Genomic DNA, 56,854 nt, shown 5'->3' with positions numbered 1-56,854 from the left:
CGGTGGAAGGATGGCGTCGATGGACGCGCAGCCTTCCGCCGGCGACCCCACCGCGACCCACCGGCGCACGATCGGCCCCTACGTCCCCGTACGCCGCCTGGGGGAGGGCGGCATGGGCATCGTCTATCTCGCCAGGGACCCGCGGGGCCGCCAGGTGGCGCTCAAGGTCATGCGGCCGGAGCTGGCCGCCCAGGAGGAGTTCCGGGCCCGGTTCCGCAAGGAGGCGGAGGCCGCCCAGCGGGTCGCCAGGTTCTGCACCGCGCCGCTCCTCGATGCCGGGCTGGACGGCGACCGGCACTACCTCGTCACCGAGTACGTCGACGGCCCCGACCTGTCGTCGGTCATCGACGCGCAGGGCCCGCTGTCCGGTTCCAACCTCGACGCGCTCGCCGTCGGCGTCGCGACCGCCCTCGCCGCCATCCACGGGGCGGGGATCGTGCACCGCGACCTCAAGCCGTCCAACATCCTGCTGTCGCCCCTCGGCCCCCGGGTCATCGACTTCGGCGTGGCCCAGCTCGCCGACACGCTCGCCGAGCGGACCGGGACCGTGATCGGGACGCCCAGTTACATGTCCCCGGAGCAGGCGCGCGGGGAGCCGGTGACCTCCGCGGCCGACGTCTTCGCCTGGGGCTGCGTGATGGCGTACGCCGCGACCGGCAGGCCGCCGTTCGGCGGCGGCGCCGCGCCCGAGGTCCTCTACCGGGTCGCGCACCACGTGCCGTACCTGACGGGGCTCGACGAGCGCCTGCGGCCCCTGGTCGAACAGGCGCTGGACAAGGACCCCGGCCGGCGGCCGAGCGCCCAGCGGCTCCTCGACCGGCTGCTCGGCCGGGAGGAGGTGGCGGTCGAGGCCGCCACGAGGATCGTCAGCGACATCTGGGCGGCTCCCGCCGAGACGACCCGCCGCGCGGGCGCCGCGCGGGACGGCGCGAAGGCGGGCGGCGCGCACGCCGGCACGGGAGCAGGCGCGGAAGCCGGCACGGAAGCAGGCGCGGGTGCCGGCATGGAAGCAGGCGCGGAAGCCGGTACCGGCAGGCGGGGCGGCCGCCGCTGGGCGCCGGTGGCGGCGGTCTGCGGGGCGCTCGCGGTGGCGGCCGCGATCCTGCTCCTGGCGTGGCGCCCCTTCGGCGGCGGGGGGACGGAGCCCAAGGGCCCGCTGACGGCCCGGGACGCCACGTTCAACGGTTCCTCGCTCCACCTGACCGTCGACGCGGTCCGGCGGCGGGGGAGCTCGGTGAGCGTGCAGCTGACGGTCACGCTGAAGGACGGGAACCAGTGGTGGCCGAAGGACCTGTTCGGCGACCAGGTGTCGGGCGCCGCCCTCGTCGATCCGCCCAGCGGTTCCAAGTTCACGCCGGCGCGCAAGGACGGCGGCTGCCTGTGCAGCACGCTCCCGGCCCACTGGCTGCAGCCGGGCGACGTGGTGCCCCTCTACGCCACGTACACGGGCGTTCCCGAGGACCTGGAGACGGTCGGCCTCGACGTCCCGGGGTTCGGGCTCCTCGCCGACGTGCCCGTCTCGTCGGAGTGAGGGGGTCGTCCCGCTCCGATAAAGTGGGGAAGGTCGCGACTGGCGCTGACGTGCTCCTGTGGCGCGTCGCTAGGTGGGGCACCACCGGGGAGCGAATTCGCGGAGGCCGTGCGCCTGGGTCGCCGCCGCCGTCGACGTGGAGAAGGAAAGCGCCATGGCTGAGAACTCGCTGAACGTCGTCGATCCCGAGATCGCCGAGCTGATCAAGGCGGAGGAGCGGCGGCAGGCCGACACCGTCAAGCTGATCGCGTCCGAGAACTACGTGTCCAGGGCCGTCCTGGAGGCGACCGGGACCGTCCTCACCAACAAATACTCCGAGGGTTACCCGGGCAAGCGCTACTACGAGGGCCAGCAGGTCATCGACAAGATCGAGACGCTGGCGATCGAGCGGGCCAAGTCGGTCTTCGGCGTGAGCCACGCCAACGTGCAGCCCTACTCGGGCTCGCCCGCCAACCTCGCCGTCTACCTGGCGTTCCTGAGCCCGGGCGACACCGTGCTCGGCATGGGCCTGCCGTTCGGCGGCCACCTCACCCACGGCTGGTCGGTGTCCGCCACCGGCAAGTGGTTCAACTCCGTCAAGTACGGCGTGCGCCGCGACACCGGCCGCATCGACATGGACGAGGTGCGCGCGCTGGCGCTCGAGCACCGGCCCAAGCTGATCTTCTGCGGTGGCACCGCGATCCCGCGCACCATCGACTTCCCGGCCTTCGCGGAGATCGCCAAGGAGGTCGGCGCGGTGCTGGCGGCCGACATCGCCCACATCGCGGGCCTGGTCGCCGGGGGCGCCCACCCCTCTCCGGTCGGGCACGCGGACGTGATCTCCACGACCACCCACAAGACCCTGCGCGGCCCGCGCGGCGCGATGCTCATGTCGAGCTCCGAGGAGATCGGCAAGGCGCTCGACAAGGCCGTGTTCCCCGGCCTGCAGGGCGGCCCGCACAACCACACCACCGCCGCCATCGCCGTGGCCCTGCGCGAGGCCGCCCAGCCGGAGTTCAGGACGTACGCCGCGCAGATCGTGAAGAACGCGAAGGCGCTCGCCGACGAGCTGCTCGCCCGCGGCTTCGACCTCGTCTCCGGCGGCACCGACAACCACCTGATCCTGATGGACCTCACGTCCAAGGGCGTCGGGGGCAAGCCGGCCGCGCAGGCGCTCGACCGGGCGGGCCTGGAGACCAACTACAACACCGTGCCCTTCGACCCGCGCAAGCCGTTCGACCCGTCGGGCATCCGCATCGGCACGCCGTCGGTCACGTCCCGGGGGATGGGCGAGGCCGAGATGCGCCAGATCGCCGCGTGGATGGACGAGGTCGTCACCGCCGTGGCCAAGGGCGACGCGGAGGACGTGATCGCGCGGGTGCACGGCGAGGTCACCGAGCTGACGAGCCGGTTCCCCGCGCCCGGCCTGTCCTGATCACCCGGATCGGCCGCGACGGCTCCCCGCGAAGGCGGCGGGGAGCCGTTCGCGTACCGGGGGGTCGGCCGAATCGCCTGTGGCGTGACGACGCGGATTAATCCGCTTGCGGGGAGCGGCCGCGGGGCTGCTACTGTTCGTCCATCGCCGCGATTCGCGCGGCCGGCACCAGGGAGGTGAGGACTATGCGGGTCTTTCTGACGACCATGCCGTCCGTCAACTCCCGGGTGCCCGCCTAGTCTCCTCTCGCTGGGACACCCGGTTTCCGAAGGGTGTTCACCAGCAGTGTTCAACGATCTTTCTCTTCTCGGCTGGCACGAGGGGCTCGCGGAGCAGCTCCCCGACCTGCCCGGTGGCGCCGTCCCCGCGCGTGTGGCGCGGGTAGACCGGGGCGCCGCCGAGGTCATCGCCGCCGACGGAACCCATCAGGCGCGGTTCGGCGCCCGCGTCCGCAGGGCCGCGGCGGCCGACCCGCTCGCGCTTCCGTGCGTGGGGGACTGGGTCGCGCTCAACCGGCTCGACCTGTCCTCGTCCCACGGGGGCCACTACGAACTCGCCGAGGTGCTGCCCCGCCGTACGGCCTTCGTCCGGGGCGGGGTGAGCCGCGACTCGCGCGGCGGGCTGTCGGGCGACGGCCAGGGGCAGGTCCTGGCCGCCAACGTCGACGTGGTCTTCGTGGCCGAGCCGTCCATGCACGCCACGGACTTCGCCGATCTCGGCAGGATCGAGCGTCTCGTGGCGCTCGCCTGGGAGAGCGGCGCCCGTCCGGTCGTGCTCGTCACCAAGGCCGATCTCTTCGAACAGGGACTCGGCGATCTCCTCGCCGACGTCGAGGCGGCGGCGCCGGGCGTCGACGTCCACCCGGTCTGCTCGCTCACCGGTGACGGGGTGGAGCTGGTGCGTGCCCACCTCGGCGCCGCCGGGACCGCCGTGATCCTCGGCCCGTCGGGCGCGGGCAAGTCGACGCTCGTCAACGCACTCGCCGGCGCGGAGGTCATGGAGACCCAGCAGGTCAGGGCCGCCGACGGGCGGGGCAGGCACACGACCGTGCACCGGCAGCTCATCCCGCTGCCCGGCGGCGGGCTCGTCATCGACACCCCCGGCATCCGCCGGGTCGGACTGTACGAGATGAGCGAGGGCGTCGGCCTGGTCTTCGCCGACATCGAGGAACTGGCCGAGAGCTGCCGCTTCTCCGACTGCCGGCACCATGAGGAGCCGGGCTGCGCCGTGCTGGCCGCGGTGGAGTCGGGCGAGCTGCCCGAGCGGCGGCTGGAGAGCTGGAACAGGCTGCAGCGCGAGGCCGCCTGGATGGCCCGCCGGACCGACGCCCGGCTGCGCGCCGAGGAGACCCGCAAGTGGAAGGTCATCCACAAGCAGATGCGGGGCATGAGCCGCCCGTAGGACGGCGGCTCGGGGTGCCTTCCGCCCCGGCCGCGGGTATGACCCGGGCGTGAGGACGACGCGGGCACGGCCACCGTACGCGGACCGTGCCCTGGCGGGGGCGCTGCTCGCCGGGTCGCGCGGGGCACGGACCCGCGGGACCCGGCGCCGCTCGCGCCGTCCATGCGCGGGCGGCGGCTCACCGAGGCGTGCCGTGACCACCGGCCGCACGGGGACGCGGCGGGACGCGGCGGGACGGTGGACACGCGAAGGGCGCCCCGGGTGCGCCGTCCTCCCATTTCGGGGGGACGGGACGCGGGGCGCCCAGCGGTGACGCGTGTCGGGGAAGGGGGAAACGCTCAGGCGACTGCGCTGATGCCGGCGCTCGCGGCGCGGCGCATACGGCGGCGACGCTCGGACGCGCGCTCGTCCTCGTTGAGGCCGCCCCACGTGCCGTACTTCTCCGGCCGGGAGAGCGCGTAGTCGAGGCACTCCGCTCGCACAGGACACTGAGCGCAGATGGCCTTGGCCTTGCGCTCCCGGATGTCGCGCTCGGGCTGACGCTCACCGTCAGGACCGAAGAACAGCACCAGGTCCTCTCCCCGGCACGCGGCATCATCCTGCCAACCCCAGCTGGGGCGCGGGCGGGCGAGCTGCCGACGTACCTGAGACATGAGAAACCACCTTTGGTGAGAGGTATTTCAGTGTTCGTGCCGCTTTGGACGCTTGTGGCGTCCCTTGTGCCAACGCCGGGATAGGCCGTGGTGTTCCCGGCTCCGGGCAGGAGCCCTCAGGTCAATACCGGCGTGAGCTCGCTCAGCCCGGCCAACCTGTAGGTCGGGATTCCGTCGGCGCAAGTCATCCCGCACGGTGCCGTGAACACCGCGGGTTCGACCACGACTCGGAATCGCGACGTCCCACGCTCCGTCGTGCACCGCACGACGCAGATCGTGGTGTCGTCAACCGACCGGGAGGATTCCACGGCCACCCCGCCGACCGAGATCTCGCCGGTGTGCGCCCGGACGAAGTGCTCGGCGGCCTGCAGTGGCTCAGGGATACCCGCGCGTCCCCGGAAACGGTCGAGGACGACCTCGCCGTGCCGGTACGCGTTTGCCGCCGCGATCGCAGCAGCCTGAGACATGCTGCCGTAGTAAAGCCCGTGTGGCAAGCATACGAGGTTGGCGGCGTATCGATCGCCGCCGACATGTGTGGTTTCCCACACTTCGCCGGGCAGGTTCTCGTCCAGGAACCGGGCCAGCGGGAGTCCGAGACGCGCACAGCACGCGTTGTGCCTGCCGTGCGTGCAGACCAGGTACATCGGCTCGTTCACCAGTATGCAGGACTCCGGAACCACTCCGTGCACGAGTGCGCCCAGGTCAAGATCGTCGGGGCGCTCCAGGAAGCCCTCCGCGAGCCATGGGTGGTCCACCGCGGCGGCGGCGACGTAGACGTGCAGGGGGCCCGTGAGGGGCTCGCGGCGGCCGGGCCGGCGGATCAGCTGCGGCCGGATGTCCAGTGCCCTGGCGCGGGAGACCAGCCGGTGGACGTCTTCGGGCAGCCGGCACTCCTCCAGCTCCGCCGCCCAGGGGCCCGTGTGCTCGATGAGCAGCCAGAACCGGCCCTTCCTGGTCGCGCTCGCCAGGATCGGCGCCTCCCCTGAGTGGCAGGCGGCGGGGTGCTCGCACCCGTTGGCCATCCGGTCCCGTCCTTCACTCGCGTTCCTTAGGTAAGACTAACCTTAGCCACTGGGGCCGGAAGTCGCGGGAGTAGGGGCGTAAATCAACGTTAAATTCGTAAATTCTCGGATACTGGCGTTGCATGCGCCGCAGTACGCGTCGACGGCCACGACGGGGGGCGAGCCGTGATCAAGCGTAGGCGACGCCGGGGGTGAGCGCCGGTCAGGAGTAGGCCAGCGCGGCTTCGGCGGCGGGGAGGGCCGCCGCCCGGTCCTCGGGGACCAGGCCGATCCTCGTCCGCCGGTCCAGCAGGTCGGCGGCGTCCAGGGCGCCCTCGTGGCGCACGCCCCACACCAGCTCGGCCCGGGTGACCCCCAGCGCCACCGGCTCGGCCAACGCCGGGTCCTCCCGCATCAGCTCGCGCAGCGCCCAGGCCTCCGAGCCGTATTTGCGGGCCAGCCGCCCGGGCGCGCCCGGCCGTACCGGTCCGGCCCCGACGAGGGGCAGCCGCGCCGTACGGCTCGCACGCGCGTGCGGGCACGCGGCGTCGACGGCGTCCTCGGCCATCCGCCGATAGGTGGTGAGCTTCCCGCCCACGACCGTCACGACGCCGTCCGGCGAGCGCAGCACGGCGTGGCGGCGCGAGAGGTCGGCCGTCGGCCCGCCGGCGGAGTCCGGCGCCCCGGCCGTGTCGGTCGTGTCGGCCGTGTCGGCTGTGTCGACCAGGGGCCGCAGCCCGGCGAAGGCGGCGGCGACGTCCGCGCGGGACAGCGGCCGGTCCAGCGCGGTCCCGAGGACCTCGAGCAGGAACGCGACGTCGCTCTCGGGCGCCTCGGGGACGTCGGGGATCGGGCCGTCCAGCGGTTCGTCGGTCAGCCCGGCGTAGACGCGGCCGTCGGCCTGGGGGAGCACCAGCGCGAAGCGGGTGCGCTCGCCGGGGATCGGCACGTGCAGCCCCGCGCGCAACGCGCCGAGCGCCCCGGGGCGCAGCACGAGGTGCGTGCCCCGCGAGGGGCGCAGCGCCACCGACGGCGTCAGCCCGCCGGCCCACACGCCGGTCGCGTTGATCACCGCGCGGGCGCGGATGTCGAACTCCTCGCCGGTCAGCTCGTCACGCACCCGGGCGCCGTCCCCCGCCAGCGTCAGCGCCCGGCAGCGGGTGAGGATCCGCGCGCCGTGGGCGGCGGCCGTCCGCGCCAGCGCGACGACCAGGCGGGCGTCGTCCACCACCCGGCCGTCCCACGACAGCAGCGCCCCGCGCAGGCCGTCCGCGCGCAGGGCCGGGGCGAGCGTGAGGGCCCGCTCCGCCCCGATCCGGGAGGGGCCCGGCAGCAGCCGGCGCGGCGTGCCCGCGGCGGCCCGCAGCGCGTCGCCCAGGCGGTAGCCCGCCATGACGGTCGTGGCCGTGGGCCGGGGGACGGCCGGCGTCAGCGGCAGCAGGTAGGGGTGGGCGGAGACCAGATGGGGCGCGGTGAAGCGCAGCAGGGCGTCGCGCTCCACCGCGCTCTCCCAGGCCACGCCGACCTGCCCGCTCGCGAGGTAGCGCAGCCCGCCGTGGATGAGCTTCGAGCTCCACCGGGAGGTGCCGAACGCCAGGTCGTGGGCGTCCACGGCGGCCACCGACAGCCCGCGTGAGGCGGCGTCGAGCGCCGCTCCGGCCCCCGTCGCCCCCAGACCGACCACGAGCACGTCGACGACGTCGGTGCGCGCCTCACCGAGCTCCCAGAGGCGCCGGGCGGCGTTGAGTGAGGAGTTCATGTCCTCTCCACTACTTGGGGATTACTCTTTAGTAACCTACCTGGAGGCGTCACGGACATGGAAACCCCTCTCACCTCGGCGGAACCCATGCTCTGGTCGGGCTGGGGCGATCCCGCCAAGGCCGCCGAGCTCCCCGCACCGGTGCGTGACCTGCTCGCGGAGCTTCTCGGCGTCCGGGCGCCCGCCGTGCCGGCGGCGACGTTCGGCGAGGTGCGGCTGCCGGCCGTGGCGCTGCCGCCGCCCGTCCTGGCCGCGCTGGCCACGGTGGTGGGGGACGAGCACGTGCGGGCCGACGACGACGCCCGCATCCGCCACACCCGGGGCAAGTCCACCCCCGACCTGCTGCTCATGCGCGCGGGGGACGCCTCGGACGCGCCCGACGCCGTCGTGCTTCCCGGCTCCCACGACGAGGTGGCCGCCGTGCTGCGCGTGTGCGCGGAGCACCGGGTGGCCGTGGTGCCGTTCGGCGGCGGCACCTCGGTGGTCGGCGGGCTCGTGGCGTCCCGGCAGGGCTTCGCGGGCGTGGTCGCGCTCGACCTGGCCCGGCTCGACCGGCTCGTCTCCGTCGACCCCGTGTCCATGGTCGCGGAGCTGGAGCCGGGCCTGCGCGCGCCGCAGGCCGAGCAACTGCTCGCGGGGCACGGGCTGACGCTCGGGCACTTCCCCCAGTCGTACGAGTACGCGACGCTCGGCGGGTTCGCGGCGGCCAGGTCCAGCGGGCAGGCCTCGGCCGGGTACGGCAGGTTCGACGACATGGTCGCCGGTCTGACCGTCGCGACGCCCCGGGGCACGCTGGAGATCGGCCGCGCGCCCAGGTCGGCCGCCGGGCCCGACCTGCGCCAGGTGTTCCTGGGCTCCGAAGGCGCCTTCGGGGTGATCACCTCGCTACGGCTGCGGGTGCACCGCACCCCGGCCGTCAGGGCGTACGAGGGCTGGCGGTTCGAGAGCTTCGCGGCGGGGACGGCGGCCGTGCGGCGGCTCGCGCAGGACGGCCCGCCCCCCACCGTGCTGCGGCTGTCGGACGAGACCGAGACCATGGTCGGGCTGGCCAAGCCCGCCGATCTCGGCGCGGCCGGCCGCGACTCCGGTTGCCTGCTGGTGGCGGGCTTCGAGGGCGCCCCGGGCGACGTGGCCCACCGGCGGGACCGCGCCGCCGCCGTGCTGGTCGAGGCGGGCGGCGTCCACCTGGGGCCGGAGCCGGGGGAGAAGTGGGCGCAGGGCCGGTTCTCCGCGCCCTATCTGCGTGACTCCCTGCTGGCCGCCGGGGCGACCGTGGAGACGCTGGAGACCGCCGGCTTCTGGTCGAACCTGCCGCGCCTCTACGACGCCGTACGGCTCGCCCTGCACGGCGCCCTGGGCTCGCCCCTGGTCATGTGCCACATCTCCCACGTCTACGCCACGGGGGCCTCGCTGTACTTCACCGTGGTGACCGCCCAGACCGCCGACCCGCTCGCGCAGTGGGCGGCGGCCAAGCGCGCCGCGAACGAGGCGATCGTGGGGGCGGGCGGCACGATCTCCCACCACCACGGCGTCGGCCGCGACCACCGCGAGGCGTACGCCGCGGAGATCGGCGACCTGGGCGGCGAGATCCTGCGAGGGATCAAGGAACGGCTCGACCCCGCCGGGATCCTCAACCCGGGTGTGCTGATCCCCTAGAGACGCCAAGATTGTTTCCATGGTCGATGTGGGCGCGGCCGCCGCGCGGGGGAAGCAGGTCTCGTCACGGGTGTCGCAGGCCGGAGCGGGCTGGGACTGTCAGGAGATCGGCTCCTTCGACGCGCTGCGCCCCGACCGGAACTCCTTCAGCTGGCTGAACCCCGCGACGCTGTGGCGCTCGCGCAACGAGGTCCTCGCCCAGCTGTTCGGCGACCCCTCGCCGCAGGTGCGCCGCCGCTGGGTGGCCTCGCAGCGCGAGCGCGGCGTCGACGAGGACTTCCGGGTGCGCCTCGACCCGGGCGAGGAGTTCTCGTTCCTCGTGCTCGGCGACACCGGGGAGGGCGACGCCTCGCAGTACGCGGTGGTGCCCGGGCTGCTCAAGCTCGGCGAGGGCACCGCGTTCGCCGTCATCGCGAGCGACGTGATCTACCCGACCGGCTCCGGCAACGAGTACCGCGACAAGTTCTTCCGGCCCTACAAGGACTACCGGGCCCCGATCTTCGCCGTGCCCGGCAACCACGACTGGTACGACGGGCTGGGCGGCTTCATGCGGGTCTTCTGCGACGCCCGCCCCCTGTCCGCCGAGAACCGGGGATTCCGGTTGTCGCCCGGCGGGCTGCGCGGGCTGCTGTGGAAGAAACCCGAGACGATCGACGAGGACGCCCTCGCGGAGGCCAGGACGATGCGGCCCGAGCCCGGTCCGGCGCTGCCGGGGCCGTACTGGGTGCTCGACACCGGCCGCCTGCTGCTCGTGGGCATCGACACCGGCATCAAGGGCACGCTCGACCGCGAGCAGGGCGAGTGGCTGCGCCGGGTCTCCGCCGACCCCCGCCCGAAGATCCTGCTCACCGGTAAGCCGATCTACGTCAACAACGCCTACCACCCGTGTCCCATCGAGGGCGGCGGCACGGTGGACGACGTGGTCCGCGACCCGGCCCACAACTACGTCGCGGCCATCGGCGGCGACGTGCACAACTACCAGCGCTACCCGGTCCGGGCGGAGGGCCGGCTCATCCAGTACGTCGTGTCCGGGGGCGGCGGGGCGTTCATGCACGCGACCCACACCATCCCCCGGGTGGACGCAGGCGGCGTCCACGAGGACGACTTCAAGTGCTATCCGCTGCGCGGCGACTCGCTGTCGTTCTACAGCCTGCTCTACAGCAGAAGGCTGCGGCTGCGCGGGCTGTACATCACCCCGGAGGAGGGGCTGGCCCTGATGTCGCGGCGGATCGGCAACGCCCCGCCCCGGCCCACGCCGGGAGCGCCGACCGGCGCGCGGGTGAGATGGGCGGCCCGGCTGCTCGGCGGCTGGCCGATGCCGTTCCGCCTGCCGGTGGGCCGGGTCTTCCATCGCTACATCTCCGAACTGTCCGACTGGGACACCCCGCCCTTCTTCAAGAGCTTCCTCCACCTGTCGGTCACCGGGGACACGCTCCGGCTGCGCTGCTTCGCCGCCACGGGCTGCCTCCCGCAGGAGGAGGAGCCCCCGCTGGAGGACGAGGTCGAGATCCCGCTCTGACCGCGTACGGCGTCCTCGCGGACCGCGGACTGCGGACTGGGCCGGCGGACTGCGAGCGGCGGGGCCGACCGGCGGGCGAACTGTCGGTGGCGCCTGGCACGCTGGTGGAGTGCACGTTGTGGTCGCGGCCGACGCCGAGGGAGGCGGGACCATCCGGCCCCTCGGAGAGAACGGGCACGGGGGGCACGCGAGCCGGGTGCCCGATCTCGCGGCGGCCGTGCGGTCGATGGAGGCCGAGGCGCGGCCCCGCTGGGTGTGGGCCGACTCCCGCCGCGTCTACCCGGTGCTCCTGTCCGCCGGCGTACGGCTGTCGCGCTGCCACGACGTCGCGCTGACCGAGGGACTGCTGCTGGCGGCCGACGGCCGTTACGGGGAGCCCAGGCAGGTCCCTGCGGCCTACGCGCGCCTGCGCGGCCTCCCGGTGCCCGACGACCCCCACGAGGCCGCGGAGGGGCATCAGGCGGGCGGCACGCAGGCGAGCCTGTTCGAGCCCGCGCCGCCCGGCCACGACGTCCCCGAGGCCGACATGGTCGCCGAGGTGTTCGAGGACCAGCGCCGCCGCATCGCGCGTACGCCCGATCCGGGGCGGTTCCGCCTGCTCGTCGCCGCCGAGTCGGCCGGCGCGCTGGTGGCCGCGGAGATGGCCCACGACGGCATGCCGTGGCGTGAGGACGTCCACGACGCGCTGCTGACCGACCTGCTCGGGCCCCGCCCCGCCCACGGCATGCGGCCCGCGAAGCTCCAGGCGCTGGCCGACGAGGTGTCTGCCGCCTTCGGCCACCTCGTCAACCCCGACTCCCCGCAGCAGATCGTCCGGGCGTTCAAGACCGCGGGGATCGAGATCCCGTCCACCCGCTCCCATGTGCTGAAGACGGTCGACCACCCGGCCGTCGCGCCGTTGCTGGCGTACAAGGAACTGGCACGCCTGCACAGTTTCCACGGCTGGACCTGGGCCGCGCAGTGGGTCAGCGGCCACCGCTTCCGCCCCGAGTACGTCGTGGGCGGGGTGGTGAGCGGCAGGTGGGCCACCAGCGGCGGCGGGGCGCTGCAGATCCCCAAGGTGATGCGCAGGGTCGTGGTGGCCGACGACGGCTGGACGCTCGTGGTGGCCGACGCCGCGCAACTCGAACCCCGGGTGCTGGCCGCGCTGTCCGGCGACCGGGGGCTCGCGCGGGCCGCCGGGGAGATCGACCTGTACGCCGCGCTGGCCCAGGCGTTCGGCGGGGTCCGCGAGTCGGCCAAGATCGCGATGTTGTCCGCCATGTACGGCGGGACCAGCGGCGACGCCTCCAAGCTGCTGGCCGTCATGCGGCAGCGGTTCCCCAAGGCGTACGCGTTCGTGGAGGACGCGGCCCGCGCCGGGGAGGAGGGGCGGCTGGTGCGCTCCTGGCTGGGCCGCACCTGCCCGCCTCCGTCGGAGCGGTGGCGGCGCCTGGTGGCCGGTCCCGAGGGCGCCCGGGCGGCCAGGGACCGGGGGAGGTTCACCCGCAACTTCGTCGTGCAGGCCACGGCGGCCGAGTGGGCGCTGACGCTTCTCGCGGTGCTGCGGGGGCTCCTGCCCGGCGCGGCGAGGCTGGTGTTCTTCCAGCACGACGAGGTGATGGTGCACTGCCCGCTCGGCCTGGCCGGCGAGGTCCGCGCGGCCGTCGGGCAGGCGGCGGAGGAGGCGACCCGGCTGCTCTTCGGCGACACCACGGTCCGCTTCCCGATGGAGGCGGTGGCCGTCAGCTGCTACGCCGACGCGAAGTGACCCCTGCCCCGGGTCACGCGGGGCGGAAGGTGCTCCAGAGGGCCTGCCGCACCGGTGCGGCGGACTCGTTCCAGTCGAAGTCGGGCGAGGCGAACATGATCGCGTAGGCGCGCCCGCCGGTCGTCTCCAGATACCGGATCACCGCGTGGACGGTGACCTCGCTGGTGTTGGTGTAGGTGTACTCCCACTCGGCCGCGGGGTAGCGGTAGTCCACCTGGCGCAGCTGGATCTGCGTGTAGTCGGTGAAGTCCTTGATGTCGAGGTTCTGCTCGGCGGCCCGCAGCGCCGTGAGGCCGCCGTCCGGGATCCTCTTGATCGTGATGCTCTGCCCGCTGTCCTTCGGGCCCGTGAGCCTGACGGCCCCGTCCTCGACCGCGGCGGACCACTCCTCCGGCACCGCCAGCGACACGCCGCCCTCGGTCACCTGGCGGTAGCCATCGGGCACGCGTACGGCCGACAGCGGGCGCTCGGACGGCGCGTCGCTCGTGCGGGCCGAGGAGGTCGCCGCCGCCGTCGTGGCGTCCGGCCGGGCGACCGCGGTCTCGTCGTCCGGACCGCTCGGCAGCAGCACGAGCACGATCGCGACGATCACCGCGACCACGGCCGCGCCGGCCACGACCAGGAGGAGCTTCGACCGGCCGTCGGAGCCGGTGACCTCGTCGGCCCGCTCCTTGCGCCTGCGGCCGACCTGAGGCCGGTGCGGGCCCGTGACCTCCGCGGCAGGTTCGGAGCCGCCTGCCTGTGCCGCGCCTGCCTGTCCTGCGCCGATCTGTCCTGCGCCGGCCTGTCCCGCGCCTGCCTGTGCCGCGCCGGCTCGCATCGCGCCGGCGTGCATCGGGGCGGCCGGCTGCGGGGACGCCCCGTACTGCCCCGGCCGGTGCGGAGGCTGCGCGGTCGCGCCCAGGTCGCCGGGCATGTCACCCGAGGTGGGCGTCGGCCACATGGCCTCCTTCGGCCGTTCCGGCGCGTGCGTCGATCCCGAGGGGGACGACAGCGGGTCGAAGGCCATGTCGGGGGAGGGCACCTGCCCGAAGGCGGTCACGGGCCCGAACGCGCCCGGAGGCTCGTACGCGGGCTCGTCGGGCCGGACGTCCACGGAGTGGGATTCGGCGGGGCGCGGCGCGGCGCCGCCGGGCAGGCTCTCCGCCGTGAGCGGCACGCGGACCGGCCCCGAGGGCGTCTCGATGATGCGCGAGGGCAGCGGCCCCGAGGGGATGTCGAGCGGCGGCAGCAGGCCCGCGGGCGTGGAGTCCTGCGGCGTCGGCACCGAGGACGGGGTCCCGGCACGCCCCGGCAGCCCGGCGCCGTGACTGTGCAGCACGCGCTCCAGCATCTCCGCGACCTGCGCGGCCGGAAGGCGGTCGGCCGGGTTCTTGCGGAGCAGGCCCTCGATGACCGGCAGCAGCGCCCCCGCCCGGCGAGGCCGGTTGGGCTCCTGCGTCAGCACCGCGCCGAGCACGGCGACCGCGTCCGGTCCCTCGTACGGCGGGCGGCCCTCCACGGCGGCGTACAGCGTCGCGCCGAAGGACCACAGGTCGGCGGCGTGCGTGATCGGCCGGCCCTGCAGGCGCTCCGGCGGGATGTACGCCGGCGAGCCCATCAGCAGCCCGGTCTGCGTGATCGTGACGTCGCCCTCTATGGCGGCGATGCCGAAGTCGGTGAGCACCACGCGGTCGGCGGTGAGCAGCACGTTGCCGGGCTTCACGTCCCGGTGGAGGATGCCGGCGGCGTGGGCGTGGCGCAGCGCGTCGAGCACCCGGATGCCGATCTCGGCGGCCTGCACGACCGGCAGCGGCCCGCTCTGCCGCACGGCCTGCTCAAGAGACCAGGCGCGGACGAGCTCCATGACGATCCACGGCCGCCCGTCCTCCTCCACGACGTCGTGGACGGTGACGATGCCGGGATGGCTGAGCCGGGCGGCCGAGCGCGCCTCGCGCAGCATCCGCCGGTGCGCCGTCTGCGCGCCGGTCTGGTCGAGCCCGAACGGCAGGAGCAGCTCCTTGACCGCGACGTCCCGGTCCAGCAGCACGTCATGGGCGTGCCAGACCATCCCCATGCCGCCGCGGCCCACCGGGGACAGCAGCCGGTAGCGCCGGCCGACGAGACGTCCCTGCCCTTCGGGCACGCCCCCGGAGGGGACTCGGCCCACAGGTCCCTGACCCTCTGGCATAGGGGGGACCATACCGAGCAGGCGATCCGTCGTCATAGATAAGGTCCCCAATTCACGCTCGATCCGCAAGATCCCCCGAACGGACCGTGCGAATTGCATCGGATATCTGAGGTTGACGACGATATTACGGTCTGATGACGGTCAAAGGGAATTCACGCATCCGCCAGCGCGTCGAGAGCGGCCGTGAAGGCCTCGGGCGGCGGGCTGACCAGACCCGCTCCCACCTGCCCGGTTCCCGCGATCCGGCCCGCGATTCCGGTGTTGACGACGGGTAGCGAACCGGTTCTGGCCACGAGCGCCACGTCGATGCCGGCCGGCGTGCCGCGGAAGCCCAGCCCGGGAATCTGGTACGCCGGGTGCTCGGCCATCGTGATCTCGTACATCGAGGTCGTGGCCGCGACGGCGTCGGACACCTCGCCGCCGACGAACCGGACGATCGCGGGGGCCGCCGCCATCGCGAAGCCGCCCAGGCCCGCCGTCTCGGTGATGGTGGAGTCGCCGATGTCGGGATTGGCGTCGTCCGGGCCGTACCCCCCCAAGTACAGGCCGTCGGGCACCCCGGCCGGGCCGGTGAACCACCGGTCGCCGAGGCCCGACACCTGTATTCCGAAATCCGTTCCATTGCGCGCCATGGCCACGACCAGGCTCGATCCGGGCACCCCGCGGGCCGCGTCGGCGCTGACTTTCGCCGCCGCCATTCCCGCGTTCAGGAAGAAATGATCATTTCCATTGATGAAACGCAGCACCTCGGCCGCGCGGTCCGGAGCGGCCTCCACGATCGCGGGCGCGATCTCGCGCACCAGCAGGGACGTCGCCGCGCGGTTGCGGTTGTGCAGTTCGTCGCCCATCTGCAGCGCCTGGGCGATGAGCGTGCGCAAGTCGAGCGGGCCGCAGCGCTCCAGCGCCGCCGCCAGCACCGGTCCCAGCACCTCGCCCATCCAGCGCAGCCGCTCGATGACCTCGGGGCCGTACGCGCCGTAGCGCAGGACCTTGCCCAGCCCCTCGTTCAGCGAGCAGTACGCCGTGCCGCCGTGCTCGGCGTCGGTCACCTCCAGCATCCACATCGAAGGGCTGACGACGCCCGCCATGGGCCCGACCGTGCGGTGGTGGTGACAGGAGTCGAGGCCGATTCCCGCGCCGGAGGCCAGGCGGCCCTCCGCCTCCTCGGGGGTGGCGGCCAGGCCCTCGAACAGCATCGCCCCGGTGAGCGCCCCGCGCATCGGCCCGGAGGCACGCTCCCAGGTGATCGGGGGACCGGCGTGGAAGAACTCCCCGGCCCGCAGGCCCAGGACCGTGTGTGCCGGGCGCACGCCGGTCAGCATGGGCCGCGCCGCCAGCATCCTGCCGACGGCGGTGGCGTTGGCGCCCTCGCGGCGGGGGTCGGCGAGCACCCGGGCGAGGGCGGCGGCGGTGCCCGGCAGTGGCGGCCGCCAGTCGACCTCACAGCGAGGCACGGCCTGCCGCTCCAGCGCCTCGCCCAGCACCTGTGCCCCCACGGTGACCACCCGCGGCTCGCCGTACAGCATGGAGAGGGTCATCGGGCTCCGATCCTGGTCGGCGCGGCCACGCCCGTCACCCGCCCGCCAGGAGGCGGGCGTGCCGGGCGGCCGCGGCGTTGGAGGTGAAGACCGCCGCCCCGGCCTCGTTGAGCCGGGCGGCCTGGGCGCGCAGCCCCTGCGGGTCGCCGTCGGTGCCGACGAGGGCCACGACCACGTCCACGCCCCTGGCCACGGCCTCCCGTACGGCGGGCGCGAGCCAGGAGGAGGGGTCGGGATCGGCACCGTGCCCGAGCACGACATCCATCAGCACGACGCCGGAGGCGAGGCCGCGCAGCGCCTCCAAGCGCAACGCCGGGTCGATCATCGGATGGGCCCGGCCCCGGGTGTAGGAGTCGTCGCCGAAGTCGGTGAACTCGCCGTCACCCGCGAGCAGGGCGGCCTCCGCGCACAGCGTGCCGCCGGCGTAGAGCCCCCGCAGCGGCCCGCGCCGCGCCGCCACGCCGTCGCCGGCGGCTTCCGCGTCGCCGGCCGTTTCCGTGCCGCCGGCAGCTTCCGTGCCGTGCGGTGCGGAAAGGCGAGCCGCCCGGGTGACGGGGGCGGGCCAGGAGGGCCACTCGGGCACGTCGCGGCCGAGGGCGCGCAGCACCTTCTCCGCTGCGGTGGTCAGGTCGTCCTGCCCCGGCCCGAGCAGCGCGGCGACGACCGGCGTCGCCAGGTCGAGGTCCCGTACGGCGCGGGCCACCTCGGGGGCGGGAGGCTTGGAGACCAGCACGATCAGCTCGGTCGCCGGGTCCTCGTCGAGCGCGCGCAGCGCCTGTACGGCCGAGCGCCCGCCCACCTCGGCGGACAGGTCCCTGCCGCCCACGCCGAGCACGTGGGACACGCCGACGCCGGCGAGGTCGAGCAGGCTCGTCACCTGCTGCGCGCCCGTTCCCGAGGCGGCCACGACGCCCACCGGTCCCGGGCGCAGGACGTTGGCGAAACCCAGACCCGCCCCACCGACGACGGCGGTGCCGCAGTCGGGCCCCATCACGAGCACGCCCCTGGCCCGCGCCCGGTCCTTGAGCAGGATCTCCTGCTCCACCGGCACGTTGTCACTGAAGATCATCACGGAGAGCCCGGCCTCCACGGCGTCGAGCGCCTCGGCGAAGGCGTGCTCCCCCGGCACGCTTACCAGCGCCAGCGTCGCCTCGAAGGCCCGCGCCGCCGACCGGGTGGTGCGCGGCGGCGCCTCGTCCCGCGTCCCGCTCGCCGGCGCCCGTGCGGCGAGCTGTCGTTCGAGTTCGGCGGCGGCGTCCTCCAGCTCCTCGGGGGAGGAGGCCCGCAGCGCCACCAGCAGGTCGCCGGGCGTCGCGGGCGGCACCGCGAAGCCGAGATCGCGGGCGAGAGCCGTGTTGAGCTCGGTGGCCATCGCGACGACGGCGACGGTCACTCCGGGCTGTCCGGTGAGGACCCGGCTCACCCGCATCAGCGTCACGGAGTCGCGGTAGACCCCGGGACGCACCTCGACCAGGTCGTTCAACGGCCCTCCCGGAGAGCGAGGACGGCGGACAGGCCGATCTGCACGCCCCACGCCAGGTCGGCGCCCGAGGTGTGGCCGAGGCGGAGCAGGCGGTGCGCGGCCGGCTCCAGCGGCTGGTGCCCGGCCACGCCGCGCAGCACCCCGGTGACCTCCGGGCTCGCCTCGCCCCTCGCGGCGCAGTGCAGCAGGGTGGCCGAGACGGGCGTGGTCCGGGTGCGGGCGTCGTAGGTGACCGCGGCGGCCAGCCAGTCCGCCAGCCAGACGGCGCGCGGCACGCCCGCCGCCGCGCCGAGATGCCGCAGCGCGACCAGCAGGCCGGCGAGCATGTCGTCGCCGCTCGGGGTCAGCCCCGGGCCGAGGCCGATCAGCCGCTCGGCCGCCGTGATGCTGTCCAGCAGCGACCCCGCCAGGCAGCCGCGCTCCAGCAGCGCCGGGGCGCCGCCCGGGTCCAGGCCCGGCCGCCGGGGCGAGGCCGCGCGGGCGCGACCGAGCAGCCCGGGCGCGGCCGCGAGCCGTGCGGGGTCGGCGGGGGCGAGCGGGGGAGCGGGGTCCCACCAGCGGCGCACGCGGATCGACAGGCCGCCGACGTCGACGGAGCCCTCCCCGACCCAGGCGTCGTCGCCCGCCGACACCCCTTCGACGCGCCCGGCGAGCACCACGGCGTTGGGCAGGCGGGTCGCCTCGCCCGTCACCACGGCGACGACGTGCGGCTCGGCCTCGCTCCTGATCTCCAGGTAGAGCGCGAGGGGAAAGACCGCGAGCACCCGGGCCGGGCGGCGGGGCGCCTCGAGCGCGGGCCGTACGGCCACGCTCGCGGCGCCGCTCACATAGGCGGGGGCCGCCGGGGGGCGGGACGCGGGCGTCGCCGCCCGCGCTCTCGGGCGCGTGCCAACACTCACCGGACCTCCCGAAGCCAGTCGTTGCCGACGCTAAAGCCCGGTCTCCCCCCTCCGTACGGAGAAAGATGCCAACAGTCGGCCGAATGCTTGGCTCTTCCTGACAGGACCGGTGCTCGGGCACAATCGGCGTGGGACGTCCCGGAGCGGTGCGCGACCGATGACCCACCGACGTCGCGACCCGATTCAGCAGCACGTTCAGTAAGCACTGTCCGGCGAGCAGGACCGGAGACGGCATTGCACAACGACCCGGCCCCGCCCGCGATGCGCCTGGCCAGCACCGGAACGATCTTCCACGGCGTGTCGGTGGGGGAGGTGCTCGGAGTCTCGACGCTGGCGGACGCCCGTCTGATCGCCGGTCGGGGCGGCCTCGACCGCATCGTGCAGCGCCTCAACGTGATGGAGGTGCCCGACATCCTCGCCTGGGTGAAGCCGCACGAGCTGCTGCTCACCACGGGCTACCCGCTGCGCAACACGCCGCAGTCGCTCGACCGGCTCGTGGCCGACCTGGACGAGCGCGGCCTGGCCGCTCTGGCGATCAAGCTCGGCCGCTACCTGGACGAGCTCCCGGGGGAGATGGTCGAGCAGGCCGACCGGCTGGGCTTCCCGCTCATCCTGCTGCCCAACGACGTCGGCTTCGACGACATCCTCAATCAGGTGCTCACCGACATCCTCAACCGGCAGGCGGCGATCCTCGCCCGCACCGAGGAGGCGCATCGGGCGCTCGTGCAGATCGTGCTCGCGGGGGGCGGGATGCGGGAGGTCACGGCGGAGGTGGCCGGGCTGCTGCAGGTGGCCGTGGGGGCGGCCGACGCCGCCGGCCACTTCCTCGCCACCGCGGGGGAGCCCGCGCAGGTGGCCCGGCTGCGGGAGATCAACGCGGCCCTCGCGCGGACGCCGTCGGCCACGCCCGCCGGCGGCGACGGGCACCACGCCGCCGTCCCGATCGTCGCGGGCGGGCACCACCACGGGAGGATCGCGGCCTACAGCGCCCACGGCACGCTGACTCCCAGCGACATAGGGATCCTGGAGCGCGCCGCGACCGTCGCCGCGCTGGTGATCACCAAGCAGGAGGCGGTCACCGCCGTCGAGAGCAAGTACCGCGCCGACTTCCTGCGGGACGTGCTCACCGGCAGGGGCGGGCTGCGCGTGGCCGAGCGCGCCCAGGCGTTCGGCTGGGACCTGGAACGCCCGGTGAGCGTGCTGGTCGCCGAGATCGACCCCGACGCCGAGGAACGGCCGCTTCAGGACCGCATGCTCGCGGCGTGGCAGGCGTCGGTGCGCAAGCACGACCCGCGCGGCGCGGTCGCCGGTTTCTCCCATGAGGTGGTGGCGATCGTCGGGGCCGCCGCCGACCCGGCCAGAGTGGCCAGGGACGCGCTCGCCGCCGTCTCCGACGGCACGTTCTCCACCGGCCTCAGCCGGGTCGCCTCCGGCGCGGACGCCCTGCCCGGCGCGTACGGCCAGGCGCTGAAGGCCGCCAGGGTGGGCCGCCAGCTCCACGGTGCGGGCGCGGTCGCCCACTTCGACGAGCTGGGCGTCTACCGGCTGCTGTCGCTGGTGAACGACACCGAGGAGCTGCACGCCTTCGTCCGGGAGACCCTGGGCCCGCTGGCGGGGGACGACGACGCCGAGAACGCCGACCTGCGGCGCACCCTGCAGGCGCTGCTGGAGACGAACCTCAACGTCGCCGAGACCGCGCGCCGGCTGCATTTCCACTACAACACGCTGCGCTACCGGATCGGGAAGCTGGAGCGCATGCTGGGCAACTTCACCGAGGACGCCCACCTGCGGCTCAACCTCACTCTCGCCCTGCACGTGCTGCGCATGCGGGGTATCTAGGTCGTGCCCCTTAGATCTCTTGCCTACTGCGGTCGCCCAGGCGGCGCCTCGCTGCGTTGTCGTCGTCGCCCATAGCTCCGCTATGGGCTCCTCCTCCGCCTTGCGATGCATCCACCTGGCCGATCCTCGCTACGGCGAGATCTGCGGGACACTCCCTGACTGCCTAAGCTGGCGGCGTGAACGATGCCAAGGCCCCTGCCATCACCTTCGAGCTGGACGGCGACCACATCCCGCTCTGCGATCTTCTCAAGTTCTGCCAGATCGCCGACAGCGGCGGCGCCGCCAAGCACCTCGTCGCCGAGGGCCGGGTGCGCGTCGACGGACGCGTGGAACTGCGCAAAGCCTGCAAAATCCGGGCGGGGCAGGTCGTCACCGGAGACGGGTACACGATCCGCGTGGTGTGACGCCCCGGAGTCCGTCGCTTTGGCAGATCATGCCAATGTCTGTCGCGCACGCCAGTCCTAAAGTGCCCCAAACGGTCCAGTAGCGCCGCGGAGGGACGCCTGCGGGGTGGCCGACCGGCCCACGGCCCAGTAGCAAGAGGGGCGTAAATGGCTTTCAGATGGACAGTGCACGGCGACGGGAGAGGGCTGGCGCCCGGGGACGTCGTCAAACCCGACGAGAGGCTGAGCTGGCCGCGCATGGTCGGCATCGGCGCCCAGCACGTGATCGCCATGTTCGGCGCGACCTTCGTGTTCCCCCTCGTCATGGGGCTGGACCCGAACACGGCCGTGATGATGTCGGGCGTCGCGACGATCCTGTTCCTGCTGTTCACCCAGGGGCGGATCCCCAGCTACCTGGGCACGTCGGCGTCGTTCGTCGGCGGCGTGGTGGCCGTGCGGGCCGCGTTCGGCGGCGACACCCCGGGGGCCGACCAGGTCGTGACCGGTGCGATCCTCGTCGCCGGCCTGGTGCTCGCCCTGTGCGGTGTGGCGATCCACGTGCTCGGCGTGCAGATCATCCACCGCGTCTTCCCGCCGGTCGTGACCGGCGCGGTGGTCATGCTGATCGGGTTCGGCCTGGCGTACGTCGTGGCCGACGTCTACTGGCCGCAGGATCCGTGGATCGCGTTGATCACGATGGTCGCGACGTTCGTGTTCGTCGTGTTGTTCCGCGGTTTCCTCGGCCGGATCGGCGTGCTGCTCGGACTCGTCTTCGGGTTCGTCCTGTCCTGGCTCGCCGACAAGGTCTTCGGGAACATCACCGCCTACAACGCGGGCACCGGGAAGATCGACACGCACCCCCGGGTGAGCTTCCAGGCCGTCGCCGACGCCGACTGGATCGGGCTGCCGCACTTCCACGCCCCGTCGTTCCAGCCGTCGGCCGTGCTGGTCGTGCTGCCCGCCGTGATCGCCCTGATCGCGGAGAACGTCGGCCACGTCAAGGCCGTGGGCCAGATGACCGGCGCCGACGTCGACCCCCAGATGGGCAGGGCCGTCATCGCCGACGGCGTCGGCACCGCGGTCGCGACCGCCGTCGGCGGCTCGCCCACCACGACGTACGCCGAGAACATCGGCGTCATGGCGGCCACGCGGGTCTACTCGACGGCCGCCTACTACATCGCCGCGATCATCGCGATCCTGTTCGGCCTGTGCCCGAAGTTCGGCGCGCTGATCGCCGCCACGCCCGGCGGCGTGCTCGGCGGCGTCACGGTCATCCTGTACGGCATGATCGGTCTGCTCGGCGCGAAGATCTGGGTGGAGAACCGGGTGGACTTCGCCGACCCGGTGAACATGGTGCCGATCGGCGCGGGGATCATCCTCGCGATCGGCCCGGTCACCCACCAGATCACCGGCGACTTCTCCCTCGCCGGAATCGCGCTCGGGACGATCGTGGTGCTCGCCGGCTATCACCTGCTCCGCGCCATCGCGGGCAGACGAGCGAAGGAGGTCACGGGTGGGGAGATCGGGCTCGAACGCGACCCGGCCGTCTGAACGGCCCGCGCCGCGGGTGCGCACGCGGTGAAACCGCCTCCGTTCGACTACCACGGCCCGGTCACCCTCGGCGAGGCGCTGGACGTCCTCGCCGAGGCCGGGCCGGACGGGAAGGTGCTGGCGGGCGGCCAGAGCCTGATCCCGCTGCTCAACATGCGGCTGGCCGCGCCCGCCCACATCGTCGACGTGAACCGCGTGCCCGGCCTGGACGGGATCGAGGCCGGTCCGGGCGGCGTACGCGTCGGGGCCCTGGCCCGGCACGCCGCCGTGGAACGCTCGCCCGAGGCCGCCGCCGCGCTGCCGCTGCTGCGCCAGGCGCTGCGGCTGGTCGCCCATCCCGTGATCCGCAACCGCGGCACGGTGGTGGGCAGCCTCGTGCACGCCGACCCCTCCGCCGAGATGCCGGCCGTGCTCGCCCTGCTCGGCGGGTCCGTACGGCTGGCGAGCCGGGGCGGGGAGCGGGAGGTGCCGGCCGCGGAGTTCTTCACCGGTCCCATGGAGTCGGCGCTGCGGCCGGGGGAGCTGGCCGTGTCGGCGTTCTTCCCGGCGCCGCCCGCCCGGTCGGGCACGGCCTTCCACGAGGTGGCCCGAAGGCACGGCGACTACGCGGTGGCCGGGGTCGCCGCCGCCGTCACGCTGGACGAGGACCTCCGGATCGCCGCCGCCCGCGTCGCCTGCGTGAGCGTGGGCCCCGTCCCCGTGGTCGTGGACGTGACCGCCGCGTGCGGTGCGCGCCCGGCCGCGTCGGCCGGCTGGGAGGCCACGGCGGCCGCCGTACGGGACCGCGTCGAGCCGGAGGGCGACATCCACGCGACGGCGGACTACCGGCGGCACCTCACCGGGGTGCTCGCCGTACGGGCACTGCGGGACGCCGCCGCCGCGGCCCACGGGGAGGAAGCGTGAACGAGACGCGCCATCGGGTGACGCTGACGGTCAACGGGGTCGTCCGCGAGGCGGAGGTGCCCGGACGGCGGCTGCTGTCCGACTGCCTGCGCCACGACCTCGGCCTCACCGGCACCCACGTGGGCTGCGAGCACGGCGTCTGCGGCGCCTGCACGGTGCTGTTGGACGGCGAGCCGGTGCGGTCGTGCCTCACGTTCGCCGTCACGGCGGACGGCCACGAGATCACGACGGTGGAGGGCCTGGCCCCCGGCGACGGCGAGCCGTCGCCGGTCCAGCGGGCCTTCGCCGAGTGCCACGCCCTGCAGTGCGGGTTCTGCACACCGGGCTTCCTGTGCACGGTCACCGCTTTCCTGCGGGACAACCCCGCCCCGTCCGAGGAGGAGGCGCTGGAGGCCGTGGCGGGCAACCTGTGCCGGTGCACCGGCTACCAGAACATCCTCAAGGCGGTCCACCGGGCGGCCGAACTGCAGGCGGAGCTTCAGACGGAGGAGGACCGGTGACGACCAGGCTGTTCGGCGAGCCGGTCCGGCGGCGTGAGGACGCCCGTCTCATCACCGGTCAGGGCCGCTACCTCGACGACCTCGGCGCGGGCGCGCTGGCCGCCGCCTTCGTCAGGTCGCCGCACGCCCACGCGCGGATCCTCGACGTCGACGTGTCCGCCGCCCTCGACGTCGAGGGCCTGGTGGCGATCTACACCTGGGAGGACCTGCCGGGCGCGCTGGCCGAGCCGCTGCCGCTGCTGATCCCGCACCCCGCGCTCACCCATGGTCGTACGGCGTACCCGCTGGCCCGGGAGATCGTCCGGCACGTCGGGGAGCCGGTCGTCATGGTCATCGCGCGCGACCGCTACCTCGCCGAGGACGCCTGCGCGCTGATCCGGGTCGACTACGAGATCCTCAAGCCGGTCGTGGGCATCGAGGAGGCCGTGCGCGGCGTCCACCTCGTGCACGAGGACGTGCCGGGCAACGTCGGCGCGCACCTCGTCCAGGAGGTGCCGGGCCACGGCGGCGTGACGGCCCGGGAGGCGGTCGAGGCGGCCCCGCACCGGCTGGAGTTCCGCCTCGACGTCGAGCGCAGCGCGTGCACGCCCCTGGAGGGGAAGGGCGTGTACGCCCGCTGGGACGCCGACGACGGCTCGCTGCGCGTCTACTCCTCCACGCAGACCTCCACGAGCGTGCGGATGGCGATCGCGGCCAAGCTCGGGCTGCCGCTGCCCAAGGTGGAGGTCATCGCGCCGGACGTCGGCGGCGGCTTCGGCGTCAAGATCGTCCACCCGTGGCCCGAGGAGATCCTCGTGCCGTGGGCGGCCCGGCTGCTGAACCGCGAGGTGAAGTGGGCCGAGGACCGGCGCGAGCACTTCGTCTCGTCGTCGCACGAGCGCGGCCAGGTCCAGCACGTACGGGTCGGGTTCGACGACGACGGGCGCGTCCTCGGCCTGGAGGTGGAGATCCTGCACGACCACGGCGCCTACACGCCGTACGGGATCATCGTGCCGATCATCACCTCGACCCAGTTGCTCGGGCCGTACAAGGTGGGGGCCTACCGGGTCGAGTTCTCCTCGATCTACACCAACACCGTGCAGGTCACGCCCTACCGGGGCGCGGGCCGCCCGCAGGGCGTGTTCTGCATGGAGCGGACGATGGACAAGATCGCCGCGTACCTCGGACGGGACCGCACGGAGGTCCGCGAGGCCAACTTCATCCAGCCGGACGAGTTCCCCTACGACCAGGGCCTGACGTTCCAGGACGGGCGCCCGCTGATCTACGACAGCGGCGACTACCCCGAGGCGCTGCGCATGCTCAAGGAGCTGATCGGCTGGGACTCCTTCGCCGAGGAGAAGGCCCGCGCGGCCGCCGAGGGGCGCAGGATCGGCATCGGCGTCGGCTGCTACGTCGAGGGCACCGGCGTCGGCCCGTACGAGGGCGGGCACGTGCAGATCACCTCCGACGGCCGGGTGCACGTCTCGACCGGCCTCACCTCCCAGGGGCAGGGGCACGAGACGGTGTTCGCGCAGATCGCCGCCACCGAGCTCGGCGTGCCGATCGAGAAGGTGTCGGTGGTCACCGGCGACACCCGGCGCTTCGGCTACGCCGTGGGGACCTTCGCCTCACGGGCGGCCGTGATGAGCGGCAACGCGATCGCGCTCGCCTGCCGGAAGGTCAGGGAGAAGGCGCTGCGGATCGCGGCGGAGGCGCTGGAGGCCGACCCGCGCGACCTGGAGATCACCGACGGGACGGTCCACGTCGCCGGCGTGCCGTCGGCGTCGATCCCGCTGGCGACCGTCGCCGTGCTGTCCAACCCGCTGCGGTACGCCTTCGACGAGGAGGCCAAGCGGGCCACGCAGTTCGCCGGGCCCGCCTCCGACGACCGGCCGCCGGTGGCCGAGGGCGAGGAGCCCGGGCTGGAGGGCCGCGACTACTACTCGCCGGTGAGATCCACCTTCGCGGCCGGCATGCACGCGGCGATCGTGGAGACCGACCCCGACACCGCCGAGATAAGGATCCTGCGGTACGCCGTCGTCCACGACTGCGGAAAGCTGATCAACCCGATGATCGTCGAGGGGCAGATCCACGGCGGGGTCGCCCAGGGCGTCGGCGGCGCCCTGTACGAAAAGATGGTCTACGACGAGCACGGCCAGTTGCTGAACGCCTCGTTCATGGACTTCCTGATGCCGTACGCCACGGAGGTGCCGCGCATCGAGACGGCCCACCTGGAGACGCCCTCGCCGCTGAACCCCCTCGGGATCAAGGGCGCGGGGGAGGCCGGGGTGATTCCCGTCTCCGCCGTCATCGCCTCCGCGGTCGAGGACGCCGAGGGCATCGCGATCGACCGGATGCCCATCTCCCCCTCCGACCTCCACCACCTGCGCCTGGAACGGTGACCACCGTCACGGCCCGATCATCTGACCGACCCGGAAGACGAGCTCCCCATGGGAGCCTGGATCGATCTTCGTGTGGGGCTTGGTGAGGCTGGCCACGTTGAGAGTCTCTATCACTCCGAGGTCCGCGACCCCGGTCCCCGGGACGGTGAAGAGACGGCGCGGATGGATGACTTTCGCCATCATGTCGTCCCGCCGGTAGACCGGCAGGGCCAGCACGTTTCCGGACCCGTCACGCAGGTGGCGCCTGCTCGAGATGACCAGGCGCGGCTCCGGCCCGAGTACGGCGTTCACATGCCAGATGTCGCCGAAGGCCGGCTCAGCCGGCATTGAGGGCTTCCCGATCCGTGCGGCGTTCCTCAGCGAGCCGGGCCGAGTTCTCCCGGATGCGCTCGGCACGCCGCGCCAGCGCCTCCTGGGCCGCGGGGTCGTTGGCGAGGTCCGCGTAGTGCCGGTCCTCGTCCATGTCGATCCACTCGGCCAACGCCTGACTCACCAAAGCCGAGACCGACATGTTCCGGGCGGCGGCGATGCTGCGGATGTCGTAAAGGACACCTTGGTCGAGGCTGAGGGCGGTCTTTTCCGTAGCCATACCCCTTAGATTATCCGACCGATTCCCTCCGACCGTGGAGGTATTGCCGATTGTGTAGATATGTCCTCAGGAGACCGCGGCGGTGAGGCGCTTGCGGAAGACCCAGTAGGTCCAGGCCTGGTAGGCGATGACGCCCGGCAGGGCGAGCAGGCCGATCCAGGTGAGGACGGTCAGCGTGTACGGCGCCGAGGCCGCCTCGGCCAGCGTGAGCCCGGGCAGCGGGGCCGACCACAGCACGCCGAAGACGGTGGCCGTCGTCGCGGCGATCGAGGTGGCGGTCGCGGTGAAGGCCCAGCCCTCCCGGCGGCCCCACACCAGTGTCACCCCGGCCGCCAGCGCCGACGCGGCGAGCAGGGCCGTCCCCAGCGTCCACATCGGCCCCTTGCCGGGCACGGACGGCAGCGTGCCGATCGCGACCGGCACCGCGCCGACGGCCGCGAGCAACGCGGCGCGGCGGGCGCGGGCGCGGACCGCGCCGGTCGTCTTGAGCGCGACGAACACCGCGCCGTGCAGCACGGCCACCGACAGCGACAGGGCCCCGCCGAGGACGGTCGCCAGCGCCGTGCCGAACAGCAGGTTGCCGAAGATCGCACCCCACAGGAACGCCGGCAGCACGCTGCCGGTGACGATCCCGGCGTCGCACAGCGCGACCTCGCGCCGGGAGTGGACCTTCCCCCGCCACTCCAGGCCCACCCCGCGGACGATCAGGCCGATGATGACGAGGAAGACCGCCAGGTAGAAGCCGCTCAGCAGGCCGGAGTACCACGCCGGGAAGGCGGCGAACATCGCCCCGATCGCGGTGATCAGCCACACCTCGTTGCCGTCCCAGACCGGCCCGATGGTGCCCAGCACCTGCTTGCGATCGGCCTCCGATCGCGACAGCAGCGGCAGCAGCGCGCCCACGCCGAAGTCGAACCCCTCCAGGACGAAGTAGCCCGTCCAGAGGAAGGCGATCACGATGAACCAGAAGGTCGTCATCTCGTGACTCCTCAGTACATGAGCGTCGGCATGAGCCGCGCCTCGTCGGACTGGGCCGGAACGGCGCCGGCGGGCGCGGTCTCGGCCGGAGGCAGCTCCGGGCCCGCCTTGACGTGCCGCACCAGCAGCACGCCCTCGGCCAGGGCCAGCACGCCGTACAGGACCGTGAAGACGGCCAAGGTGATCGCGACCTCGCCGAGCGAGACGCCGGGCGACACGCTGGCCGCCGTCATGAGCTCGCCCTGGACGGTCCACGGCTGGCGGCCGATCTCGCTGAGCAGCCAGCCGGCGACGATCGCCATGGTGGGCAGCGGGAGCGCCAGCACGCAGAGGCGGGCGAACCAGCCGGGCACCGGCTTCGCGGTGCCGCCCTGCCGGCGCCGGCGCCGCCGGGTCAGCCACAGGCCGAGCACGGACAGGCCCACCGTGGCCATGCCGAAGCCGATCATGACGCGGAACGACCAGAAGACGACCGGCACGTTCGGGGTGTAGTCGGCCGGCCCGAAGGCCTTCTCGTACCGCGCCTGGATGTCGTCGACGCCCTGGACCGTCGCGCGGGGGTCGTGCGCCGCGAGCAGGCTGAGCAGGCCGGGCACCTCGACGCCGGGCGCGATCGAGAACGGCGCGCCGGCGGTGTCGTGGCGCAGGCCCTCCGCCGCGGCGAGCTTCATCGGCTGCTGCTCGCGCAGCAGCTGGCCGGACAGGTCGCCGCTGCCGGCGACGACGGCCCCCGCGATCGCCGTCATGACGAGCGCGGCGCGCAGGCTGGTCCGCCACATGTCCGGCAGGCGGCGCACGGGCACGGTCGCGTCCTGGCCGGCCCCGGCGTTCCCGCGGCCGGGCACCAGGCCGAGGCCGCGCTCGCGCAGGATGCGGTAGCCCGCGACGGCGATGACGAACCCGCCCGCGACGACGAACGAGGCGGCGACCACGTGGGGCACCTGGGCGAGGGCCGTAGAGTTGGTCAGGACGGCCCACAGGTCGGTCATCCTGGCCCTGCCGTCCACGACCTCGTAGCCGACCGGGTGCTTCATCCAGGCGTTGGCCGCGAGGATGAAGTACGCCGACAGGTTGGACCCGATGACGGCGGCCCACAGGCAGGCGAGGTGGAGCCGCTTGGGCAGCCGGTCCCAGCCGAAGATCCACAACCCCAGGAACGTCGACTCCAGGAAGAACGCGAGCAGCGCCTCCAGCGCCAGCGGCGCGCCGAACACGTCGCCGACGAAGGTCGAGTACTCGCTCCAGTTCATCCCGAACTGGAACTCCTGGACGATGCCGGTCACGACGCCCATGGCGAAGTTGATCAAAAAGAGCTTGCCGAAGAACTTCGTCAGCCTGAGGTAGTGCTCCTTGCCCGTACGCAGCCAGGCGGTCTGGAGTCCGGCGACGTAGACGCCCAGTCCGATCGTCAGGGGTACGAAGAGAAAGTGGTACACGGTGGTCACCCCGAACTGCCACCGTGCCAGGTCAAGCGCGTCCATGTCTCCCTCACAGCGGAGCTCTACGGCCTGTAGTTCTATAACAAGTAGTACTACAAGCTGTAGAGCAATAGGGCCCCGCAGCGTGCGATCTTCGTCACAGCCGGGCGGAGTGCCGCCCGGCCCCCGGTTCGCGGGGGGCCGGACCCCGTTTCTTGCAGTACCGACGATTGCAGTCGGATGGTCCCGGCCGCCAGGGACACGGGTCCCGTCCCGCCGGGAGCGCCTCCTGGGGAGGCACGGGATCAAGAATGGACGAATGCCGACAAGTGGCGCGTCCGCCGCGCGGCTGATTCGCCCGTACGCCTCGCGGTTGAGAACCCGCGGGGAAACAGGACGCGGAACGGCGAAGACCTCCGGTTCGCCGAACCGGAGGTCTTCGCGTCCCGTGTGCCGGCTACGCCGCGGCCGGGTGGAGGGCGAGCGTCGGATAGTCGGTGTAGCCGCGGTGGTCGCCACCGAAGGCCGTGCTCAGATCCGCCTCGTTGAGCGGCGCGCCGACCCGCAGGCGCAGCGGCAGGTCGGGGTTGGCCAGGAAGGACTTGCCCAGCGCGACCAGATCGGCGCCCCAGCCCAGCAGCCGCTCCGCGGCGGACGCCGGGTCGGTGGCCGCGGGGTCGTTGACGACGAGGGCGTTCGGCCACAGGTCGCGGATCCGCGCGTTGAGCGCGTCGCCGCCGGTCGCCACCAGGTGCAGATAGACCAGGTCGAGATCGGCGAGCGCGGACACCAGGGCGGGGTAGAGCTCGTCCGCGTCGTCCTCGACCAGTCCCTGGGCGCCGTTCCGGGGGGACAGGCGGATGCCCACCCGGTCGGGGCCGATCTCCGCCGCGACGGCCCGGGCGGTCTCCACCGCGAAGCGGATGCGGCCGGACACCGTCTCTCCGTAGTGGTCGTCGCGCAGGTTGGCGTTCCGGGACAGGAACTGGTGGATGAGGTAGCCGTTTGCCCCGTGTAGCTCGACTCCGTCGAACCCGGCGTCCACGGCCCGCCGTGCGGCTGCGGCGAAGTCGCGGACCGTGGCCTCCACTTCGGCGGTGGACAACGCGACCGGCACCGGCGTGTCCTGAAGGCCCGACGGCGTGAAGATCTGCCCCCCGACCCGTACGGCCGAGGGGGCGACGGGAAGCCTGCCGGTGTTCGCGGGATGGCCGGCCCCGCCCGCGTGCATGAGCTGGGCGACGATCCTGCCGCCCGCCGCGTGGACGGCGTCGGTCACCTCGCGCCACCCCGCGACCTGCTCGTCGGTGTGCAGCCCCGGCGTGTCCATGTAGCCCTGCCCGGCGGGGCTCGGCTGGACGCCCTCGGTGACGATCAGGCCGGCCGAGGCGCGCTGGGCGTAGTAGAGCGCGGTGAGCGGAGAGGGGATTCCGGCGACGTACGAGCGTGACCTCGTCATGGGTGCCATGACGAGGCGGTTCGGCAGACGGAGGGAGCCCAGCTCGAAGGAGGAGAACGGCATGATCGTGTCCTTTCGCAACAGTATGTGGCCAGCCAACTTGGTTGGCAAAATTGGTCGGCCAATGAAAGTCATACAACTTGGCCGACCAATATGCAAGCGGTAGGCTGATAGGGGAGAGGGGGCGTGATGATGGATGCGCTGACCGGCGACGCGGGGGCGTGCGGGGTGCCGCAGGGTGAGGGCTCCGGCAGCCTGAGCTGCCTGATGGCGCAGGCGGCCCTGGGTCACCGGGTCCTGCTCGCCGCCATGCTCGCGGAGATCGGCCTCTATCCCGGGCAGGACCGGGTGCTCGGCGCGCTGTGGGAGAACGGCCCGATGTCCCAGAACAAGCTCGCCGCCGCGGTGGGCATCGACATGTCCACGATGACCAAGAGCCTGCAACGACTGGAGCGCAGCGGGCTCGTGAGCCGCGCGCCGTCACCCGCCAACCGGCGGGTCAGCGTGGTGAGCACGACGCCGAAGGGCGACGCCCTGCGCCCCGAGATCCGCCGGGTCGAGGAGGAGCTCCACCGCCGGATGTCCGACGGCCTGACGCCGGAGGAGGTGGAGACGCTCCGCTCGCTGCTGGCGGTGGTCACCCGCAACACCTGCCGCGAGGTCGCGCTGTCCCAGCCATCCAAGCCCTCCTCCAAGCCCTCCTCCGCGCTCGCCGAATCGGCCGTGGCGTCCCGGTAGACCCGCCGGCGCCGCGGCGGCATGTGAACTCTGCACGACCGCCGCGCCGTGCCGGGGCAGATCTTGCCGTTCTCGCCGGGCAGGTGGTTTTCTAGGGTGCTCGGCATCGGAGGTGGCCCATGAAGGTCTCGGGCAGCGCGCTGGTCGCGGCGGAGCGCAAGCGGGTCTGGGACGCCCTCCAGGACCCCGGCGTCCTGGTGCGGACGATCCCCGGCTGCGAGCGCCTGGAGACGACAGGCGAGAACGTGTACGCGATGACGGTGACCGCGGGGGTCGCCTCGATCAAGGGCGTCTACCAGGGCGAGGTCGCGCTGCGCGACCAGGAGGAGCCGGACCGGTTCACGCTCGGCGCGCGCGGGCAGGGCGCCCCCGGCACCGTCGAGGCGACCGTGGCCGTACGGCTCAGCGACGCCGGGGGCGGCACCCGGATCGACTACGACGCCGAGGCCGTGGTCGGCGGCATGATCGGTGGTGTGGGGCAGCGGATGCTCGCCTCGGTCGCCAAGAAGACCGCGGGCGAGTTCTTCGCCGCCGTCGAGCGGCACCTGCTGTCGGCTCCCGCCGTGCCTGCCGTTCCCGCCGAGTCCGCTGACGCCGTGACCACGCCCGTGACCACGTCCGCGACTGTGCCCGTAACTGTGCCCGCGACGGCGTCCGTGGCGGCGCCCGTGACAGGAGAGGCCGCGCCGCGGGTGTTCACCCGTGAGGCCCCGGCCGCGCCCCGTCAGGGGGTGCCGGCCTGGACGATGCTCGCGGCGTTCGGGACCGGCGCCGGGGTCGCGCTCGGCAGCGCCGTCATCGGCTGGCTTCTGGGACGCCAGAGCCGCCGCCGATAGCCCGTGGCCGGGGAATCGGCGGCCGGTGCCGCAGGTTGGGACATGTCGTGAAAGTAGAGATCTTCTCCGATGTCGTGTGTCCCTGGTGCTACATCGGCCACCACCGGCTCCGGCAGGCCGTCCGGGCCTTCGACGGGGACGTCGAGGTCGTCCACCGTCCGTTCCAGCTCGACCCGGACGGCGTCTCCGGCGGTGAGCCGCTGCTGCGCGCGCTCGAGCGCAAGTTCGGCGGCGCCGACCGGGTGGCCCAGATGACCGGTCACGTCACGGGCGTCGCGGCGCAGGACGGGCTGGAGCTCCGCTTCGACCGGGCGGTCGCGGCCGGCACGTTCGAGGCGCACCGGCTGATCTGGCTGGCCGGGCGCGCGGGACGGGACGGGGACATGGCCGACCGGCTCTTCCGCGCCCACTTCACCGACGGCCTCGACGTCGGCGACCCCGCGACGCTGGCGAAGCTGGCCGCCGAGACCGGCGTCGAGGACACCGGGGAGGGCGCCGAGCAGGTGCGCGCCGAACTGGCCCGCGCCCGCGCGCTCGGCGTTCGCGCCGTCCCGCTGTTCCTGTTCGAGGAGAAGTTCGCCGTCTCGGGCGCGCAGCCCGTCGAGACGCTCGTGGCCGCCCTGCGGGAGGTCGAGGCGCGTACGGCCCAGGAGGCGGCTGGCACGGCGGCTGGCACGGCGGCGGGCACGGCGGGCGAGGACTGCGACGACGGCACCTGCGCGGTCTGAGTCACCCGTCCGGGCAGGGTATGACGACAGGACGGCGATTCTTCGGCAGAGTGCGCCGGTTCTTCCGATCGGCGTCGGTCGGTAAACACTGAGCATGCCTAGCGTCCGCATCGGGGTCGACACGGGCGGCACCTTCACCGACGTCGTGCTCGTCGACGAGGAGTCCGGCCAGATCGTCACGACCAAGACTCCCTCGACTCCCGCCAACCCGGCCGACGGGTTCATGGCAGGCGTTCACAAGGTGCTCGAGGCCCACGCGGGGTCCCGCGCCCTCGACGCCGTGTCCGCACTCGTCCACGGCACCACCGTCGCCACCAACCAGCTGCTGGAGGACCGGCCGGACGGCACGTCCCACCTGGGTTTCGTCACCACGGAGGGCTTCGAGTTCGTCCTGGAGATCGCCCGGCAGAGCGTGCCGGACGGCTACGGCAACTCCTACTTCTGGGTCAAACCCCCACGGATCGTCCCCGTGCACCGGGTGCGCACCGTGGGGGGACGGCTCGACCACCTCGGCCGGGAGGTCCGGCCGTTCGACGAGGCGCAGGCCGTACGGGCCGCCCGGTGGTTCAGGGAGCGCGGCGTCACCGCGATCGGGGTGTGCTTCCTGCACTCCTACGCCAACCCGGAACACGAGCGGCGGATGCGCGAGGTGCTGGAACGCGAGCACCCCGAGGCGGTCGTGTCGCTGTCGAGCGACGTGCTGCGGGAGTACCGCGAGTACGAGCGGTCGGTGACCACCTTGGTGGACGCGGCGGTCAAACCGATCATGCGGCGGTACATCGACAACCTGTCGGAGCGGCTCGGCCGGCCGTTCTCGGTCATGAAGAGCAACGGCGGCGTGCTGTCGGCGGCCGAGGTGGTGCACCAGCCGATCACGACCGTGCTGTCCGGACCGGCGGCGGGGGCGCTCGGCGCGGCGCTCGTCGCGGGGACCGCCGGGCACCCGAGCGTCATCACCCTCGACGGCGGCGGCACCTCGACGGACGTGGCGGTCGTGGTGGACGGGGAGCCGTCGCTCACGACCGAGGGCAGCATCGGCCGCTACCCGTGCAAGATCCCCATGATCGACATCGTCACGGTCGGGGCGGGCGGCGGGTCGATCGCCTGGATCTCGCCCGAGGGGACGCTGAAGGTCGGCCCGAGGTCGGCGGGCGCGGATCCCGGCCCGATCTGCTACGGCAGGGGCGGCACCGAGGTGACGGTGACCGACGCGCACGTCTTCCTCGGCCGGGTGCCCGCGCATCTGCTCGGCGGCGAGATCCCCCTCGACGTCGCCGCCGCGCGGGCGGGCGTGGCGGCGCTGGCCGGCCGGCTGGGACTGACCCCGGAACGCTGCGCCACCGGCATCCTGGAGATCAGCGCGTTCAACCAGTCGAACGCGATCCGGCAGATCACCGTGCAGCGCGGCCTCGACGTGCGGGACTTCCCGATGGTCGCCTTCGGCGGCTCAGGCCCGCTGCTGGCCTGCCGCCTCATCGACATCCTCGGCCTGCCGGCCGCGATCGTCCCGCCGGACCCCGGGAACGTGTCCGCGTTCGGCCTGCTCACCGTCGACGTGAAGAACGACTACGTCCGCACGCACGTCGCCCGCGACCCCTCGCCCGAGGCGGTCGCCGAGATCCTCGGCGACCTGGAGGCCCAGGCCGCCGCCGCGCTCGACCGCGAGGGCTTCGCCGAGCACGTGTACGCGCGCAGCGCCGACCTGCGCTACTACGGCCAGGCGTACGAGGTGCGGGTGCCCGCTCCCGACGGCCCCGTGGACGAGGCGTGGCTCGGCGCGGTCGCCGAGCGGTTCCACGCCGAGCACGAGAGGCTGTACGGGTACGGCTACCGTGACGATCCCCGGCACGCCGTCGAGTGGGTCAACCTCCGGGTGTCCGGCATCGGCCCGATCGTCCGGCCGAAGATCGCGCGCAGGGTCCGGCAGGAGGACGAGCCGAGCCCGGTCGCGACCCGCGACGTGTACTACGAGCGGTGGGGCCGGACCGTGATCTACCGCCGGGGAGACCTCGGCGCGGGGGCGGTCGTGCGCGGCCCCGCCGTGATCGAGGAGTACGGCTCGACCCTGCCGGTGCACCCCGGCTTCACGGCGACCATGGACGACTACGGCAACCTCGTGGTGGTGAGCGATGACCGGTAGGACCGCCGACCCCGTGCTCGTGGAGATCGTGGAAGGCACGCTCGCCTCGGTGGAGAAGGAGGTCGAGACGGCGATCGCGCGCACGGCGAGGTCGCCCATGATCCGCGACGCCCACGACTTCCGCGCGGGCATCCACGACGTGCGGATGCGCAAGCTGACCGGGCGGTCCTACTCGGCGCTGGTGCAGCCGATCGTCCGCGACTTCCCGGTGGACACGATGCGCCCGGGCGACGTGTTCTTCCACAACGACGTCTACCTGTCCGAGGGCGGCATCGGGCACCTGCCCGACCTGTGCGTGACGGTGCCGGTCTTCCACGAGGGCGAGGTCGTCGCGTTCGTCCAGGCGTTCGGTCACCACGACGACATCGGCGGCGCCGTGCCGGGTTCCATGCCGTCGCACGCGCGCAGCGCGTTCGAGGAGGGCCTGATGGTCCCGCCGATCAAGCTGTGGGACCAGGGGGTGCCCAACCGCGCCGCGCTCACGATCATGACGCGCAACTCCCGCATGCCCGACAGCCTCGCCGGCGACCTCGACGCCGAGTGCTCGGCCTGCCTGATGGGCGCGCGGCGGCTCGGCGAGCTGTTCGGCCGGTACGGCCGTGAGGCGGTCGAGGCGTGTTTCGACGCGATCGTCGGCAAGACGACCGAGACGTTCCGCCGCGAGCTGCTCGCCAAGATCCCCGAGGGCGTGCACGTATGGGAGGACTACGCCGAACACGACGGTGTGGACGAGCCGCGCCTGCACGCCCAGCGGATCACGCTCACCGTCGACCACTCGGCGGACACGCCGCTGACCATCGACTTCACCGGCACCTCGCCGCAGGCCAAGGGCCCGATCAACCACGCGGGCGACTACGCCGACGGGGTCTTCCTGAAGAAGTGGCTGGCGCCCATCCTGCGCAACCTCGCCGACACCCCCGAGCGGATGGCCGAGCTCGACGTGAACGAGGGCGTCGTCCCGCTGATCAAGATGGTCTTCCCGGAGAAGGGCACGCTGCTCACGCCGATCTTCCCCGCGCCGACCAACGCCCGTACGTTCGTGATCCTGCGCCTGCTCGGCGTGCTCGCGGGCGTCCTGGCCAAGGCGACCGGCGGCCGCATGCCGGCCGACCAGGAGACCATCCGCTACACCGGCGTGTACGGCGAGTCGGACGACGGGCCCTACCTCATGCGCGAGGTGCTCGGCGGTGGGTCGGGCGGGCGCTGGTACGCCGACGGGGAGGACACCATCCACGTGGTGCCCGACAGCCGCAACATCCCGGTGGAGTTCGCCGAGGCGCGCTGGCCGTTCCGGGTCGAGCGGCTGGGCCTGGCCGTGGACAGCGGCGGACCGGGGGAGTTCCGCGGCGGCCTCGGCTACGACAAGCACATCCGCATGCTGCGGGACGCCTCCTTCATGTCGATCGCCGACCGCTCGATCCTGTCGTGCTGGGGCGTGAACGGCGGCCGGGCGGGCCGTCCCTTCCAGGTCACCGTGGACGGTGTGGAGATGGAGGGCCTGGTCGACGACTTCCCCGTACGCGCCGGGCAGGTCATCCGCATCCGGACGACGGGCGGAGGCGGCTGGGGCTCGCCGTACGACCGGCCGGCCGAGACGGTGGCCGCCGACGTCCGCGACGGGAAGGTCTCGTTCGAGGGCGCGCGGGAGGACTACGGCGTCGTGCTGACCGGCACCCGCGACGACGTCGTCGTGGACGCGGAGGCGACCGAGCGCCTGCGGGAGCGGCTGCGCGAGACGCGTCCCGCCGCCTTCTTCGACCGCGGCCCCGGCTATCCCAAACTCTCCGGAGGCCTGCCGTACGCGGAGGTGGACACCGTCTGACCCGCGCCGCCGGCCGCGCTCCGTGCGCTTGCGCACCGTGATTGGCGGCGGTTTCCGTGGGTAGCCGTCCAGTAACGGCACAAAAGGGATGGTGAGTCAAAAATGGCTTCGATCGTTCAGCGCATCAGGGAGTACCTGCAGAGTCCCAAGGGCCGGGAGAACATCGAGAAGGCCAAGACCATGACGCGTGATCCGCAGAACCGGCAGCGGGTGCGCCGGCTGATGGACCAGTGGCGCGGTCATCGCACCCACCGCTGACGCCCCCGCGACCCCCGGCCGGGCCAGGACGACGACGCCCCGGCCCGCCGAGCGGGTGCGGCCACCGTGAACAGGCCGGACGCGGGCGCCCGATCCGCTCCGGTCGACGGCGTGGGCCGCGCCCGCGGCGGGGTCGGGAGCACGATCGCGGGCCGCCGGACGTACGGTGGCGGAGTGGATGACGGCCCGGGTCCGCGGCTACCGGTCGCCGGTCTGCCGGGAGCTCTCCTGACCGTCCGCCCGGTCAGGAGCGAGCGGCACGGGCACGCGCTCCACCCGGATCGCGTGCACCTCGTCGCGGGGCACTACCACCTCGTACGCGCCGTGGTCCACCAGCCAGTAGCCGAGCGCCTCGGCCTTCAGCCCGTTATGGCCGGTGTAGGCGATGTGCAGGCCGCCCTCCCCGCCGTCGCCGCCGTCGTCCTCGTCGAGCACGAGGCACGGCTCGCCCCCGAAGGCGCCGACCGTGCGCAGCAGGGTGAGCCGCTCCAGGGCGGACCGGTTCACCCGCAGCCGCCAGTAGCCCCCGGCGGCCGTGAACCCCTCCTGCGGGGTCTCGCTGAACAGCACCACGTCGTCGCCGCCCGGCCCGACCGCGGCGGCGTAGTCCCGGTCGCGGTAACGGGCGACGAATCCCAGGCCGACCGGCTCGATCTCGCTCATCGCGCCGGCCGCCAGGTCAGGCCGTCGTACCCGGCGAAGGGACGCTCCCCGGCCGCGGCGAGGTGCACGATCTCCGCGCCCGCCGGGATCGGCATGGGCATCGTGTGGAACTGCGGCACCACCTGCTCGCGCGAGGCGGTGAAGCCGTTCCCGGTGAAGGGCGGTGCATCGCTCCAATCACCGCCCATGTGCGGCCCGTACGGGACGACGTAGGTGTCGATGTCCCGCGCGTCCCAGCGCATGATGTACAGCTCGGGCACGTCCGGCGTCAGCTCCGATCCGTCGAAGCACAGGTCGAGGGCCTCGACGAGCGCGGCGGGGGTGATGAGGCGGTCGCAGTCCTGCACGCGGTAGACGTAGCCGGAGATGATGGTGCGACGGCCCGACAGGTACGGCACGAGCAGCCGCGGCGGAACCACCTTCTGCATCCGCGTCCTGCGTCCCGGCTCGCTCATGGGGCCAAGTTTACGATCTGCTGACTCCGAGCCGGCGGTGTTCGAGCGAGGGGAGGGTGGCGCGCGCTGTCTCGGTCCACGCCGCGTCGATCTCCGCGATCAGCACGCCGGGGCCCGTGCCCAGGTCATGCCGTGCGACGCCCATCGGGTCGACGAGCATGCTGCGGCCCACACCGAACCCGTCCGGTATGGCGGGATTGGGCGCCTGGCCGACCGCGATGGTCCAGGTGGTGTTCTCGATGGCCCTCGCCCTGACGAGGGTCGTCCAGTGGTCCTCCTTCAGGGGCCCCGAGCCCCAGGCGGCGATCACGGCGAACGTGTCCGCGCCCCGGTCGACCAGCGCGCGGGCCAGTTCGGGGAAACGGACGTCGTAACAGGTGATCAGGCCGATCCTGAGCCCGGCCAGCTCCACCACCGCCGGCTCGTCTCCCGGCGCGACCAGTTTCGACTCCTTCGCGCCGAAGGAGTCGAACAGGTGGATCTTCCGGTAGGCCGCGGCGAGCGAGCCGTCCTCGCGCAGGGCGACCGCGGTGTTCCAGACCCTGCCGTCCGCGGCGGGTTCGAAGACACCGGCGATGACCGCGGTGCCGTGCTCCCGCGCCGCCTCCGCCAGGCCGGTGACGAACGGGCCGTCGAGCGGCTGGGCCGTCTCGACGATCCGCGGGCCGAACCGGGCGAGCGCCGCTTCGGGGAACACGGCGAGATCCGCCCCCCGCGCCCGCGCGAGGGCGTCACGCATGGTCGCGAGGTTGGTCTCCGGGTCGTGGTCGACGGGGATCTGGCACAGCGCTACGCGGGTCACGGATCACAGTCTGCCCGGTCGTCTCCACACCCCACCAGGTGCCCCGCGAAGTGCCCCACCAGGTGAGCGTGCGCCACACCCACTCCAGCGGGCCGTACCGGTGCCGGGCCAGCCACCACCGGCAGAAGACCGCCTGCACGGCGACCGTGACGGCGGCGAGCAGCACGAGGGCGGCTCCCGTGTCGTCGGCCTCCAGCAGTGGCATCGCCACCACGATCACCGTCGTGCCCGTCACGTAGTTGGTCAGCGTCATCCGTCCCAGCGTCTCGAACAGGGTCGCGCGCCGGGCGAGCAACAGGAACGCCGCCGCGTACGCGACCGCCCCGCACAGCGCCGCCGCCTGGTAGACCCCGCCGCCGGGCGGCCCGTGGTTCCACCACCAGGTCAGCCAGGCCGCGAGCACGGCCGCGACCCCGCACACGACGCCGAGGAACGGCCCGCTGCCCAGGCCGTCCGCCCCGCCGAGGCGCGTCGGTCCTCTCCCCGGCTCCGTACCCGGTCCGGCGGCAAGGCCGAGCAGGAACAGCGCGGTGATCAGCACGTACGGATGGGAGTCGAGCACGGAGGCGACCAGCGCGCCGCAGCCGGCCGTGAGCACCGCCCACCGGGGCAGCAGGCTCGCCGGGAGCAGGACGAGCACCCCCAGCAGCGCGTACGGCAGCAGCACCTCGCCCGGCTCGATCAGGGTGTGCGCCGCGCCCAGCACGGCGAGCACGGCCAGGCGCCGGAGCATGACGACGCGCGGGCGCCGCGTGCGCCGCCGCGCCGAGCGTAGGAACAGCGCGAAGGACAGCCCGAACAGGAACGCGAACATCGGGTAGAAGCGGCTCTGGAACAGGTTCGTCATCACCCAGTCCAGGGAGGTCGGCGTCCGCCGCACCGTCTGCTGCCACGCGTTGACGAACATGATCCCGCACACGGCGAACCCGCGCAGCGCGTCCACCCGCCGGATCCTGTCCCGCGGTTCGCTCACCCGTCAGTCCCTTCGCGTGCCGGGGCGCACCGCGTGTTCCCGGCCTTTGCGAAATCACCATAAACGCCCGCCCGGCGTGCGGTGCCCTTCCGGCGCGGGGACCGGGGCCGGAGACGCCGGATAAGGTGGCGGCTGTGAGCGAGCCGCTGGTGCGGCGGATGCGGGAGTTCGGCACGACCGTGTTCGCCACGATGACGAAGCTGGCCGTGGAGACGGGCTCGATCAACCTGGGCCAGGGTTTCCCGGACACCGATGGGCCGGAGCGCATGCTGGAGCGGGCGGTCGAGGCCGTGCGGAGCGGCCTCAACCAGTACCCGCCCGGGCCGGGCCTCCCCGAGTTGCGCCAGGCGGTCGCCGAGCACCGCAAGCAGTGGTACGGCCTCGCCTACGACCCCGACGGGGAGGTCCTCGTCACCGTCGGCGCCACAGAGGCCATCGCCGCGGCGGTCCTCGCGCTCTGCGAACCGGGCGACGAGGTCATCGTCTTCGAGCCGTACTACGACTCCTACGCCGCGGCGATCGCGCTCGCGGGAGCCGTGCGCAAGCCGGTGACGCTGCGGGTCGACGCGGGACGTTTCACCTTCGACCCGGCCGAACTGGAGGCCGCGGTCACGGCCCGCACCAGGGTGATCCTGGTCAACTCGCCGCACAACCCGACCGGGACCGTGTTCACCCGGGACGAGCTGGAGTGCGTGGCCCGCGTGTGCCGGGAGCACGACCTGATCGCGGTCACCGACGAGGTCTACGAGCACCTCGCCTTCGACGGCGCCGAGCACGTGCCCCTCGCCACGCTGCCGGACATGCGGGAGCGCACGGTCATGATCTCCTCGGCGGGCAAGACCTTCAGCGTCACCGGCTGGAAGACCGGCTGGGTGTGCGCCCCGGCGCCGCTCACCGGCGCCGTCCAGGCGGTCAAGCAGTTCCTCACCTACACCGCGAACGCCCCCTGGCAGGTCGCGGTCGCCTACGCCCTGCGGGAGGAGATGGACTGGGTCGCGGCGCAGCGGGCGGCCCTGCAGGCCAAGCGGGACCGTCTCGTGGCGGGCTTGACCGAGGCCGGCTTCGACGTGCTCCGGCCCGCCGGCACCTACTTCGTGCAGACCGACATTCGGCCGCTCGGTTTCGACGACGGGCTGGATCTGGCGCGGCGGCTGCCCGAACTGGCCGGGGTGGTCGCCATCCCGACCCAGGTCTTCTACGACCATCCCGCTCGGGGCAGTCACTTCCTGCGGTTCGCCTTCTGCAAGCGGGACGAGGTCATCGACGAGGCGGTGACCCGCCTGCGCCGCCTCGGCGCGGGCTGAGCGGTTTGATAGCGGAGCGTTACCGGTCGTATACTCTGCGCTGGTGGTATCACGCTGATACCGCGCCGTACCATGGAGGCATGGCCATGACGCTTCGACTGAGTGACGAGCAGACCGAGGCCCTCCGGCGGCGCGCCGAGAAGGAAGGCCGGAGCATGCAGCAGATCGCCCTTCACGCGATCGACGACTACCTCGCCCGCGTCGCCGACGACGAGTACACCGACCTGCTGGCCGAGAAGGGGGCCCAGCGTTTCGCCGACCTCCTGCGCAGGCTGGGAGAGTGACCCGCTACATCACCCTTGAGCAGGCGCTGCGCATCGCCCGCCACGCGACAGGAACGCCGATCGAGGTTCGTGACATCGGGCTTCTCGAGGCGGCGCTGCTTCGTCCGCGGACGTCGTTGTTCGGGCGGGACGCCTACCCGGATCTGCTGACCAAGGCCGCGGCCATCCTGCACTCGATCGTCTCCAATCACCCGTTCGTGGACGGCAACAAGCGAGCCGGCTGGCTCACGATGTACGTCTTCTGCGCGAAGAACGGGGTGGAGATCGAGCCGCGGGACGACGACGTGGCCTACGACTTCGTGATCGCGGTGGCGTCGGGGAAGCTCAGCGAGGTCGACGAGATCGCGGACGTGCTGCGCGGCTTCACCGTCTCTTGAGCACCCGGACCGTGCCGAAGGCGCCGCCGCCCGGTGTCCGGCTTGGTGAAATGTGCCCATGGATGTGACAGGGGTGGGCGAGACTCGCCAATGAAGGCCCGGGTGGGGCTGGATAGTTTCCGGGTGTGGGCGGACGCGTACTGATCGCACTGGGCGGCAACGCCATGACGGCTCCCGACGGGAGCGCGTCCCCGGCCGACCAGCACCGGGCGATCGGCGAGGCGATGGCCCACGTGGCGGCGCTCATCAGAGCCGGGCACGAGGTGGTGCTCACGCACGGCAACGGCCCCCAGGTCGGCAACATCCTGCTGAAGAACCAGTTGAGCGCGCACGTCGTGCCGCCGGTGCCGCTCGACTGGTGCGTGGCGCAGACGCAGGGCACCATCGGCACGCTCGTCATGAACGCCCTGCAGCGCGAGCTCGGGTCCGCGCGGGTCGCGACCGTCGTCACCCGCACGCTCGTGGACCCGGCCGATCCGGCGTTCCATGACCCGGTGAAGCCGATCGGACGGTACTTCGGGGAGGACGAGGCGCGCCGCTTCGAGGGGCACGGCCAGGCCTGGCGGAGCTTCGGGCGCGGCTGGCGGCGCGTGGTCGCCTCGCCGCGGCCCGTGGAGATCCTGGACGCCGCCGCCGCGGTCGCGCTCATCGAGGCCGGATTCACCGTCGTCGCCGCCGGAGGCGGGGGAGTGCCTGTCGTGCGCGGCGCGGACGGCACGCTGACCGGGGTGGAGGCCGTGATCGACAAGGACCTCGCCGCCGCCGCGCTGGCCGCCGCCGTCGGCGCCACCGACCTCGTCATCGCGACGGACGTGCCGAACGCCATGGTGGACTTCGGCACTCCCCATGCCCGCCCGATCGGGGAGATCGAGGTCGCCGCCCTGCGCGAGCTGCAGGCCGCCGGCCATTTCGCCGGCGGCAGCATGGGACCCAAGGTCGAGGCCGCCGTGCGCTTCGCCGAGGACTTCGGGGGGCGGGCGCTGATCACCTCGCTGCACCACATCGGTGCCGCGCTGTCAGGAAATATCGGTACGAGGGTGTACAGAGGGGTGGAGGCATAGTGCCGGATCCGATCGAGGTACGGAAGGTCCCCATCGAGAGCGTCACCGACGCCTCCGGGCTGGCGAGGCTGATCGACCACGGCGTGATCGAGGCCGACCGCGTGCTTGCCGTGATCGGCAAGACCGAGGGCAACGGCGGCGTGAACGACTACACGCGGATCCTCGCCGACCGCGCCTTCCGCGAGGTGCTCCTGGCCAAGGGCACCCGCTCCGCCGAGGAGGTCGCACAGGTGCCTCTGGTGTGGTCCGGCGGCACCGACGGCGTGCTGAGCCCGCATGCGACGATCTTCGCCACGATCGACCCGGCTAAGGCCGTGCGCACCGACGAGCCGCGGGTGAGCGTCGGCGTGGCGATGAGCGAGGTGATCCTTCCCGAGGACATCGGCAGGCCCGCGATGGTCGAGAAGGTGGCCGCCGGGGTCCGCGAGGCGATGAAGATCGCCGGCATCGACGACCCGGCCGACGTCCACTACGTGCAGACCAAGACGCCGCTGCTCACCCTGTCCACGATCACCGACGCGAAGGAACGCGGCCAGACGGTCGTCACCGAGGACACGCTGAAGTCGATGGACATCTCCAACTCCACCACGGCGCTCGGCATCGCGGTCGCGCTCGGGGAGATCGAGATGCCGTCGGCCGAGCAGATCCACAAGGACCTGTCGCTCTACTCGTCGGTCGCCTCGTGCTCAAGCGGCGTCGAGCTCGACCAGGCCCAGATCGTCGTCGTGGGCAACGTGCGCGGGATCGGCGGGCGCTACCGGGCCGGCCACTCGGTGATGAAGGACGCCCTGGACACCGACGGCATCTGGGAGGCCGTCCGGAGCGCGGGCGTCGACCTGCCCGAGCGCCCGCACCCGGACGACCTCGGCGACCGGCTGGTCAACCTGTTCATCAAGTGCGAGGCCGACCCTTCGGGCCGCGTACGCGGGCGGCGCAACATCATGCTCGACGACTCCGACGTCCACTGGCACCGCCAGATCAAGGCGACCGTCGGCGGGGTGGCGGCGAGCGTGACCGGTGACCCGGCCGTGTTCGTCTCCGTGGCGGCGGTTCACCAGGGCCCGTCCGGCGGCGGTCCCGTCATCGCCATCGCGGATCTGGGCTGATCCGGCTTCCGCGCTGGGCTGATCCGGCTTCCGCGCTGGGCCAAGGAGGGCGCCGAGCGCGTGCGGCGCCGTCCGGAGCGGGCGGTAGGGTCGGGAGACGTGCCATCGATTCCGCAGCCCCTGCGCCCCGACGACGACGGCGGCACCGACGCGTCCGTCGCGGCGGCGCTGTCGGCGTTCCAGGCCGGAACGGCGACGGCGGCCGACGTCCTGGCGGTGCTCGCCGGGACCAGGCTGCTCGTCCCCGTGGTCGCGCTGCTGACCGAGTCGGAAGTGGGAGAGCACGGCCTGCGCCAGGAGAAGGAGAGCGAGATGGCCCTCCCGAAACTGGTCGGCAAGGACGGCCGTGAGGCCGTGCTGGCGTTCACCGGGACCGAGCCGATGCGCAGGTGGCGCGCGGACGCCCGGCCGGTGCAGGCCACCGCCCCGCAGGTATGCCAGGCGGCGCGGCACGAGAGCGCCGCCGCCGTGGTGGTGGATGTGGCCGGGCCGGTTCCGTTCGTGATCGAGGGCGGCATGCTGCAGGCTCTCGCCACGGTGGAGGAGGCCAGGAGGGACGCCTCCGCCGTCGACCGGCTCGCCCGCGAGGTGCCGGGCGCCACGGTGGCCCGTCTGGGGGCCGCTGACCCTTCGGGGGCCGCCGACCGTTCGGGTGCCGCCGAGGGGAAGCGCCGCGGTAGCTGGTGGAGCCGCCGCCGCGCCTGAGCGACGTCGACCGCCGCCCGGGCGCCGTCCCGGCTCCTCCCGCCTGGTCGTGCCGGCGCCGGCACCTGACCGCGTCGGCCTCTGACCGACCTCCTGGCACGCTCGATTCTTCGGCGGGCCGAGACCGGCCGCCCGGCTACGGCCGCGCCGTGCACAGGAACGCGGCCGTCCACAGGAACGCGGGCGTCCACAGGGCGGCGCACCACGGGCCACGGCGGGGGCGCGGGCGTTAGTGTCGGCCGCGTGTCCCTCGCCGTCCTCGCCGCCGCCGTCCTCGGCCTCATCGCGGGGGCCTACGCCCGGGCCCTCGCCGCCGGGTTCGGCCCCGAGCCGGACGACCGCCGCGGGGAGGCGCTGCCGGCGTTCGCCGCGGCGGCCCGCGCCGTGCCACTGCCCCGTCCGCCGTACGTGCTCGAGGGCGCGACCGCGCTGGCCGCGGCGCTGGTGGCCTGGCGCGTCCACGACGGCTGGGTGCTCGCCGCGTGGCTGTACGCGGTTCTCGCGGGAGCCGCCCTCGCGGAGATCGACCGGAGGACCTGGCGGCTGCCCGACGCGATCACGCTGCCGTCGTACCCGATCCTGCTGGTCCTGCTCGCGCCGTCGGGCCGGCTGCTGCCGGCGGTGGCGTCGGGGTGCGCGCTCGGCGCGGTCTACGCCGTGCTGTGGTTCGCCCGCCCCACGGGACTCGGGCTCGGCGACGTGAAGCTGGCCGGGCTGATCGGACTGCTCACCGGGGCGCTCGGCGTGCAGGCCACGATCGTCGCCGGGATGGCGGGCCAGGTCCTCGGCGCGCTGTACGCCGTGGGGCTGCTCCTGGCGCGCAGGGCCACCCGCACGACGGAGTTCCCGTTCGGCCCGTTCATGCTCGCGGGCGCGCTCGTGGCGCTGGCCTTTCCGGATATATAGGACGGACCGTTTTTCGGTATCGGGGCCCCCGTGGATGGTCAAGGGGGTGTCAGGGGGCGGCGCACTGGGACGCACATGGAAGACTTGTCCCCATGCTGCGCTGGTTGACCGCCGGGGAGTCACACGGCCCCGAGCTTCTCGCGATCCTGGAAGGCCTGCCCGCCGGTGTGGAGGTGACCACCGCCGACCTCGCCGAGGCGCTGCGCCGCCGCCGTCTCGGATACGGCCGGGGGGCACGGATGAAGTTCGAGCAGGACGTGGTGACGATCTCCGGGGGTGTACGGCACGGCCGCACGCTCGGCTCGCCCGTCGCGATTCGCGTCGGCAACACCGAATGGCCGAAGTGGGAGACCGTCATGGCCGCCGACCCGGTGGACCCGGCGGTGCTGGAGGGCCAGGCGCGCAACGCGCCGCGCTCACGCCCCCGCCCCGGGCACGCGGACCTCGCCGGCATGCAGAAGTACGGCTTCGACGACGCCCGGCCGGTGCTCGACCGCGCCAGCGCGCGGGAGACCGCCGCCCGGGTGGCGCTCGGGCAGGTCGCCCGCTCCTTCCTCAAGCAGGCGCTCGGCGTCGACATCGTCAGTCACGTGGTCTCCATCGGCGAGGCGAGCGCGCCCAGCGACGTGCTGCCCGGCCCCGGCGACATGGAGGCGGTGGACGCCGACCCGGTGCGCTGCGTCGACCCCGCCGCGAGCGCGGCGATGGTCGCCGAGATCGACAAGGCGCACAAGGACGGCGACACCCTCGGCGGTGTGGTCGAGGTCGTCGTCTACGGCCTGCCGCCGGGCCTCGGCAGCTACACCCACTGGGACCGGCGCCTCGACGCGCGGCTCGCCGCGGCGCTCATGGGCATCCAGGCGATCAAGGGGGTCGCGGTCGGCGACGGCTTCGAGACGGCACGCCGCCCCGGCTCGCGGGCGCACGACGAAATCGAGAACACCCCCGAGGGCGTGCGCCGGATGACCAACCGCGCCGGCGGCGTCGAGGGCGGCATGACCAACGGTGAGCCGCTGCGGGTCAGCGCCGCGATGAAGCCAATCTCCACCGTGCCCCGCGCGCTCGCCACGGTCGACGTGCTGACCGGTGAGCCGGCCAAGGCGCACCACGAGCGCTCGGACGTCTGCGCGGTCCCGGCCGCCGCGATCGTCGCCGAGGCGATGGTGGCGCTCGTGCTCGCGGACGCGGCCGTCGAGAAGTTCGGCGGCGACTCCGTGGAAGAGGTCGCGCGCAACCTGGCGGGCTACCTGTCGTCCCTGGTCATCAAGTAATAGGGTTTGTGATCATGCAATCGGCGCCACAAGGCCCCGCCGCGGTCCTCATCGGCCCGCCCGGCTCGGGCAAGTCCACGGTCGGGCGAATCCTCGCGGACCGCCTCGGCCTGCCGTTCCGCGACACCGACGCCGACGTCGAGGCCGTCGCCGGCAAGAGCGTCAGCGACGTGTTCGTCGAGGACGGCGAGGAGCGGTTCCGCGAGCTGGAGGCGCAGGCCGTGCGCGACGCGCTGGAGACCCACCCCGGCGTGCTCTCGCTGGGCGGCGGGGCGATCCTGCACGAGCACACGCAGAAGCTGCTGGCCGGCCACCGGGTCGTGTATCTCCAGGTCGGGCTCGACCAGGCGGTCAAGCGGGTCGGGCTCGCCTCGGCCCGGCCGCTGCTGGTGCTCAACCCGCGCAGCCGGCTCAGGCAGCTGATGGAGCAGCGCCGGCCGCTCTACGAGGCCCTCGCCGCGATCACCGTCGCCACCGACGGCCGCGAGCCCGAGGACGTGGTGACCGAGATCGAGGCGGCGCTGTGACCGCGACGCGCATCACCGTGCGGGGCGACAGCCCGTACGACGTGGTCGTCGGCACCGATGTGCTGCCGGAGCTGCCGGGCCTGCTGGACGCGAAGGTGCGCACGGTCGCCGTGATCCACCCCGCCGGGCTTCCCGAGATCGCCAGGCCGGTGCGCGAGACGCTCGAAGGCGCCGGGCTGGAGGTCGTCGCGCTGCCCGTGCCGGACGGCGAGGAGGCCAAGACCGTCCACGTGGCGGCCGAGCTGTGGTCGGCGTTCGGCCGGTACGGCATCACGCGTTCCGACGCGGTCGTCGGCGTCGGCGGTGGGGCGACCACCGACCTGGCCGGGTTCGCGGCCGCGACGTGGCTGCGCGGCGTCCAGGTCGTGCAGGTGCCGACCACGCTGCTGGCCATGGTGGACGCGGCGGTCGGCGGCAAGACCGGCATCAACACCCCGGAGGGCAAGAACCTGGTCGGGTCCTTCCACCCGCCCAAGGGTGTGCTGTGCGACCTCGCCACGCTGGCGAGCGTCCCGCGCGACGACTACGTCGCGGGCCTCGCCGAGATCATCAAGGGCGGGTTCATCGCCGACCCCACGATCCTCATGCTGATCGAGGACGACCCCGCCGCCGCCCGTACCCCCGAGGGCGAGCACACCCGTGAGCTGATCGAGCGCAAGATCCGGGTGAAGGCCGACATCGTCGGGGCGGACCTGCGCGAAAGCGGCCTGCGGGAGATCCTGAACTACGGCCACACGCTCGGTCACGCGATCGAGCGGGTCGAGGACTACCGCATCAGGCACGGCGAGGCCGTGGCCATCGGACTGGTCTACGCCGCCGAGCTGTCCCGGCTCGACGGCCGGGTCGGGCGCGACGTCGTGGACCGCACGCGCTCCATCCTGGAGTCGGTCGGGCTGCCCACCTCCTACCGCGCCGACGCCTGGCCGCGGCTGCGCGACCACATGCGGGTGGACAAGAAGGCCAGGGGAGCGGTGCTGCGGTTCGTCGTGCTCGACGACATCGGCAGGCCCGCCCGTCTGGAGAACCCGTCGGAGGAGCTGATCGAGGCGGCGTACCGGGAGGTCGCCCGATGAAGCAGGTGCTCGTCCTGAACGGGCCGAACCTGGGCCGTCTCGGCAGCCGGGAGCCCGACGTTTACGGCGCGCAGACCTTCGAGGACCTGGCGGCCCTGTGCCGCGAGATCGGCCGCGAGCTGAGCCTGTCGGTCGAGGTCAGGCAGACCGACGACGAGGCCGAGCTGGTGAGCTGGATCCACGAGGCGGCCGACAGCAGGACCCCCGTGGTCCTCAACCCCGCCGCCTTCACCCACTATTCGTACGCGTTGCGCGACGCGATCGCGCAGCGTACGGCCCCGCTGGTCGAGGTGCACATCTCCAACCCGAACGCGCGGGAGGAGTTCCGCCACACCTCGGTCGTGGCGGCCGTGGCCACCGGGACGATCGCGGGGTTCGGCATGCGGTCGTACGAGCTCGCGCTGCGCGCGATCGCGGACATGGGCGAGTGACGAAAGAAGGGATCATGGGCTACCGGTCGTACGTGGCGGTCGGAGACAGCTTCACCGAAGGGCTCAACGACCCCCTCCCGGACGCGCCCCCTCCGGCGCCGGGCGAGGTGGTGCGCTACCGGGGCTGGGCCGACCGGGTCGCCGAGCGGCTCGCCGCACTCGAGCCGGACTTCCGCTACGCCAATCTCGCGGTGCGGGGCAAGCTGATCGACCAGATCGTCGCAGAACAGGTGCCCGTGGCCGTCGGCCTGAAGCCGGATCTGATCAGCTTCTGCGCGGGCGGCAACGACCTCATCCGCCCCGGCAGCGACCCGGACGAGATGGCCAAGAAGCTGGCCGCCGCCGTACGGACCCTGCGGGCCACCGGCGCGGACGTCGTGTTGTTCACCGGCACCGACCCCCGGGACACCCCGATCATGCGCCGGGTGCGCGGCAGGTTCGCCATCTTCTTCATGCACGTCCGCTCGATCGCCGACCTGTACGGCTGCCACCTGGTGGACATGTGGTCGATGCAGGGGCTGCGGGACTGGCGGGCGTGGAGCGGCGACCGGTTGCACATGAACGCCGAAGGCCACCGCCTGGTCGCCGCCCGGGTCCTGCACGTGCTCGGCGTGCCCGGTGAGGACGACTGGCGCAAGACGTGGCCGCCCCGCGAGGCGGTGGACCCGAGGGCCAAGCGCCGCGAGGACGTGCAGTGGCTGAGGGAGCACTTCGGCCCGTGGATCGGGCGGCGCCTGCGCGGCACGTCGTCCGGCGACGGCCTCGCCCCCAAGCGGCCCGACCTCAGCCCGCTGCCCCCGATCTCCTCTCCCTGATCCAGCGCCCGCCGCGGCGAGCCGCTTCCGCCGGCGGCGGGCTCCTCCTGCCACGGGCGGTCATACCCCGGTCCGATGCGCGACGGGCGGAGATCGGCGAGGCTCTGCCGTACGACCACCGGCATCGAGGGGGAACCGGCCATGGTGTGGAAGCGACGGCGCGCCGGGAGGGGAGGCGGCCCGTCACGGCGTGGACGGGCGTGGCTGCTCGCCGTGCTCGCGGCGCTGCCGATCGCGGCGGCCGCCGTCGTGGCGGTGGCCTTTCCTTCGGTCGCCGCCACCACGTGCCCGGGTTGCTACGGGCTGGAGCGGCTGGCCTCCGGCGTCTACGCGGAATCGGGCCTGCCGCCGGCGCGGACACGACAGGTGCTGTCCGCCGTGGAGGAGGCGGAGCGGCGGGTCGGCGCCTTCTACGGCGGCAGGCGGACCTCTCCCCGGATCCTCGCCTGTCTCAGCGACCGCTGCTACCGCCACATCGGCGGGGGCGGGGAGAGGGGCGTAGCGGTGCTGAACCGCGCGGTCATGCTGTCGCCCGCGGGCGTGAACCCGGTCATCGCCTCCCACGAGATGTCGCACGTCGAACTGCACGCCAGGCTGGACTCGGGCGGTGCGGAGGTGCCGCAGTGGTTCGACGAGGGGCTGGCCGTGCTGGTCTCCGGCGACCCGCGCTATCTCGGCCCGGAGACGGCGGCCGACCGCTGCCTGGTGAGCCCGGGCGCGCCGCTGCCGGTGACGCTGGACGCCTGGCTGCGGGCGGCCAGCGCGGATCAGCGCGCCTACGCGGAGGCGGCCTGCCGGGTGAGCCGATGGGTCGCCGCGAACGGCGGGCCGCACGCCGTGCTCGACCTCGTACGGCGCCTCAACGCGGGCGAGACCTTCGCCGCCGTCACGAGGATGTGATCCCCGCCGCCTCCGCTCAGGAGCCGGAGGTGAGGCGGCGCAGGGCGTCGCGGACCTTCGCGGGGTCGGTGGTGCGCCAGAAGGGCGGCAGCGAGTTGAGCAGGAACCCGCTGTAACGGGCGGTGGCGAGCCGCGGGTCGAGCACGGCGACGACGCCCCGGTCGTCCATCGAGCGCAGCAGCCGGCCCGCGCCCTGCGCCAGCAGCAGCGCGGCGTGGGTGGCCGCCACCGCCATGAAGCCGTTGCCCCCCGTGGCCGCCACGTGCCGCTGCCGGGCCGAGGCGAGCGGGTCGTCGGGGCGTGGGAACGGGATCCTGTCGATGATCACCAGGGTCAGCGAGGAGCCCGGCACGTCGACCCCCTGCCACAGGGACAGCGTGCCGAACAGGCACGTCGCGGGGTCAGCCGCGAACTGCTTGACGAGCTGCGAGGTCGAATCGTCGCCCTGGCACAGCAGCGGCACGTCCAGCCGCTCGCGCAGCGCCTCCGTGGCGGCCTTGGCGGCCCGCATGGAGGAGAACAGGCCGAGCGTCCGGCCGCCGGCCGCCTCGATGAGCTCGGCGATCTCGTCGACGTAGGCCTCGGGCAGGCCGTCGCGGCCGGGCTGGGGGAGATGCGTGGCGACGTAGAGGATGCCGCGGCGCGGATGGTCGAACGGCGAGCCGACGTCGAGGCCGGTCCACTCGCCCGCGCGCAGGCCCCACTGGCGGGCCAGGCTGTCGAACGTGCCGCCGAGCGCGAGCGTGGCGCTGGTGAGGACGACGGTCCGGTCGCCGAACAGCTTGTCGCGCAGCATGCCGCCGACCGACAGCGGCGCGACCCGCAGCGTGGGGGGAACGCGCCCGCGGCCCTCCTCCAGCCAGACGACCTCCGCCCGGTGGACCTCCTCGGACCCGGCGTCGCCCGCGTGGGCGCCGTTCGCGGCGTCGTCCACGTCGTCGCCGGCCGCCGGGCCGAAGGCGTCGAGCATCCGCTGGGCGGTGTCGTGCACGTCGTCCAGCGCGGTGAAGGCGGCCTTGCGCAGCCCGGCGTTCTCCGGGTCGTCCTTGTCCTTGTTGCGCGGCCCGAGCGCGGTGATGCAGGCGAACGCGGCGTCCCTGATGAGCGCGAGCGTCATGCCGAGCGACTGCGGCAGCGTGTCGACCCGGCCGGGCGGAGCGACGGTCAGCAGGGCGCGCAGGTCCTCTCCCGCCTCCTGCAGGCGGTCGGCGATCCCCTGCTCGACGAGCCGGCCCACCCGGCGCACGGCGAGGCCGACCGTGCTCTCCGACAGCTCTCCGGTGACCACCGAGGTCACCCGGTCGACGAGCTCGTGCGCCTCGTCGACCACGACCACGTCGTGCTCGGGCAGGACCGCGAAGTCCTCCATCGCGTCGATCGCCAGCAGCGCGTGGTTGGTCACCACGACGTCGGCCTCGCCCGCGCGCTCCCGCGCGAGCTCGGCGAAGCAGTCGGCGCCGCTGGGGCACCGCTGCGCCCCCAGGCACTCCCTGGCCGTCACCGAGAACTGCCGCCAGGCCTGGTCGCTCACGCCGGGCACGATCTCGTCGCGGTCGCCGGTCTCGGTCTCGTTGGCCCACTCCTGGATGCGCTGCACCATCCGGCCGGTGGCGCTGACCTCACGCGGGTCGAAGAGCTGGTCGTCCTCGTCCTCGGGCATGCCCGCGGCCATCTTGTGGCGGCACAGGTAGTTGCGGCGGCCCTTCAAAATCGCGAACTCGGGGCGGTGCGGCAGCAGGCCCTCCAGCGCGTCGGCGAGCCGGGGCAGGTCGCGGTCCACCAACTGGCGCTGCAGCGCGATCGTGGCGGTGGACACCACCACGGCGTCGCCGCTCTCGGCCGCGTGCCTGATCGCGGGCATGAGGTAGGCCAGCGACTTGCCGGTGCCGGTGCCCGCCTGCACCGCGAGGTGCTCCTCGCTCTCGACGGCGTCGCGCACCGCCTGTGCCATCTTGACCTGGCCCGGGCGCTCGACGCCGCCCAGCGCGGTCACCGCGGTGGCGAGGAGTTCTTCGACGGGCGGGAGCTCGGAACGGTCCTTGGGCACGGAAGAACGCTACCCGGTGCCACCGACATCCGGTGCGTGTCCGTCCCACCACATCCTGGCGTTCCAGGAACTCCCTCCCGGCGCGCATGGCACACTGGGGTGTCAGTGCTCTCAAGGTCAACGGCGATCTACCCAGTGAGGTCGAAAAGGGACGAAACGGACGTTTCGCGAGGGTTCCCGAGATCGAGTGGACGGAAAAGGGCAGGTAAAGGCACTATGTCTGCCATGTCGGAAGTTGTCCCACTGCCATCGTTCGGCGAGGTGTTCTTCGACGCGCGAGGCCAGGACCGTGTGCTCCGGGTCACGTGGCACGACGGAACGCTGGTGCTGAGCCTGTGGCGGGGCGAGATGTGCACGGCGAGTTTCCGCATGCCCATGGGCGACGTGGGACGGTTGATCGACACCCTGGACGAGGGTTTCGCCGAGGCGGGCGGCCAGGAGCAGGACGCCGGGACCGGTCCATTCCCCCTTCAGGGGGCCGCCGGCCAGGACGGCTACGCCCCACAGGGGGCCTATCCCGCGCACCCTCAGGATCAGGGGCAGGACCCCTACGCGACCCAGGTCCACGACCCGTTCGCCACGCAGGTCCACGACCCGTACGCGGCCGAGCCCCAGGAGGCGTACGCGGCGCGCGCCCAGGACGCCTACGCGGGACCCGACGCGTACGCCGGACAGCCCGGTGACGGATACGTGCCGCAGGACCCCTACGGCGTGCCCCGCAACGCGCCGCAGGATGCCTATGGGCAGGCCCGGGACGGGTACGCCGCCGCCGACGGGCACGTTCCGGCGCCCGACGGCTACGGCAGGGCCCACGACGGCTACGCGCACGGCGAGAACGGATACGGGCAGGCCGAGAACGGCTACGGCCGCGGGCCGCGCGACGCGGGGTTCCCCGAGCCGCCCGCCCAGGCCGACTACGAGTACCCGGACTTGCCGGGAACCGGGCAGTACGCCCGCCCGCCGGTGCCGCCGCCCGCCCCGGCCCCCGAGGCCTATCCCGCGCCCGCCGCGCTCGGCCCCAACGACGTGCTCGTCGCCCGTGGCACGCCCACCCAGGACCGCCTCGTCGCGTCGTCCGCCACGCAGACCGGCCCTCAGGCGGCCTACCCTCCGTCCGCGCCGCTCGCGGCGCCGCAACCGGCCGGGCAGCAGCCCGCGCCGGTGGACCCGAGCGACCCCCTCGGGCTCGGCGCGGTCCGGCCGTACGTCAACAACGAGTCGTACCCGAACGAACCGCCGCTCTACACCACGGGCGAGCGCCTGCGGCCGGACCAGTGGCCGGCCGGTCAGGCCCCCGACCCGCACGCCGAGCACGAGCGACGCGGGGGGCGGCGTGCCGGACAGCCCGCCGCGGACTCCCCGATCCCGTGGTCGGACGAGAACGGGGAGAACTGGGAGGGCTCCCGGGGTTGGTGAGGGCCCCGGTCAGCAGGAGTTCCAGCTGTAAGTAACCTCGTCGTCTGATGGACACGTCAACGGCACTGCAGTTCCTCCTGCTCCCGGCCGGCGCCCTCGGCGTCGCCGCCCTGGCCAACTGGCGCGGCTGGTCGGCCCCGCTGCTCCTGGTGATGGCGGGACTGGCCGCCTCCTACGTGCCGGGGGTTCCCGACTACAGCCTCGACCCGCACATCGTCCTGCTGGTCTTCCTGCCGCCGATGCTCTACTCGGCGGCACTGGACAGCTCGTACCTGCGGCTGCGCGACGCCGCCAGGCCCGTCGGCCTCCTGGCCGTCGGTCTCGTCCTGGCGACGACGGTGGTGGTGGGCTTCGTCGCGCACGCGATCGTCCCCGATCTCCCGCTCGCCGCGGCCTTCGCGCTCGGGGCGATCATCGCGCCGCCCGACGCGGTGTCGGCGGTCGCCATCGGGCGCAGGCTCGGCCTGCCGCGACGCGCGCTGACCATCCTCGTGGGCGAGAGCCTGTTCAACGACGCCACCGCGCTGACCGCCTACCGGGTCGCGGTCGGCGCGATGACCGGCGCCGCCGCCGGCCTGCTCGACATCGGCGGGCAGTTCCTCCTGGCCGCCGGCCTCGGCATCGCGATCGGTCTCGCCATCGCGTACGTCGCGGGCGTCGCGCTGCGGCGGCTCGACGACGCGCTGATCGCCAACGGCGTCTCGCTGCTCGTGCCGTACGCCGCGTATCTCGCGGCCGAGGCCGTGCACGCCTCCGGTGTGATCGCCGTCGTGATCGTCGGCATCTACCTGGGCCACGAGCTCAGCCGGACGACGTACGGCACCCGCCTGCTGTCGGGCGCGGTCTGGAAGGTCGCCGACCTGGTGCTGGAGTCGATCGTGTTCGCCCTGATCGGGCTGCAGCTGCGCCCGATCATCGCTGGGCTGGGCGGCGAGCGGCCCGGGGAGCTGGCGACGTACGCGATCGTGCTGTTCCTGGTGGTCGTCCTCGTGCGGATCGCCTGGGTGCCGCCCAGCACCTACCTGCCGCGGATGCTGTCGAAGAGAGTGCGCGCCCGGGAGCCCAAGACGCCGTCCTGGCAGAACGTGATGCTGACGAGCTGGGCGGGCATGCGCGGGGTGGTGTCGCTGGCCGCGGCCTTCGCCCTGCCCGAGCAGTTCCCCCAGCGCAATCTGCTGCTGTTCCTGACGTTCACGATCGTCGTGGGCACGCTGATCGTCCACGGTCTCTCGTTCCCCTGGCTGATCAGGCGGCTGGGGGTGTCCACCGCGCGGGAGCGCTACGGCGACGACCTCGCGGAGGCGGGCGCCCAGCAGGCCGCCGCGGCCGCCGCCCTCGCCCGGCTCGAGGAGCTCACCGCCGACGGCGTGCTGGAGGTCCACGAAGAGGTGGTCGAGCAGCTGCGCGCCCGTGCCGAGCGCAAGGCCCTGCACGCCTGGGAGCGGCTCGGCGGCGGCACCGGCCCCGAGGGCGAGGAGACCCCCGCCTCGGTCTACCGGCGGCTGCGCCGGGAGATGCTCGCCGCCGAACGCGAGGTGTTCGTGCGGCTGCGGGACGAGCGGCGCATCGACGACGAGGTCCTCCACCGGGTCATGCAGGAGCTCGACTTCGAGGAGGCGACGCTCGAACGCGGCTGAGCGGGCTCAGGACCCGGCGCCCGGCACGCGGCACTTCAGGTACGGCACTTCAGGTACGGCACTCAGGACACGGCACTCAGGACACGGCACTCAGGACACGGCCTGGCCCAGGCGCTGGTCCACGAAGCACCACCGCCAGTCCTCGCCCGGCTCGAACGAGCGCATCACCGGGTGGCCGGTCTCCTTGTAGTGGGCGGTGGCGTGCTTGCCGGGAGAGGAGTCGCAGCAGCCGATGTGGCCGCACTCCAGGCACTTGCGCAGGTGGACCCATCGCATGCCGCGCTCCAGGCACTCCTGGCAGCCTTCCGGCGTGAGCGGCTGCGGGTCGGCCGTCACGAGCAGGTGTTCGCAGTTCCCCATGCCGCAGATGTTACGGCGCTTCATCGGGTGATCGGTGCCTCGCCCGGCCGGGGGCCTCTCGCACCGAACCTCTACGAACCGCCCCCCGGAATCTGCACATCGCCTCCGTAGGTTCGTGGGTCATGACGACGGTCGACACGGGCGGATTCACCGCCTGGTTACACGACTTCGAAGGCGCGGCGCTGCTGCGGCGCACCTGGGGCGACCCCGACTGGAGCGCGGGAGCCCGTCTGGAGCCCGCCCTCGTATGCAGTCTGCAGCGGTTCCAGGTGGGGGAGGACGGTGACGGCGCCCGCCTCCTGGACAAGGCCCGCCGGGCGGGCGACCCCGTGTACACGGAGGCGGTCCGCCTGTTCGTGGCCGAGGAGCGCGAGCACGCCCGCCTGCTGAGCCGGCTCCTGGAGTCGGCGGGCGCCGCCACGATCTCCGGCCATTGGACCGACG

52 protein-coding genes and 1 riboswitch (1 of these 53 cut by a window edge) are annotated in these 56,854 nt (G+C 73.1%); of the genes, 34 read left to right on the top strand and 18 right to left on the bottom strand.

What is annotated here, in order from left to right:
* Positions 1–19: 19 nt before the first annotated feature.
* The 3 genes from ACWEQG_RS06685 (at position 20) to rsgA (ending at position 4,346) form a co-directional block, all read left to right on the top strand.
* Positions 20–1,531, top strand: a complete 1,512-nt coding sequence (locus ACWEQG_RS06685; protein WP_452282358.1) for a serine/threonine-protein kinase — start codon at positions 20–22, stop codon at positions 1,529–1,531.
* 25 nt (positions 1,532–1,556) lie between these two features.
* A riboswitch (ZMP/ZTP riboswitch) is annotated at positions 1,557–1,658 on the top strand.
* Positions 1,659–1,667: 9 nt separating this feature from the next.
* Positions 1,668–2,945 carry a serine hydroxymethyltransferase gene (gene glyA, locus ACWEQG_RS06680; RefSeq protein ID WP_452282356.1) on the top strand — a complete coding sequence of 426 codons (1,278 nt, stop codon included), beginning with the start codon at positions 1,668–1,670 and terminating at the stop codon, positions 2,943–2,945.
* Positions 2,946–3,230: 285 nt separating this feature from the next.
* Positions 3,231–4,346, top strand: a complete 1,116-nt coding sequence (gene rsgA, locus ACWEQG_RS06675) for a ribosome small subunit-dependent GTPase A (protein ID WP_363471264.1) — start codon at positions 3,231–3,233, stop codon at positions 4,344–4,346.
* Positions 4,347–4,684: 338 nt separating this feature from the next.
* Here rsgA and ACWEQG_RS06670 read toward each other — a convergent pair whose 3' ends face one another.
* From ACWEQG_RS06670 to ACWEQG_RS06660, 3 genes are all read right to left on the bottom strand, one after another.
* A complete protein-coding gene (locus tag ACWEQG_RS06670) occupies positions 4,685–4,999 on the bottom strand; it encodes a WhiB family transcriptional regulator (protein WP_076434697.1) in 315 nt (104 codons plus the stop codon).
* A 116-nt stretch (positions 5,000–5,115) separates the two neighbouring features.
* Positions 5,116–6,021: a sucrase ferredoxin gene (locus ACWEQG_RS06665; protein WP_452282354.1), complete on the bottom strand. Its 906-nt coding sequence runs from the start codon at positions 6,019–6,021 to the stop codon at positions 5,116–5,118.
* A 202-nt stretch (positions 6,022–6,223) separates the two neighbouring features.
* Positions 6,224–7,759 (bottom strand): glycerol-3-phosphate dehydrogenase/oxidase, encoded by a 1,536-nt coding sequence (locus tag ACWEQG_RS06660; RefSeq protein ID WP_452282352.1) that lies wholly within the window; start codon positions 7,757–7,759, stop codon positions 6,224–6,226.
* A 57-nt stretch (positions 7,760–7,816) separates the two neighbouring features.
* Between ACWEQG_RS06660 and ACWEQG_RS06655 the strand changes: the two genes are divergently transcribed.
* The 3 genes from ACWEQG_RS06655 (at position 7,817) to ACWEQG_RS06645 (ending at position 12,684) form a co-directional block, all read left to right on the top strand.
* Entirely contained in the window at positions 7,817–9,415 is a 1,599-nt protein-coding gene (locus ACWEQG_RS06655) for an FAD-binding oxidoreductase (protein WP_452282350.1), read from the top strand.
* A 19-nt stretch (positions 9,416–9,434) separates the two neighbouring features.
* Complete coding sequence (locus ACWEQG_RS06650; protein ID WP_452282348.1) at positions 9,435–10,934, top strand: metallophosphoesterase family protein; 1,500 nt, start codon at positions 9,435–9,437, stop codon at positions 10,932–10,934.
* 109 nt (positions 10,935–11,043) lie between these two features.
* Positions 11,044–12,684: a bifunctional 3'-5' exonuclease/DNA polymerase gene (locus ACWEQG_RS06645; protein ID WP_452282346.1), complete on the top strand. Its 1,641-nt coding sequence runs from the start codon at positions 11,044–11,046 to the stop codon at positions 12,682–12,684.
* 13 nt (positions 12,685–12,697) lie between these two features.
* Here ACWEQG_RS06645 and ACWEQG_RS06640 read toward each other — a convergent pair whose 3' ends face one another.
* From ACWEQG_RS06640 to ACWEQG_RS06625, 4 genes are all read right to left on the bottom strand, one after another.
* Entirely contained in the window at positions 12,698–14,809 is a 2,112-nt protein-coding gene (locus tag ACWEQG_RS06640) for a protein kinase domain-containing protein (protein ID WP_452282344.1), read from the bottom strand.
* Between the two features lie 197 nt (positions 14,810–15,006).
* Positions 15,007–16,392, bottom strand: a complete 1,386-nt coding sequence (locus ACWEQG_RS06635; protein ID WP_452282342.1) for a DUF1116 domain-containing protein — start codon at positions 16,390–16,392, stop codon at positions 15,007–15,009.
* 34 nt (positions 16,393–16,426) lie between these two features.
* Positions 16,427–17,875 carry an FdrA family protein gene (locus tag ACWEQG_RS06630; protein ID WP_452282341.1) on the bottom strand — a complete coding sequence of 483 codons (1,449 nt, stop codon included), beginning with the start codon at positions 17,873–17,875 and terminating at the stop codon, positions 16,427–16,429.
* The gene (locus tag ACWEQG_RS06625; RefSeq protein ID WP_363471344.1) at positions 17,872–18,774 is read right to left on the bottom strand and encodes a DUF2877 domain-containing protein; all 903 of its coding nucleotides are present in this window, start codon (positions 18,772–18,774) and stop codon (positions 17,872–17,874) included. Before ACWEQG_RS06625 ends, ACWEQG_RS06630 begins: the two co-directional genes overlap by 4 nt.
* Positions 18,775–19,035: 261 nt before the next feature.
* Between ACWEQG_RS06625 and ACWEQG_RS06620 the strand changes: the two genes are divergently transcribed.
* The 6 genes from ACWEQG_RS06620 to cutA all read left to right on the top strand — a co-directional run bounded on the left by ACWEQG_RS06620 (position 19,036) and on the right by cutA (position 26,331).
* A complete protein-coding gene (locus ACWEQG_RS06620) occupies positions 19,036–20,613 on the top strand; it encodes a PucR family transcriptional regulator (RefSeq protein ID WP_363471348.1) in 1,578 nt (525 codons plus the stop codon).
* A gap of 176 nt (positions 20,614–20,789) precedes the next feature.
* Complete coding sequence (locus tag ACWEQG_RS06615) at positions 20,790–21,017, top strand: RNA-binding S4 domain-containing protein (RefSeq protein WP_310742008.1); 228 nt, start codon at positions 20,790–20,792, stop codon at positions 21,015–21,017.
* 147 nt (positions 21,018–21,164) lie between these two features.
* On the top strand, positions 21,165–22,547 hold the full coding sequence (locus ACWEQG_RS06610; RefSeq protein WP_452282339.1) for a uracil-xanthine permease family protein: 1,383 nt from the start codon (positions 21,165–21,167) through the stop codon (positions 22,545–22,547).
* A 27-nt stretch (positions 22,548–22,574) separates the two neighbouring features.
* On the top strand, positions 22,575–23,450 hold the full coding sequence (locus ACWEQG_RS06605) for an FAD binding domain-containing protein (RefSeq protein ID WP_452282337.1): 876 nt from the start codon (positions 22,575–22,577) through the stop codon (positions 23,448–23,450).
* The gene (locus ACWEQG_RS06600; RefSeq protein WP_452282335.1) at positions 23,447–23,950 is read left to right on the top strand and encodes a (2Fe-2S)-binding protein; all 504 of its coding nucleotides are present in this window, start codon (positions 23,447–23,449) and stop codon (positions 23,948–23,950) included. Before ACWEQG_RS06605 ends, ACWEQG_RS06600 begins: the two co-directional genes overlap by 4 nt.
* Complete coding sequence (gene cutA, locus ACWEQG_RS06595; protein ID WP_452282333.1) at positions 23,947–26,331, top strand: aerobic carbon-monoxide dehydrogenase large subunit; 2,385 nt, start codon at positions 23,947–23,949, stop codon at positions 26,329–26,331. The genes ACWEQG_RS06600 and cutA overlap by 4 nt, the downstream gene beginning before the upstream one ends.
* A 6-nt stretch (positions 26,332–26,337) precedes the next feature.
* Here the strand turns inward: cutA and ACWEQG_RS06590 are convergent, their stop codons facing one another.
* The 5 genes from ACWEQG_RS06590 to ACWEQG_RS06570 form a co-directional block, all read right to left on the bottom strand.
* Positions 26,338–26,658 (bottom strand): hypothetical protein, encoded by a 321-nt coding sequence (locus ACWEQG_RS06590; protein WP_452282331.1) that lies wholly within the window; start codon positions 26,656–26,658, stop codon positions 26,338–26,340.
* On the bottom strand, positions 26,648–26,920 hold the full coding sequence (locus ACWEQG_RS06585) for a hypothetical protein (protein ID WP_363471332.1): 273 nt from the start codon (positions 26,918–26,920) through the stop codon (positions 26,648–26,650). The genes ACWEQG_RS06590 and ACWEQG_RS06585 overlap by 11 nt, the downstream gene beginning before the upstream one ends.
* Before the next feature lie 66 nt (positions 26,921–26,986).
* Positions 26,987–27,898, bottom strand: a complete 912-nt coding sequence (cydB, locus tag ACWEQG_RS06580; protein WP_452282329.1) for a cytochrome d ubiquinol oxidase subunit II — start codon at positions 27,896–27,898, stop codon at positions 26,987–26,989.
* A gap of 11 nt (positions 27,899–27,909) precedes the next feature.
* The gene (locus ACWEQG_RS06575; RefSeq protein ID WP_452282327.1) at positions 27,910–29,379 is read right to left on the bottom strand and encodes a cytochrome ubiquinol oxidase subunit I; all 1,470 of its coding nucleotides are present in this window, start codon (positions 29,377–29,379) and stop codon (positions 27,910–27,912) included.
* 394 nt (positions 29,380–29,773) lie between these two features.
* On the bottom strand, positions 29,774–30,838 hold the full coding sequence (locus ACWEQG_RS06570) for an alkene reductase (RefSeq protein WP_452282325.1): 1,065 nt from the start codon (positions 30,836–30,838) through the stop codon (positions 29,774–29,776).
* A 126-nt stretch (positions 30,839–30,964) separates the two neighbouring features.
* Here ACWEQG_RS06570 and ACWEQG_RS06565 point away from each other — a divergent pair, with 126 nt between their 5' ends.
* From ACWEQG_RS06565 to ACWEQG_RS06540, 6 genes are all read left to right on the top strand, one after another.
* On the top strand, positions 30,965–31,513 hold the full coding sequence (locus ACWEQG_RS06565; protein ID WP_452282323.1) for a MarR family winged helix-turn-helix transcriptional regulator: 549 nt from the start codon (positions 30,965–30,967) through the stop codon (positions 31,511–31,513).
* Between the two features lie 119 nt (positions 31,514–31,632).
* Positions 31,633–32,349, top strand: a complete 717-nt coding sequence (locus ACWEQG_RS06560) for an SRPBCC domain-containing protein (protein ID WP_452282321.1) — start codon at positions 31,633–31,635, stop codon at positions 32,347–32,349.
* A gap of 47 nt (positions 32,350–32,396) precedes the next feature.
* Entirely contained in the window at positions 32,397–33,077 is a 681-nt protein-coding gene (locus ACWEQG_RS06555) for a DsbA family oxidoreductase (protein ID WP_452282319.1), read from the top strand.
* A gap of 94 nt (positions 33,078–33,171) precedes the next feature.
* Positions 33,172–35,217: a hydantoinase/oxoprolinase family protein gene (locus tag ACWEQG_RS06550; protein ID WP_452282317.1), complete on the top strand. Its 2,046-nt coding sequence runs from the start codon at positions 33,172–33,174 to the stop codon at positions 35,215–35,217.
* On the top strand, positions 35,207–37,039 hold the full coding sequence (locus ACWEQG_RS06545; protein WP_452282315.1) for a hydantoinase B/oxoprolinase family protein: 1,833 nt from the start codon (positions 35,207–35,209) through the stop codon (positions 37,037–37,039). The genes ACWEQG_RS06550 and ACWEQG_RS06545 overlap by 11 nt, the downstream gene beginning before the upstream one ends.
* Positions 37,040–37,141: 102 nt before the next feature.
* Entirely contained in the window at positions 37,142–37,297 is a 156-nt protein-coding gene (locus ACWEQG_RS06540; protein WP_452282313.1) for a hypothetical protein, read from the top strand.
* Positions 37,298–37,495: 198 nt separating this feature from the next.
* On the opposite strand, the gene ACWEQG_RS06535 is transcribed toward ACWEQG_RS06540, so the two are convergent.
* From ACWEQG_RS06535 to ACWEQG_RS06520, 4 genes are read right to left on the bottom strand one after another with little or no spacing between them, the layout of a single operon-like run.
* Positions 37,496–37,960 carry a hypothetical protein gene (locus ACWEQG_RS06535; protein ID WP_452282312.1) on the bottom strand — a complete coding sequence of 155 codons (465 nt, stop codon included), beginning with the start codon at positions 37,958–37,960 and terminating at the stop codon, positions 37,496–37,498.
* Positions 37,957–38,415 (bottom strand): hypothetical protein, encoded by a 459-nt coding sequence (locus ACWEQG_RS06530; protein WP_363465226.1) that lies wholly within the window; start codon positions 38,413–38,415, stop codon positions 37,957–37,959. Before ACWEQG_RS06530 ends, ACWEQG_RS06535 begins: the two co-directional genes overlap by 4 nt.
* A 10-nt stretch (positions 38,416–38,425) precedes the next feature.
* Positions 38,426–39,217: a carbon-nitrogen hydrolase family protein gene (locus ACWEQG_RS06525; protein WP_363465229.1), complete on the bottom strand. Its 792-nt coding sequence runs from the start codon at positions 39,215–39,217 to the stop codon at positions 38,426–38,428.
* Positions 39,147–40,190, bottom strand: a complete 1,044-nt coding sequence (locus tag ACWEQG_RS06520) for a DUF418 domain-containing protein (protein WP_452282310.1) — start codon at positions 40,188–40,190, stop codon at positions 39,147–39,149. The genes ACWEQG_RS06525 and ACWEQG_RS06520 overlap by 71 nt, the downstream gene beginning before the upstream one ends.
* A 134-nt stretch (positions 40,191–40,324) precedes the next feature.
* Between ACWEQG_RS06520 and ACWEQG_RS06515 the strand changes: the two genes are divergently transcribed.
* The 13 genes from ACWEQG_RS06515 (at position 40,325) to ACWEQG_RS06455 (ending at position 50,950) form a co-directional block, all read left to right on the top strand.
* Positions 40,325–41,494, top strand: coding sequence for a pyridoxal phosphate-dependent aminotransferase (locus ACWEQG_RS06515; RefSeq protein ID WP_363465234.1), 1,170 nt, complete (start codon positions 40,325–40,327; stop codon positions 41,492–41,494).
* A gap of 86 nt (positions 41,495–41,580) precedes the next feature.
* Positions 41,581–41,778, top strand: coding sequence for a type II toxin-antitoxin system TacA family antitoxin (locus ACWEQG_RS06510; RefSeq protein ID WP_346224169.1), 198 nt, complete (start codon positions 41,581–41,583; stop codon positions 41,776–41,778).
* Positions 41,775–42,155, top strand: coding sequence for a type II toxin-antitoxin system death-on-curing family toxin (locus ACWEQG_RS06505; RefSeq protein ID WP_452282308.1), 381 nt, complete (start codon positions 41,775–41,777; stop codon positions 42,153–42,155). Before ACWEQG_RS06510 ends, ACWEQG_RS06505 begins: the two co-directional genes overlap by 4 nt.
* A gap of 125 nt (positions 42,156–42,280) precedes the next feature.
* On the top strand, positions 42,281–43,216 hold the full coding sequence (locus ACWEQG_RS06500; protein ID WP_452282306.1) for a carbamate kinase: 936 nt from the start codon (positions 42,281–42,283) through the stop codon (positions 43,214–43,216).
* A complete protein-coding gene (gene bar, locus ACWEQG_RS06495) occupies positions 43,216–44,322 on the top strand; it encodes a barbiturase (RefSeq protein WP_452282305.1) in 1,107 nt (368 codons plus the stop codon). Before ACWEQG_RS06500 ends, bar begins: the two co-directional genes overlap by 1 nt.
* A 99-nt stretch (positions 44,323–44,421) precedes the next feature.
* Entirely contained in the window at positions 44,422–45,027 is a 606-nt protein-coding gene (locus tag ACWEQG_RS06490) for an SseB family protein (protein ID WP_452282303.1), read from the top strand.
* Positions 45,028–45,270: 243 nt separating this feature from the next.
* On the top strand, positions 45,271–45,933 hold the full coding sequence (locus ACWEQG_RS06485; protein WP_452282301.1) for a prepilin peptidase: 663 nt from the start codon (positions 45,271–45,273) through the stop codon (positions 45,931–45,933).
* Between the two features lie 92 nt (positions 45,934–46,025).
* Positions 46,026–47,204 (top strand): chorismate synthase, encoded by a 1,179-nt coding sequence (gene aroC, locus ACWEQG_RS06480; protein ID WP_363465251.1) that lies wholly within the window; start codon positions 46,026–46,028, stop codon positions 47,202–47,204.
* 14 nt (positions 47,205–47,218) lie between these two features.
* The gene (locus ACWEQG_RS06475; protein WP_452282299.1) at positions 47,219–47,731 is read left to right on the top strand and encodes a shikimate kinase; all 513 of its coding nucleotides are present in this window, start codon (positions 47,219–47,221) and stop codon (positions 47,729–47,731) included.
* The gene (gene aroB / locus ACWEQG_RS06470; RefSeq protein WP_452282297.1) at positions 47,728–48,804 is read left to right on the top strand and encodes a 3-dehydroquinate synthase; all 1,077 of its coding nucleotides are present in this window, start codon (positions 47,728–47,730) and stop codon (positions 48,802–48,804) included. The genes ACWEQG_RS06475 and aroB overlap by 4 nt, the downstream gene beginning before the upstream one ends.
* Positions 48,801–49,235 (top strand): type II 3-dehydroquinate dehydratase, encoded by a 435-nt coding sequence (gene aroQ, locus ACWEQG_RS06465; RefSeq protein WP_452282295.1) that lies wholly within the window; start codon positions 48,801–48,803, stop codon positions 49,233–49,235. The genes aroB and aroQ overlap by 4 nt, the downstream gene beginning before the upstream one ends.
* A 14-nt stretch (positions 49,236–49,249) precedes the next feature.
* Positions 49,250–50,050, top strand: coding sequence for an SGNH/GDSL hydrolase family protein (locus ACWEQG_RS06460; protein WP_452282876.1), 801 nt, complete (start codon positions 49,250–49,252; stop codon positions 50,048–50,050).
* 75 nt (positions 50,051–50,125) lie between these two features.
* Positions 50,126–50,950, top strand: a complete 825-nt coding sequence (locus ACWEQG_RS06455; RefSeq protein ID WP_452282293.1) for a hypothetical protein — start codon at positions 50,126–50,128, stop codon at positions 50,948–50,950.
* Between the two features lie 16 nt (positions 50,951–50,966).
* Here ACWEQG_RS06455 and ACWEQG_RS06450 read toward each other — a convergent pair whose 3' ends face one another.
* The gene (locus ACWEQG_RS06450; protein ID WP_452282291.1) at positions 50,967–52,997 is read right to left on the bottom strand and encodes an ATP-dependent DNA helicase; all 2,031 of its coding nucleotides are present in this window, start codon (positions 52,995–52,997) and stop codon (positions 50,967–50,969) included.
* Positions 52,998–53,222: 225 nt separating this feature from the next.
* On the opposite strand from ACWEQG_RS06450, the gene ACWEQG_RS06445 reads away from it, so the two are divergent.
* Entirely contained in the window at positions 53,223–54,413 is a 1,191-nt protein-coding gene (locus tag ACWEQG_RS06445) for a hypothetical protein (protein ID WP_452282289.1), read from the top strand.
* Positions 54,414–54,460: 47 nt separating this feature from the next.
* A complete protein-coding gene (locus ACWEQG_RS06440; RefSeq protein ID WP_452282287.1) occupies positions 54,461–56,050 on the top strand; it encodes a Na+/H+ antiporter in 1,590 nt (529 codons plus the stop codon).
* A 90-nt stretch (positions 56,051–56,140) separates the two neighbouring features.
* Here ACWEQG_RS06440 and ACWEQG_RS06435 read toward each other — a convergent pair whose 3' ends face one another.
* Complete coding sequence (locus ACWEQG_RS06435) at positions 56,141–56,410, bottom strand: ubiquitin carboxyl-terminal hydrolase 14 (protein ID WP_346224152.1); 270 nt, start codon at positions 56,408–56,410, stop codon at positions 56,141–56,143.
* 122 nt (positions 56,411–56,532) lie between these two features.
* Here ACWEQG_RS06435 and ACWEQG_RS06430 point away from each other — a divergent pair, with 122 nt between their 5' ends.
* Positions 56,533–56,854, top strand: the 5' end (the start) of a protein-coding gene (locus ACWEQG_RS06430) for a ferritin-like domain-containing protein (RefSeq protein ID WP_452282285.1). Its footprint extends 392 nt past the window's final position; the window shows 322 of its 714 coding nt (coding positions 1–322); its start codon is at positions 56,533–56,535; its stop codon lies off the right edge, out of view.

This window comes from Microbispora sp. NPDC004025, assembly GCF_053604425.1.
The sequence above is the reverse complement of the archived record's forward strand: the minus strand, read 5'-3'. Positions and strand labels throughout refer to the sequence as shown.

Coding starts and splice junctions, on each gene's coding strand:
- ACWEQG_RS06610 (WP_452282339.1), top strand. CDS start 21,165: ATGGCTTTCAGATGGACAGTGCACGGCGACGGGAGAGGGCTGGCGCCC.
- ACWEQG_RS06545 (WP_452282315.1), top strand. CDS start 35,207: ATGACCGGTAGGACCGCCGACCCCGTGCTCGTGGAGATCGTGGAAGGC.
- ACWEQG_RS06565 (WP_452282323.1), top strand. CDS start 30,965: ATGATGGATGCGCTGACCGGCGACGCGGGGGCGTGCGGGGTGCCGCAG.
- aroQ (WP_452282295.1), top strand. CDS start 48,801: ATGAAGCAGGTGCTCGTCCTGAACGGGCCGAACCTGGGCCGTCTCGGC.
- ACWEQG_RS06635 (WP_452282342.1), bottom strand. CDS start 16,392: ATGACCCTCTCCATGCTGTACGGCGAGCCGCGGGTGGTCACCGTGGGG.
- ACWEQG_RS06655 (WP_452282350.1), top strand. CDS start 7,817: ATGGAAACCCCTCTCACCTCGGCGGAACCCATGCTCTGGTCGGGCTGG.
- ACWEQG_RS06560 (WP_452282321.1), top strand. CDS start 31,633: ATGAAGGTCTCGGGCAGCGCGCTGGTCGCGGCGGAGCGCAAGCGGGTC.
- ACWEQG_RS06650 (WP_452282348.1), top strand. CDS start 9,435: ATGGTCGATGTGGGCGCGGCCGCCGCGCGGGGGAAGCAGGTCTCGTCA.
- ACWEQG_RS06660 (WP_452282352.1), bottom strand. CDS start 7,759: ATGAACTCCTCACTCAACGCCGCCCGGCGCCTCTGGGAGCTCGGTGAG.
- ACWEQG_RS06460 (WP_452282876.1), top strand. CDS start 49,250: ATGGGCTACCGGTCGTACGTGGCGGTCGGAGACAGCTTCACCGAAGGG.
- ACWEQG_RS06670 (WP_076434697.1), bottom strand. CDS start 4,999: ATGTCTCAGGTACGTCGGCAGCTCGCCCGCCCGCGCCCCAGCTGGGGT.
- ACWEQG_RS06570 (WP_452282325.1), bottom strand. CDS start 30,838: ATGCCGTTCTCCTCCTTCGAGCTGGGCTCCCTCCGTCTGCCGAACCGC.
- ACWEQG_RS06665 (WP_452282354.1), bottom strand. CDS start 6,021: ATGGCCAACGGGTGCGAGCACCCCGCCGCCTGCCACTCAGGGGAGGCG.
- ACWEQG_RS06550 (WP_452282317.1), top strand. CDS start 33,172: ATGCCTAGCGTCCGCATCGGGGTCGACACGGGCGGCACCTTCACCGAC.
- ACWEQG_RS06685 (WP_452282358.1), top strand. CDS start 20: ATGGACGCGCAGCCTTCCGCCGGCGACCCCACCGCGACCCACCGGCGC.
- ACWEQG_RS06440 (WP_452282287.1), top strand. CDS start 54,461: ATGGACACGTCAACGGCACTGCAGTTCCTCCTGCTCCCGGCCGGCGCC.
- ACWEQG_RS06435 (WP_346224152.1), bottom strand. CDS start 56,410: ATGGGGAACTGCGAACACCTGCTCGTGACGGCCGACCCGCAGCCGCTC.
- ACWEQG_RS06590 (WP_452282331.1), bottom strand. CDS start 26,658: ATGCCGGCTGAGCCGGCCTTCGGCGACATCTGGCATGTGAACGCCGTA.
- ACWEQG_RS06540 (WP_452282313.1), top strand. CDS start 37,142: ATGGCTTCGATCGTTCAGCGCATCAGGGAGTACCTGCAGAGTCCCAAG.
- cydB (WP_452282329.1), bottom strand. CDS start 27,898: ATGACGACCTTCTGGTTCATCGTGATCGCCTTCCTCTGGACGGGCTAC.
- ACWEQG_RS06535 (WP_452282312.1), bottom strand. CDS start 37,960: ATGAGCGAGATCGAGCCGGTCGGCCTGGGATTCGTCGCCCGTTACCGC.
- aroC (WP_363465251.1), top strand. CDS start 46,026: ATGCTGCGCTGGTTGACCGCCGGGGAGTCACACGGCCCCGAGCTTCTC.
- ACWEQG_RS06585 (WP_363471332.1), bottom strand. CDS start 26,920: ATGGCTACGGAAAAGACCGCCCTCAGCCTCGACCAAGGTGTCCTTTAC.
- ACWEQG_RS06475 (WP_452282299.1), top strand. CDS start 47,219: ATGCAATCGGCGCCACAAGGCCCCGCCGCGGTCCTCATCGGCCCGCCC.
- ACWEQG_RS06445 (WP_452282289.1), top strand. CDS start 53,223: ATGTCGGAAGTTGTCCCACTGCCATCGTTCGGCGAGGTGTTCTTCGAC.
- ACWEQG_RS06575 (WP_452282327.1), bottom strand. CDS start 29,379: ATGGACGCGCTTGACCTGGCACGGTGGCAGTTCGGGGTGACCACCGTG.
- ACWEQG_RS06455 (WP_452282293.1), top strand. CDS start 50,126: ATGCGCGACGGGCGGAGATCGGCGAGGCTCTGCCGTACGACCACCGGC.
- ACWEQG_RS06530 (WP_363465226.1), bottom strand. CDS start 38,415: ATGAGCGAGCCGGGACGCAGGACGCGGATGCAGAAGGTGGTTCCGCCG.
- ACWEQG_RS06510 (WP_346224169.1), top strand. CDS start 41,581: ATGACGCTTCGACTGAGTGACGAGCAGACCGAGGCCCTCCGGCGGCGC.
- ACWEQG_RS06620 (WP_363471348.1), top strand. CDS start 19,036: ATGCGCCTGGCCAGCACCGGAACGATCTTCCACGGCGTGTCGGTGGGG.